Genomic DNA, 57,138 nt, shown 5'->3' with positions numbered 1-57,138 from the left:
TAAAGCAAAAATATAGTTAAGTTTTGTTAACAGAATCAATGCTATAGTCATTACTGTATAAACAACATCTTCTTTCCTTACATCTGATACTTTTTTTAACTGACTCAAATATAAGAAATTTGTCCCAAAGGCTGCTACAGCAAGAAACGCCAAGATATCATATGATGGACTAGCTATTTTCTGCATAAATGGAACAGTAAATATCATCAAGAAAATCAGATGATCAAACTTGGCTCTTCTAAAAATTAGATACATCCCTCCCAAAAAGAAGATTAAATTAAATAATCTAGCAGAAAATAGCATTACACCATAACTTGGATAAATTAGCCTTCCTATGAGGATACCAATTGCAGGAATAAAATGTCCAACATCTATTTTTGATGTTAGATTTTGATCGGTTAAAACATTAAATTTAATCCCATCATTTGCAACACTTTTAATCTTTTCACCGTAAAATTTTCTTACAGAAATTTCTTTAGGTTGACTAATGGCAATAAGTTCAATCTCTCTTAATCTTTTTTCCGAGGTCTCCCTGGGAGATGTCGCAGAAAACATGGAATAACTTTTTGCCATATGGAAACCTTCATCCCCATTTGAAAGAGGATAAGAGGCAAACAATGATATTAGACCAAACAAAAGAACAATTAACATAAAGGCGTTAATTGTTTTCTTTTTTTCACTCATTCCTTCACCCTTTTTCTTTAATAACATACACTGGTCGTTTCTTGGTTTCTAGGAAAATCTTTGAAATATAGTTCCCGATGATTCCCAAGGCCAAGAGTTGGATTCCTCCGATAAAGAGGATGATCGAGACAAGGCTTGCCCAGCCTGCAACACTCCCACCTATAGTTAGTTTTCGGATAACGACAAAGAGAATTCCAACCAAGGAGATTAAGAATGAGAAGGTTCCTGCCCATGTGGCAAGTTTCAAGGGTACTTCTGAGAAGTTAATAAAGCCATCAAGTGAGTAACTCAATAGGCTCCAGAAAGACCAAGAAGTCTCTCCTGCCACACGTTCACGATTTTCATAAGAGACGTAGGCCACATCAAAGCCGACCCAAGAAAAGAGCCCTTTTGAGAAGCGATTGACTTCCTTGAGCTCAAGAATGGCATCAACGACTTGACGAGTCATCAAGCGGAAATCACGTGCCCCATCCACCATCTCAGTATCAGAAACTTTATTAATCAACCAATAGAAGGCCTTAGCAAAGAGTGAACGAATAGGTGGCTCACCCTTGCGGTCAGCACGTCGTGTCCCCACAACGTCGTAACCTTCTTGGATTTTGCCATACATCTCAATGAGTAGTTCAGGTGGATCTTGAAGATCAGCATCCATAACTGTGACGTAGTCGCCTTGGGCTGCTTCAAGTCCTGCAAGTAAGCCCGCTTCCTTCCCAAAATTACGAGAGAAAGAGAGATAGTGAACATTCTCAAATTGCTTTGAAACCTGTCTCAAAACCTCTAAGGTGCGATCTTTTGAACCGTCATTGACAAAATAATAGTTGAAAGTCAACTGATTGGCCATTTGTCGTTCAACTGCCTGACAAGCCTCTAAAAAAGGATGGATGGTCTCTTCCTCGTTATAACAAGGAACAACGATAGCCAGTGTTTTCATAAGCATTCTCCTAACGAATACCTAGGGCGATACGGGCATAACGGCTCATCTTTTCGATAGTCCATGCTGGTGTCCAGACCAATTTAACCTCAGTCTTAGTGACTTCTGGCACTTCTTTCATAGCGTCATAAATTTGGTCTGTCAAAAGATCTGCCAAAGGACAGCCCATAGTCGTCAAGGTCATGTCGATTTCAGTATAGCCGTCTTGTTGGAAACGAATATCGTAAATAAGGCCAAGATTGACAATATCAATCCCCAACTCCGGGTCAATGACCATTTCTAAGGCTTCCAAGATACGGTCTTTGATTTTTTCAATTTCTTCTTCAGTGTATTTCACTTCAGACATAGCTTTTCCTCCAAAATCAGGGCCCAACAATCAGGCCCCTTCCATTTACTATCTTAGTCTTCAATAAAGTCCTTAAGTTGTTTACTACGGCTTGGGTGGCGCAATTTACGAAGGGCTTTTGCTTCAATCTGACGAATACGTTCACGCGTAACGTTAAAGACTTTACCAACATCTTCCAAAGTACGCATCTTGCCATCGTCAAGACCGAAACGAAGACGAAGAACATTCTCTTCACGGTCTGTAAGGGTATCAAGCACTTCATCCAATTGTTCACGAAGAACCACTCGAGTTGTGTAATCTACTGGATTTTCGATAACTTCATCCTCGATAAAGTCACCCAAATGGCTGTCATCCTCTTCACCGATAGGTGTTTCAAGAGAAACTGGCTCTTGAGCAATCTTAAGGATCTCACGAACCTTATCCGGAGTCATATCCATACGTTCAGCGATTTGCTCAGGTGTTGGGTCTTGTCCCAACTCTTGCAAGAGGTTACGTTGCTCACGCACCAATTTATTAATAGTTTCAACCATGTGAACTGGGATACGGATGGTACGTGCTTGGTCTGCGATAGCACGAGTGATTGCTTGACGGATCCACCATGTCGCATAAGTTGAGAATTTGAAACCCTTAGAGTAGTCAAATTTATCAACGGCTTTCATAAGCCCCATGTTACCTTCTTGAATCAAGTCCAAGAACTGCATACCACGTCCCACATAGCGTTTAGCGATTGAGACTACCAAACGAAGGTTGGCTTCTGCCAAACGTTGTTTAGCTTCCAAGTCACCATTTTCAACAGCGATAGCCAATTCTTTTTCCTCTTCGTTACTCAAGAGAGGCACTACCCCAATCTCTTTGAGGTACATACGAACAGGGTCATTGACCTTAGCTGAGTTTGAACCAAGAAGCTCCTCGTCTGTCAATTCTTCTGGTTTTGGGGCTTCAACAACATATTTAGATGAAGGATTTCCGTCCTTATCTGTGATAGAGATACCACCGTCTGTCAAACGTTCCAAAAGGTCATCAATCCCATCAGCATCAAGAACAAATGGGATAACTAGTTTCTCTGTGACTTCATCATCAATTGCCGTACCAGCCTTTTTGTGGTTACGAATGAAATCAGCGACTTGAACATTAAATGCTGTATTTTGTTTTTTCTTTGCCATGTGTTACTCCATATCTCGTTTTTGGGCGATGAGCATTTGTAGCGCTTCTACCGCTGCATCCACATCACCGTGGTTACTTGATTCTCTTATTTGTTTACTTTGCTTACGGAAGTCCTGTTCCCTCAGAAAATGATTTCTACGCTCTTCAATAGCCTGGACTTCCTCTAAACTGGTTTCAGGTGGCAAAATCTCCTCTAAAACCTGATAATAGGCTGTTTGCACCTCTTGAGAAAGTACAGACAAGGCCACCGTATCGATTTGACCATCTTGCTTCAGAATATGATAGAGCTCCTCTAACTCAGGTGTTTGGAAGAAAAACTCCTCTCTCATGCGATAGTCATTCAAAATCATCGGATGATTTAACATGCGATGGAAGAGTTGGTTTTCCGCTCGACGAAGGCCTGTAATCTTAGGTGTAGAAGGTAGTTTGACCGTCCCTCTGAATCCTGACACTGAAGACTCATAAGCACTATTACTAGCAGTCGATAATTGAGCCGTCTGCTGGTTCCTCATAGTCAATCGTTCGTTATTGACCGCTTGCTCGACTTGGAAAAAATCAAAATCTGGCAAAAGGTCAGCCACCTTGGAAATGTAAGAATTTTGTGCCGTTACAGAAGGTGACTTAGCAATAATCTTTGCAATCTGCTCGACATAGGCAATCTCCGCTTGAAGATTGTCTACATTAGCAGGCTTGAGCTGTCCAATCCAAAATTCCACATCTGAAATGCGGGACTCAACCAAGAGTTTGCCCAAAGCCTCTTCGGAAGTTTTCTGTAGATATTCATCGGGGTCCATATTGTCTGGAATTTTAACAATATCAACTTGAAAATCCGATAACAGTTCCAGAGACTTGGCAATCGCATTTTGCCCAGCCTTATCACCATCATAGGTTAGAACAATTTTTTTAGTTAGTTTGCGAAGACGATTGACATGCTCAGGAGTCAGAGCCGTTCCCATAGAAGCCACTGCATTCGCATGACCAGCTCTATAGGCAGCAATAACATCCATGAAGCCCTCCATCAAATAGACTTCATGAGTCTTCTGAATCACTGGCTTAGCCTGATCTAAGTGGTAGAGTTCATAGGATTTATTGAAAATGCGAGTAGCTCTGGTATTTTTGTACTTAGCTTGCCCTTGTTCAATATCCTCCTTAGTCCAAACACGTCCTGAAAAACCGATTGTTTTTCCAAACTCATTTTTGAGCGGAAACATGATTCGATTTTTAAAAGTGTCGAAAAGACGATTACTTTCAGAAAGATTAAAAAGACCTGATTCTGTCAGCACCTCTTCATCGTATTTTTTGGAAACAGACTGATAGAGATAATCTGGTTCGTCAGGGGATAGACCAATCTGAAAGGCCTTAAGTAAATCGTCAGTCATCCCACGTTCATAGAGGTAGGCACGCGCTGCTTCTCCTATCTTAGTCGTCATGAGAACAGCATGGTAAAACTTAAGCGCATCCTCATGAAGATCATAAAAAGCTTGATTAGGAGAATTTTGCTGCTTGGCTTGTCTTGGCGCATCTATACTAACTGCGATACCTAGCCGATCTGCCAGAACCTTGACACTTTCTTGAAAAGAAACCTGACGATATTCCTCTAAAAATTTAAAGACATCCCCAGACTTTCCGCAACCAAAACAATGGTAAAACTGTCTGTCCTCAATAACGTTAAATGAGGGGGTTTTCTCCTTATGGAAGGGGCAGAGACCCAGGTAATTGCGACCTGCACGATTAAGACTGACAACTTCGCCAATTACGTCGACGATGTTGGTACTGCTCTTAATATCTTCTATTAAAGCTTTATCAATCACCATCTAATCGCCCCCTATCTTACCATAATTGCATTACCCCTAATTATAACACGATGAAAAATGAAAGTAAAATAAAATTGATTTTTCATGAGCAAATACCTTGTCAAGATTTACAAAATCGGATAAACTATTAAAAGTAAATAAAAGAAAGGATTCATTGTCAAAATGATTAAAGAACTTAAAGACTTTTTGTTCAAGGGTAACGTCCTTGATCTTGCTGTAGCCGTTGTTATGGGGGCTGCTTTCAACGCTATCATCACTTCACTTGTAAGTGATATCATCACTCCACTTATCCTTAACCCAGTTGTTAAGGCTGCTAACGTTGAAAACCTCTCTAAATTGTCATGGAACGGTATCGCATACGGTAGCTTCTTGAGCGCAGTTATCAACTTCATCATCGTTGGTACTACTCTCTTCTTCGTTGTTAAAGCTGCTAGCAAAGCAACTGCTCTTAGCAAAAAAGAAGCTGAGGATGCTGCTGAAGCAGCAGGTCCATCACAAGAAGAATTGCTCGCTGAAATCCGCGACCTTCTTGCAAACAAATAATCTTTATTTGTTCAACTAAAGACATATGAAACTTAAGACGTCTGAAATCTCAGACGTCTTTTTTGGTATCTCACGATTACTAACCGACTTCTTTATTCGATGAAAAGAAAAAAACTTGAGAAGACTCAAGCTTTTTTCTGTTAATTTCATTCTTAATTAGAATTTTTTACGTTTGCGAGCTGCCTCTGATTTACGTTTACGTTTTACAGAAGGTTTTTCGTAATGTTCACGTTTACGAGCCTCTTGAAGAGTACCAGCTTTAGTCACAGAACGTTTGAAACGACGAAGAGCGTCGTCAAGTGATTCGTTTTTACGTACTACTGTTTTTGACATTGAATTCACCTCCTCAAGATAATGTAACATTTTACACGTTCTATTCAAGTATACAAGACTCGCCTTTTTCTGTCAAGAAATATATTTAAGTTTAGGAATTTTTGCTATTACAGTTGACTTCTAAGTCTACTAAAACTATCCAAGTTTTTTCCTATACAAAAACTAGAGGAGGCATCTCCCCTAGCTACTGATTTATTCAACTGCTGTGTATTTAGAAGCATCCTTGATGTACTCGTCGTAAGTACCATCTGCTTTCAATTTCTTGACGACTTTGTTGACTACTTCTTTCAATCTTTCGTTGCCTTTAGCCATAGCGACTGCTTTTGCATCGCCATCATCAACTTTGAGGGCAACGCTTGCCAAAGCCAAATCTGAATTTTGTGCCACGTAACCTTCTGCTACTGGTTTTTCAAGGTCAACAGCATCAACTTGGCCAGATTTCACCTCGTTAATCGCCTCACCCATTGCTGTAAGTGATACGACTGTTGAATCTTTCAATTGTTTCTTAGCAAGGCCTTCTTCAATGGTACCTTTTTGAACTGCTACTTTCTTACCTTTGAAAGCATCAAGACTTGAGTAAGTAGACTCTTGATCTTTGCGAACGATGATAGCATTTTGTGTTTCGTAGTAAGGATATGAGAAATCAAAGGTTTTCTTACGTTCGTCTGTTACTGAGATACCTGAAATAGCAAGATCAGCCTTACCTGATTGAAGGCTAGAAAGGACATTGTCAAAGCTCATTGTTGTAACTTCAAGCTTAACACCGAGTTCATCAGCGATAGCTTGTCCCAACTTGATATCTGAACCAACTACTTGGTCTTTACCATCTACCAAAGTTTTGAACTCAAATGGTGCATAGTCTGGGCTGACAGCCACGACAAGTTTTTTATTTTCTTTAATGGATAAGTAAGCATCCTTTTTTGACCCACAAGCTACTAAAGTCACAGTAGCAAGGAGAGCCATAGCCCCAAGGAAAAGTTTTTTCATTTTCATAAGAAACTCCTGTATAAATATAATTTTTGCTCGTTTATTTTACTTAAAATTAGTGGTATTGTCAACATTTATTAAGAAATTGCGACAATTTTTCTAAGCCCTTTTGAAGAACTTCCTTGTCACAGCAATAACCGATGCGGACATGAGACTCCTTGTCAAAACGGTTACCTGGAACCACAAGAACACCATAGTCCTGAAGAAGCTCCAAAGCAAAATCTTCGATAGGACGATTCACATCTAGTTTGACGAAAGATGTGGAAACACTGGCAGGTCTAATCCATGACGCCTTAGGTTCCTTGGCAATCCATTCATCCATAAGAGCTAGATTTTCCTCTACAATCTGACGATTACGCTCTAGGATGGCTTCTTTATTTTCCAAGACAAGGGTAGCCACCATATCATCAAAGACACCCGCACAAATCATCGTGTAGTCACGGTAGTCACGCAGAATGTCCGCCACCTCTGTGTTAGAAGCAACCCAACCCACACGAATACCAGGAATGGAATAGGTCTTTGACAGACTATTGACGGCAATGCCCTTTTCATACAAATCTACAATAGAAGGCGTAGGCTGGTCAAAACTGCGATAGACCTCATCTGAGAAGATATAGGCGTCTACTTCTTTAGCGATAGCCACTAGCTCCTCGAGGTAAGCAGCGTCCATAAGGGCACCGGTAGGATTGTTGGCGTTGTTAATACAGATCATTTTGGTATTAGGACGAATGAGACGGCGGAGTTGGTCCAAATCAGGCAACCACCCCTTGTCCTCTTCAACCTCCCAGAGATCCACGTCTGCTCCTAGCGACTTAGGAATGTCATAGAGCTGTTGATAAGTTGGATACATGGAGATGACATGGTCCTCAGGCTCAATAAGCGCATAAAGGGCTAGCATCGTCGCTCCTGTAGCCCCATTGGTTTGGAGGATATTATCAACCGGCATGTTCTTGTATAAGCTAGCCACTTGAGTCTTAAACTCTGGTGACCCTTCAATCCAGCCGTAATCCATCTTTTTCTTTAGTAGTTGGGCAAAAAAGGCGTCTTTATCAAGGCCTGACAGGTCAAATAATTCTTCCATTGTGAGGGCCTTAATTGAAACTCCTGCGATATCATATATGGCAGATTTTTCATGGACATTAAGCCATTCTTCAACACCAAAACGTGGTAGCTTCATAGTTTCTCCTTGCTTTTCTTAAGCACTCTATACGATGTCATTTGTCTATTTTGACAGACTTACCTACTTTGATAATAACTGTTTTTAACAGAGAATTCAATAAAAAATGGGGTATTGCCCCATTTTAGATTTAAGAATTTTTGGAGACTCCTCTTAGGTGAACAAAGCCATCACCAAACGAAACTTTTCACTGTTGATGAAAGCACCTGAATTTTACTCTTTTCAGGTGCTCGGGAGTTTTAAATTTACTTACTTTGTTTGTAGGTTGATGCTTCTTTCAACCATTGGTCAAATTTCCCAGAGTCCTTAGTCTCTTTGATGACGGCATTGATTTCTTTAAGCAAGTCATCCGAACCTTTACGTGTTGCGACGGCATAAGCATCTGTGCTATCTGACTTGAGATTAAAGTTGGCAAGGGTTAAATCGTCATTTTGAGCGATATAACCTTCTGCAATGGCCTTCTCAAGTACAACTGCTTGAAGCTGCCCTGATTTGAGTTCGTTAATCATTTCACCATTTGAAGCCAGTGATACCACACTTGCCTTAGGGATTTGTTTCTTAGCAACGGTTTCTTGAACAGACCCTTTTTGCGTACCGACCGTTTGTTTTGCTAGACTATCAGTGCTTGTGTAGTCATTTACCTTGTCTTTTTTGACAATCACTACATTTTCTGACGTATAGTAGCTGTCTGAAAAATCATAAACCTTCTTACGTTCGTCTGTCACCGAAATCCCTGCAATGGCGATATCGGCTTTACCACTTTGTACGTTAGCAAGAACATTATCAAAAGACATCACGGAAAATTCAACCTTTACGCCGAGTTTTTCACCGATAGCTTTGGCCAACTCGATGTCTGCTCCAACTAGCGTATCTTTGCCGTTAACCAATGATTTGAACTCAAATGGTGCAAATTCTGATTCTGTTGCCACGACAATTTTCTTCTTTTCCTTAATCGTTTTAGGACTTACTCCCTGACTTCCGCTACAAGCAACTAGAAAGCAGGTAGCGACTAGAGCTGTAAGGATAAACCAAAATTTCTTCATATAATAACTCCTTATTTGCTAGAACTCTTAAGTGAAAGAGTGTAGGCATCTTGAACATAGCTGTCAATCTTACCTTCTTTTTTGAGTTTAGCGATAACCTTATTAACCTTTTCTTTTAGCTTATCGCTTCCTTTAGGCATTGCTACGGCATAGGCATCTTTTGAATCAGACTTGAGAGCAATGTCTGACACAGCTAGGTCGCTATTTTGGTCTACATAACCTTGTGCAATTGCTTTTTCAAGAACTACTCCTTCAACTTGACCAGACTTCAATTCATTGATAGCTTCACCAGGTTGTGCCAAGGAAACCACATTAGCATCTGACAAGTTGGCTTTGGCGATATTTTCTTGAATAGACCCTTTTTGAACGGCTACAGATTTTTTAGCAAAATCACCGGTTTGTTTGTAAGTTCCTGTCGCATCTTTTTTGACAACAAGAACCGTTTCAGACTCATAGTAAGTATCCGAGAAGTCGAAAATTTTCTGACGTTCTTTAGTGGCTGAGATACCAGAAATGGCAATATCTGCCTTACCAGATTGGACGCTGGCTAGGACATTGTCAAAGGACATTTCAGAGAATTTGACTTTCACACCAAGCTCATCTGCAATGGCCTTGGCAATTTCGATGTCTGCTCCAACAATAGTATCCTTACCATCTTGGATTGTTTTAAACTCAAAAGGAGCAAAGTGGGGATTAAGAGCGACAGTCAAGGTCCCCTTATCTTTAACTTTATCTAAAGTGTTAGTCGATGAAGAACAAGCCGCTAAAGCTGTCAAAGCAAAGACACTAGCGAGTCCCAATAAAAGTTTTTTCCATGGTTTCATAATCAATCTCTTTTCTATATTTATTAACTATGTAAGTATAATAATGTATTATTATTCATTTGTCAATGGAAAACTAGACTTTTATTGATTATATTTTTTATTTTTATTAATTTTATCGTCATTACAAAATCTAAAAATTACTTATTTAAAGCTCTCCTATCTGATTTTAACGACAAAAAAACTATTCATTCATTTGAATAAATAGTTCATATTCTTACCAAAATTCTCGGATAAAGTCATTTTCGAGTCGCTCCCGATAGAAAAGTTCTGAGAGATTGTCTTCTTCAAAGACACGTAAAAGATTAAGCATGTCGTAAGCTAAATCCATATTAGCTACCTCCTCTCGAGCAACCCAACGAACTTCGCCTTCCTCTGTTGAATGGATTTTTCCTTCAAAATCCGAAGTTCTATAAAGGAATACTAGATAACGCTCATCATCTGTCGTGTAAAAGTGCTTCATACCGACCAATTTAGGATTTTTGATGATCAAGCCAGTTTCTTCTTTAACCTCACGGATAACTGATTCTACCAGACCTTCATGTGCTTCGATATGGCCACCGGGTAGGGCTGCCCCCGACCAGTAATAACGCTTTGGATCGCGGATTTGCATGACAATATTTCCACGGCCATCTTCGATGAGACACATATTAGTTAAAATAGTTGCTTGTGAACGTGACATATATTTCCTTTCTTACTTATAATGCCTAAGTGATGTAACTAGACTTAATCCATACTCTTTAACTCTAGCACCATATCACGGATTTGAGCCGCCAACTCGAAGTCAAGCAGTTCTGCCGCTTCGTGCATTTGTTTTTGAAGTTTCTTGATGGCTTCTTGACGTTCTTTCTTGTTCATGGCACTGTAGTCCACAGTATCCTCTGCCACTTCTGCTTCATTAGCCTTGGTAATCGAAATAAGGTCACGAATTTCTTTCTTAATCGTTTGTGGAACAATGCCATGCTCCTTATTATAGGCCATCTGGATTTCACGACGACGAGCTGTTTCGTCCATGGCTTTTTGCATAGACTCCGTAATCTTATCCGCATACATGATAACGTGCCCTTCGCTATTTCGGGCAGCACGTCCAATCGTTTGAATAAGCCCACGTTCATTACGAAGGAAGCCTTCCTTATCAGCATCCAAAATAGCAACCAGACTAACTTCAGGAACGTCAATCCCTTCACGGAGAAGGTTAATCCCGATAAGAACATCAAAGACACCCAAACGTAGGTCACGGATAATCTCAGTACGTTCCAAAGTCTTAATGTCAGAGTGCATGTATTTAACCTTGACACCCATTTCCTTAAGATAGTCAGTCAAGTCTTCAGCCATCTTCTTAGTCAAAGTGGTTACAAAGACACGCTCGCCTTTTTCAGTTCGGGCATTGATCTCACCAAGGAGGTCATCCATTTGTCCCATAGTTGGACGCACTTCGACTTCTGGATCAAGAAGCCCTGTCGGACGGATGATTTGCTCAACAACAGTCTCAGTTTGCTCCATCTCATAGTCCCCTGGAGTGGCAGACACATAGACAATCTGATGAACATGACTCTCAAATTCTTCACGTCGAAGTGGACGGTTATCAAGCGCTGATGGCAAACGGAAACCGTAATCAACCAACATCTTCTTACGGGCCTGGTCTCCGTTATACATTCCCTTAATCTGACCCATGGTCATGTGACTTTCATCAATCATGATGAGGAAATCTTCTGGGAAGAAATCAAGCAAGGTGAAGGGTGGCTCGCCTTCTTTACGCCCATCCATGTGTCGTGAGTAGTTTTCAACACCATTGGTGTAACCCATCTCACGAAGCATTTCAACATCGTATTCTGTCCTTTGGCGGATACGTTGAGCCTCGATGAGCTTACCCTCAGCTTCAAATTGCTTAACCTGAGCTTCCATCTCTTCCATAATATTCTTGATAGCTTCTTCCATATGCTCTTCATTAGTCATAAAGTGAGTCGCCGGGAAAAGAACGAGGTGCTCGACTTCACCGAGATTGCGTCCTGTCAAACTTTCAATCTCACAAATACGGTCAATCTCATCACCGAAAAATTCGACACGAAAGGCGTGCTCATCACGGCTGGCAGGGAAAATTTCGACCACATCGCCACGTACACGGAATTTCCCACGTTGGAAATCAATGTCATTTCGCTCAAACTGGATATCAACTAGGTCATTGAGCAACTTGTCTCGAGAAATCTCTTGGCCTGGACGAAGACTAACCGCTGAATCGGCATATTCTTTGGGCGAACCCAAACCGTAAATACAAGAAACGGAAGCCACAACGATAACATCATTACGCTCAAGGAGGGCAGACGTTGCTGAGTGTCGTAGCTTATCAATTTCATCATTTACAGAGCTATCTTTTTCGATATAGGTATCCGATGACGGTACATAGGCCTCTGGCTGATAGAAATCATAGTAGGAAACGAAGTATTCTACAGCATTGTCTGGGAAGAATTCCTTGAACTCACCATAAAGCTGGCCTGCCAAGGTTTTATTGTGGGCGATAACCAAGGTTGGTTTATTCACGCGCTGGATGACCTGACTCATGGTATAGGTCTTACCTGTCCCAGTCGCTCCCTTTAGGATTTGAGCCTTCTCACCACCTTCAATATTGTCCACCAAGGCTTCGATGGCCTGAGGTTGATCCCCAGAAGGTTCATATTTAGAAACCAAATGGAATTGGTTGTCTTCTTTTCTATCTATCATTCTTTTTCCTTTCATTTATGTAATCATTCATCTCTTGGTCGGAGAAAAATTCTCCTTCTGCGATAGGAATGTGAATCATTTTTGTCTCAGCAACGTATTTTCTCTTTTTTCGTGTCTGAAAACCAAGTTTTTTATCATATTTCAAGGCCGTTTTACTATCATTGAAAAAAATATATAAAACTCTATATCTCTGCCTTTCCCAAGACCTTATATTTCCGAAATCATCGATACGTTTTAGAATATAGTATATAGTCGACGAGTGTTTGGCATCATCCATTGGCGTTGACCAATCCTTCATAACCAAGTCAATCTCAGACAGCGGAATCTCAAAGGTTACTCGTCCACATAACCTTCCATAATAAAAAAAGGTATCATTGTTAATTTCCAAAATTTTTTTATGACCTTTAAGTCTCACAATACCGTCAACTAAATTAGTCAGAGCATGAAGAAATATTAGTAAAATGAAGAAGGCAACACAGTTGTCTACAAAGTTCCCAGTACGATAATCATCTATAAGTAACCCGTAGAATAAACCAGTAGAAGCGATAAGAAATATAAGTCCATAGACAATTTGTACCCAAATCATACCCCGCTCAAGTTTTACTATCATTGCCTCCCCTTTTAAAGTGTTTCTTCTATTTTAACATAGAAGTAAAAAGACCGAGTCTTTGATCTCAGTCTTAAAAGTTTTCTTTCTTCAATTGTAGACGAAGGATGATGATACCTACCACTAGAACGAGGCAAGTGACGATATTACCTTCTAAGCCAAAGGCTCCACCTGACAACCAATCAGGGACGCCTGATCTGGCCTGAAAATGTAATAAGGTTCCACCGGCATTCTGTCCACTCACTGCCACACCAACTATATTCCCTTGCGTAAAGTTCCAAGCACCGTGAAGGGCAGCAACACCCCAGATATTATCTGTTTTAAGCATGTAGAGAGCCATGAGAACACCCACCAAAACAATACTGATAAGTGACAGAGTGGTAACTCCTTGATTTCCCAAGTGTAGCATTGAAAAGAGAGAACTCGAAATAGCAATCCCCCAAGAAAGGTTCAATTTATTAGTCACCGTCTGAAGCAACCAACCACGTGTCACCAGTTCCTCAGTCCCACCCTGAATAAACCAGAAAGGTATTAGGGAAAGTATATATAGGAGGGTTTTCTGCGAAAAGTCTACCTTCACAAATTCTAAACCACCTAGTAAATAAGTCCCAAGGAAACTCGCTAACAAGAGCAAAGTTCCAAGTCCCCAACCCTTAAGCAAGTTCAACCAGATATGACCCTTGAAAAATCCTAGTGTGCGAATGGGACGTTTTTCAACAACTTTGACCCAGAAAAAGATAGCTAAGGCAGTAAAGGCAAATGTTCCCAACTGAAAATACATGTTTGAAAACATCTTATAGGAAATCGTATTTATATCCTGGAACTGAATGTTACCATTTAATACTAAGAACGAAAGAACAATAGCCATTGGAATTCCCACAACAATCCCTGATAGAAATCCACCTACAAGGACATAACCAGTGGCTATAAAACAGGACAGCATAATCATCAGCCAACTTGGAACTTTATCATATCGGCTAGTATATTTCTCAAGCATACGTTTCTTCATTTTTTAGCTCCTGTAACAAATCTTACATGTATTCGATTACAGTGTAACTAATTGACACAAGCTTGTCAACTTCTTCTCAGATAGCTCTCATAGCTAACGAACCTTGTTATGTTTTCTAACATCAAACTCCAAGAAGTTTGATAACAAGACCTTTTTTTGATAGAATAGGAAGGTATTTTATAAAGGAGACTTTTTATAATGAAGAAAAAACTTCTGACACTCTTCTTGAGTGCCATGTCAGTTTTCTTTGTTTTCGGAGTTAAGGTATCTGCTGAAACAATTTCTGTTGTTTCAGACACAGCCTATGCCCCATTTGAATTCAAAGATTCTGATCAGACCTACAAAGGTATCGACGTTGATATCATCAACGAAGTTGCCAAACGTAAAAATTGGGATGTTAACCAAACCTTCCCTGGTTTCGATGCAGCCGTTAACGCTGTTCAATCAGGCCAAGCAGACGCCCTAATGGCCGGTACGACTGTTACCGACGCACGTAAGAAGGTCTTCACTTTCTCAGACACTTATTACGACACTTCAATTGTTATCTACACACGTAGTAGCGACAAAGTCAGCGACTACAAACAATTGAAGGGTAAAACAGTCGGTGTTAAAAACGGTACCGCTGCTCAAACTTGGCTTGATAAAAATGCTAGCAAATATGGTTTTACAGTTAAAACTTTTGACACTAGCGACTTGATGAACAACAGCTTGGATTCTGGTTCTGTTGACGCAGCTATGGACGACACACCAGTTGTTAAATACGCTATTGGTCAAGGAAAAGACTACGCTATCAACATTAAGCCTGAATCTATCGGTAGCTTCGCTTTCGCTGTTAAAAAAGGCGGAAAACACGAAAATCTTATCAAAGACTTCAACGAAGCTCTTAAGGAAATGAAGAAAGACGGCACCTACGACAAAATCATGAACAAATGGTTGGGTGACTCAGAAAAATCTTCTTCATCAAAACCTTCAGCAGATCTTAAATTGACTGGTGATGCTAACGCAAAAGCCACTCCTGCTAAGGAAACCTACACTATCTCAATGGACTCATCTTTTGCTCCATTCGAATACCAAAATGGTTCAGGTAAATATGTAGGTATCGATGTCGATATCATCAATGCCATTGCTAAAAACCAAGGTTTCAATGTCAAATTGACAAACCCTGGTTTCGATGCATCACTTAATGCTGTACAATCTAGCCAAGCCGACGCGGTTATGGCTGGTATGACCATCACTGATGCTCGTAAACAAATCTTTGACTTCTCAGATCCTTACTACACATCAAACATTCGTTTGGCTGTAGCTAAAGGAAGTAAGGTTAAATCTTACAAGGATCTTAAAGGTAAGACTGTAGGAGCTAAGAACGGTACGTCATCATACTCATGGTTGGAAGACCACGCTGGTGAGTATGGCTTTACTGTTCGTGCTTACGATGAAGCTTCTACTATGTACGACAGCTTGAACTCTGGTTCAATCGATGCTCTTATGGATGATGAAGCCGTTCTTCTATACGCTATCCAACAAGGACGTAACTTCACAACACCAATCGAAGGTATTGCCACTGGTGAAGTCGGATTTGCTGTTAAAAAAGGCACTAACCCTGAGTTGATCGAGATGTTCAACAATGGTTTGGCTGCTATCGTGAAAGATGGTACTTACGATAAGATTATCAATAAATACCTCGATAGCAACAAATCAAAAGAAGGAAGCTCAAAAAAAGCTACCGATGAAACAACCATCGTAGGCTTGATTAAAAACAACTACAAACAACTTCTCCAAGGTCTTGGAATTACCCTTGGTTTGACCCTTCTTTCATTTGCTATTGCTATGATTATCGGTGTTATCTTCGGTATGATGGCAGTTGCACCAAACAAGACTCTTCGTGTGATTTCACAAGTCTTTGTTGACGTGGTTCGTGGTATCCCATTGATGATCGTTGCAGCCTTCATCTACTGGGGTATTCCTAACTTGATTGAAAACATCACTGGTCACCAGTCACCAATCAATGACTTTGTGGCAGCGACAATTGCCCTCTCACTTAACGGTGGTGCTTACATTGCCGAAATTGTACGTGGTGGTATCGAAGCTGTTCCTATTGGTCAGATGGAAGCTAGCCGAAGCTTGGGTGTCCCTTACAATACAACAATGCGTAAGGTTATCTTGCCACAAGCGGTTCGCTTGATGTTGCCAAACTTCATCAACCAATTTGTTATCTCATTGAAAGATACGACTATCGTATCAGCTATCGGTTTGGTTGAACTCTTCCAAACTGGTAAAATCATCATTGCTCGTAACTACCAATCATTCCGTATGTATGCGATCTTGGCCATCCTTTACTTGGTCATCATCACATGCTTGACGAAATTGGCTAAACGACTAGAAAAGAGACTTAAATAATGGCTGAATTGAAAATCGATGTGCAGGACTTGCACAAATCATACGGCGACAATGAAGTCCTTAAAGGCATTGACGCCAAATTCTACGAAGGTGACGTTGTATGTATCATCGGTCCTTCAGGTTCAGGTAAATCAACCTTCCTTCGTACGCTTAACCTACTTGAAACAGTGACATCTGGTAAAGTAGTCGTTGATGGCTATGAATTATCAGATTCTAAGACAAATCTTGACAAAGCCCGTGAAAATATCGGGATGGTCTTCCAACATTTCAACCTCTTCCCACATATGACAGTCCTTGAAAACGTGACATTTGCACCTGTTGAACTCGGACGTATGAACAAGGAAGAAGCTGATAAATTAGCTATGGATCTTCTTGATCGTGTTGGACTTGCTGACAAGGCCGATGCAACGCCAGATAGCTTGTCAGGTGGACAAAAACAACGTGTGGCAATTGCACGTGGTTTGGCAATGAATCCTGATATCATGCTCTTTGACGAACCGACTTCTGCCCTTGACCCTGAAATGGTCGGAGACGTTCTTAACGTTATGAAAGAATTGGCAGAGCAAGGTATGACCATGATTATCGTTACTCACGAAATGGGATTTGCTCGTCAAGTTGCCAACCGAGTAATCTTTACTGCGGACGGTGAGTTCCTCGAAGATGGTACTCCAGATCAAATCTTTGATAACCCACAACACCCACGTTTGAAAGAATTCTTGGACAAGGTTCTAAACGCCTAATTATCAAAACAGTTACTCTTGCTAGAGTAGCTGTTTTTGATTACCATTTTGGATAAGAAAAACAGAGCAAGTGCTAGACTTGCTCTGTTTCTTCATTTAATTCAGGGTGTTTCGCTGCTTCTTCCCTTGCCAAACGCTCACGTTCAAGACGGAGTTTTCGGTTAGGATTTAAGCGTGTAAAGAGTTCTTCAAGTTTCTTTGGATTCCAAACATCGGCCGCAGAAACAAAGTTTCCATCTTTATCCCTGAAGGATATCGGTTTATCTCCCATTGTAAACCTCTTATTTCAATATTTTTATATTTCACTGACCTTACGCAGTTAGTGAGGTTGATAGCCAGATCGCCATAGCGACTGCCGTAGACTATCAAGTGCTTCAGCACTTAGAGAGTCTTTCAACGTCAATCCACAAACTCAAACTCGAAGTTACCGATACGAACGATGTCGCCATCCTTAGCACCACGTTCACGAAGCGCTTCATCAACTCCCATACCACGCAATTGACGTGCAAATTTCATGATAGATTCGTCACGTTCCATGTTAGTCATGACAAAGAGTTTTTCAAGTTTCTCACCAGAAAGTACCCATGAGGCATCGTCATCACGGCTAATTTCAAATGGGCGTTCATCCTCGTTAAAGCCGTAGTACACTTCTTCTTGTTCCATATCGTCTTCGCTATAAAGCAAGAATTCATCAGTCTCATCAAGTAACTCTGCAGTAGCTTCCAAGAGATTTTCCAAACCTTGGTGAGCCAAACTTGAAATTGGGAAAATTTGTGGCAACTCATCAAATTCATCATAGTTAGCAGCCAATTTTTCCTTAAACTCTTTCAAGTTTTCCTCAGCCCCAGGCATGTCCATCTTATTAGCCACAATAATTTGTGGACGTTCCATCAAGCGAAGGTTGTAAGTTTCCAACTCTTTGTTAATTTGAAGATAATCCTCGTAAGGATCACGCCCTTCACTCGCTGACATATCAATCACATGAAGGATAACACGTGTACGCTCAATATGGCGAAGGAACTGTGTTCCCAAACCAACACCCTGGCTAGCCCCCTCAATCAATCCTGGAAGGTCAGCCATGGCAAAGCTCTCACCTGACTTCGTACGAACCATCCCCAAGTTAGGAACAATTGTCGTAAAGTGATAGGCACCAATCTTTGGTTTTGCTGCTGTTACCACACTGAGAATCGTTGATTTACCAACGGATGGGAAACCAACCAAACCAACATCAGCCAAAATCTTCAATTCCAATTGAAGTTCACGTTCTTCTCCTGGTTCACCATTTTCAGCGATTTCAGGAGCAGGGTTACGAGGTGTCGCAAAACGGATATTTCCACGTCCACCACGTCCACCGTGAGCAACGACAAACTCTTGGCCATCCTCAACCATATCAGTAATAACCTTGCCTGTCTCAGCATCACGCACCGTTGTACCAGGCGGGATACTAACGATGAGGTCTTCAGCACCTCGACCGTGCATTCCCTTGGTCATCCCTTTTTCGCCATTCTTAGCCTTGAATTTACGATTATAACGGAAATCCATAAGGGTACGTAAGCCTTCGTCAACCTTGAAAATGACTGAGCCACCCTTACCACCGTCACCGCCCCAAGGACCGCCATTAGGTACATATTTCTCACGACGGAAGGCAACCATTCCGTCACCACCACGACCAGCTTTGACACTAATCTTGGCTGTATCTAAAAACATACTCATCTATATTTCTCTCTTTCTGATTTGTATGCCATGTACAAATTCAATCACAAACGAAAGAATTTCCGACATACACAAAAAAACGCTTGATAGCGTCTTAAAGGACAGCTGCGACTGCTTGGAAAATCAATGCCCCAACTGTTACTAATAGCATAATCAAAACGACCAATACTGTTAGACGTTCAAAAAATGATTTCTTACGTGGTCCGTTATCTCCAAATGCCACTTGAATTTACCTCGTTTTTTCTACTATTATTTCACAATAATAGTAACAAAAATCTGCCTATTTCGCAACTCTTAGACTAGCTTAAGCCAAAGGAATTCCAAAAACCGTTAAAGCTTCCAACTCCTCCTCGGTCAAACGTCGCCAAGCACCAAAGTCTAAATCATCTGGCAGGCTTAAAGGTCCCATACTTAGACGTTGTAACTCTGTCACTTCCTTACCACAAGCAGCTACCATACGCTTAACCTGATGGAATTTCCCCTCAGCAATGGTAATCTGAACTAGGCTAGTCCCAGTAACCCTATCTACTGAAATAATTTCTAGTTTAGCCGGTTGGCAAGTATGATCTTTGAGTTCAATTCCTTTTTCAAAAGCTAGAATATCCTCCTGATTCATGATACCATCAACCTTAGCCTGATAAATCTTATCAACATGTTTCTTGGGAGACAGCATGGCGTGAGCTAAGTCACCATTATTGGTCAAAAGCAGGAGACCGTGAGTATCAATATCCAAACGTCCAACAGGAAAGACCTGCTTATGTCTGGCTGTATCATCCAGTAAATCAAGCACTGTCTTGTGACGAGCATCCTCCGTCGCTGAAATAACACCCTGAGGCTTATTTAAAAGATAGTAAACAAAGGTCTCGTGTGTTAATACTTGACCTTGAAAAGCAATCTGGTCTTGATTCTCATCAATCTGAGTCTTGGGCGACGTCTCCACCTGACCATTTACGGCCACTTGCTTCTTTTTGAGAAAGGTCTTGACTTGACTGCGACTACCAACACCACAATCAACCAAAAACTTATCCAGACGCATCTATACTTCCTCCTTTATTGGAATCCAAACTTCCATCTCATAATCTTCAGCCTGACGATTCCCTGGTGGATAAACCTCTACAGTTGGCTGATCAATCATTTCAAAATGTTTCTTAGCATAATGAAAACTCTCCCAAACAGCTGCTGTTGCAGGCCCACTAAGTTTAAAAACCGCATAAGTAGCTGGTGCAAGAGCAATCATTTCCATACTATCATCCTCACCAGCCAAGGCCGTTACATAAGTCTTGCGACTGCCATCATTGATCCGAATACCATAGGTAGGAACAGCCAAATCATCTTGTTCTGCCAAAAAGGGTACCCAAAGAAAGTCTGTTGGCTTACCTAGTTCCTCGCCCTCAAAAACCATCCCTGAAAAACTCAAAAATCCCTTTCGAACAACCTTCACATCATAACGAACGGTTACTAAATCTAGCTTTTGAATCACCTTTTTCAGTTTTGTCAGTTCAACTGGAACCTCATCCGCTAGGACATAGGAAATCTTTTCTACAAATGCTTCTTTTTCAGCATTACCAGAACCTATAGGAACCAAAACCCAATCTTCTGCTGTAACACTTTGGTCTTCACAAAGGTAGGTAAAGTGCTTTCCTCCTTCGTTAAAAGACACATCAGCTAAACGAAAAAGGGGCTCAGGCAAATCGACAACCACCATTTCAAGCCCCTTTGCTTGAAACAAGAGCTCTTGATCCCTTAAACGCACTTTCATAGCCAAGCTATCACTATCAATAGAAAAGCTGTTAGCCGAGTCCATTACAGACTGAAAGAAGGCCTGGTGTAACCCTGAAAAAGTCCAGACAGCATGCCAACGACACATCATCTCGTAATCATCAATGGTCACAAGAAGAGAGAGCTCCTGCTGGTCTGACGCATAAGAATAGGCTTGAACGCTCAATTGGTCTGGTGTCAGGTAGTCATTAACAAAGACCGCAAAGTCATCCATGGTTTGAAAATCTGACATAAACGCTCCTTTTCTATTCCTCGACCGAGCCTGTCACATACATGGTAAACGTAGCCCTTGTAAGAATTTTCTCTTCCTGATTAGTAATAACAACTTCCACCACCTTAGTCGTCTTACCATTATGAACACATAGTCCTTCAATCTTGAGTTGGTCAGACAAATGCCCTGCCTTGAGGTAATTGATATTAGACTGAAGCGTCACCGCATAGTCGCCTGTTGAAATGGCCACAAGCCCTGCAACCTGATCACAAAGCGTAAACAAATACCCTCCGTGAGCATTACCAAAATAATTCAGGGACTTCTCAACCACCTTAGTTGTCACGATGACATGTCCCGTTTCAAATAGTTCTTCTTGAAAATTCTCAAACACACGGATTTCATGTAGTTTGTCTTGCATAGCAAGCCCTCCTATTGTTGCTCATTCCACACCTAGTGAAATGACACGTCTTTATCTACTAGTATAACACGAAGTTCATAAAGGATAGTAAGCTTATTTGGCTAAGCTAATATCAACCTGAATATCTTCACGAAAAAGCTTCTTCACTCGGCAAAAATTATCCACAAAAGCCAAGAGTTCTTGCTCATTTTTCAAAATCAGATCCTCAGGTAAATGAATGGCAAGGGTGAAATGCCCTTCTTCATAGTTGGAATCAACTTGAATAGCAAGCTCCTCGATTCCCTGATACTTGGCAAAATAACTCTGTAGACACATGGTCACACAGGAAGCCAAGGCAATATTCACCAAGCTCATCGGTGTTTCCCCATCATCCGTGTAGCCAAAAAGTTCCACAGGTGCTCCGTAACCCTCTGAAAGCGAATGGAAACGTTTGTCACCTTTAATTGTTGTTTGATACATCATGTCACCTCAATCTTTTTTTATTATTATAACAAAGAGAGCCCTAAGGACCGAGCTGAACGCTTTGAAAAATCTATCAAAAGAAGAAAAAGCGTAAAGGCTTGTAGCTCTTATTTTCCAATAGATTAACCTTGTAAAACACTGATATTACCGAGGGATTACAGTTGGGTAAAAACAACTGGAAGCGCTTTTAAAATTATGTTTTTTCATTTAAAATGAATTTACTAAGAAAAAAGGGAGACTATTATGAAAACATTTTCTAAATTAACTTTAGCCTCTGTCTCAGTTCTTGCCTTGTTGACCTTAGCAGCATGTGGCAACTCTAAAGACAAAACTGACTCGTCATCTTCAACACCATCATCAAGTAAGGTGACCAAAGAATCTTCTTCAACTGATTCAAGTGCTTCAATCAAAGTCAACAAAGACGGATCAACTGAGGTCAGCGACGGAAACGGTAACTCAGCAAAAACAAATGGCAATAATACTGTCGAAGCCAACGATAGCGAAGGTAACAGCGCAACAGTTGGTCAAGATGGCTCAGTCGACGTTAATAGCCAAGACGGTACAAATGTCAAAGTTGGATCAGACGGGACTGTCTCAATTGGTAACTAAATAAGATAAAAAAGGCTAGCTAATCTGCTAGTCTATTTTTTAGGTTCAGATTGATGTAAACGCTTCCTGAAAGTGCTATAATAGGCGTGGAAATGCAAATTCAGGAGGTGAGATAATGAAGAATAAAATCATCTTAGGATGCTTGGCTGCAGCGACCTGTGAGATTCTCTTTGGGCTCAGTTTTATCTTTACCAAATCTATTACAGCACAGGTCAGTGACCTGGCTTTAATCTCTTGGCGCTTTGTCACCGCCTTCCTTTTTATCAACCTTTATTTCCTATTCAGCCGACGTCGGCTAAAAATTAACGGTAGAAATCTCAAACCACTGACACGTATTGCCATTCTCAATCCGATTATCTATTTTATCTGCGAAACAATTGGCATTCGTATGACGACGGCTTCTGAAAGCGGAGCCTTCCTAGCCTGTATTCCAGTCGTTGCCCTTATCATGTCCAGCCTAATTTTAAAAGAATGGCCTAGCCGTTGGCAAGTGGTCGGTGTCATCACAACCCTCATCGGTATCATCATAGCTGTATTTGCTGCTGGCGGCTCTACCCACTTCTCCCTTGTGGGCTACTTGATTCTAGGTCTAGCAGTTGTCTCCTACGCCCTGTATTGCGTTGATGTCGAAAGAGCCAGTCAATTCAGTAGCCTTGAGATTACCTACTTTATGCTTGCCAGTGGCTGCCTGACATTTGGACTCTTTGCACTCAGCCAAGGCTTTCTAGCAGGTGATTTGAAAGAGCTCTTGCTTCTCCCTGTGAGCAATCCAAAATTCACTATCACTATCCTTTATCAAGGCTTGGGATGCAGTGTTCTGGGCTATCTGCTATCAAATTTTGCCATCGCAAATATCGGAGTTAACCGAACAGCATCCTTTATTGGGATTTCGACAATTATCTCAATTCTAGCTGCTGTTGTCGTCTTAGGAGAACCCTTCTCGCAGCTACAAATTTTTGCAGGCATTTTAGTCGTCCTGGGCGTCTATGTAGCCAATAAAACCTAAAACTCTCGGGAATTAATCTTCCGAGAGTTTTTTAGTCTTAATCAAGCTCTGTTTGAATTAAAACGACAAGTTCTTCCTCATTAGGAATACTACTTACCGCTGTCGGTTCAGGTAAGGTCTTATCTCCATAGCCCTTAATAATATGTGCTAAAAACACAGATGCTTTCGTCATGGCAAGAGGCAAAGAATCTGCCCTAATGCTACGACCAAAATCAGGAAAACTAATTTGATAACCTTCCTCAATTGTGTGAAAAATCGCTGGATATTCGTATAACATATCTCTTCCCCCATTTCAATACTAGACTCCTCTATGATAGGATGTGTTTGAGGATAAGTCAACCAAAAATTGTTACAAAGAGAGAGTGAAACCATTCGAAACAAGGCAGCAAAGTTAAAATAAGGCTTAGTCCGTAATCAACTTGAGAAAGTGACACCGATTCGGTGTTTTTTTTTGGTATACAAATAGTCCTTTGGAATCATCCAAAGGACTATTTATATATCTACTATTTCTTAACCTCATCCAAAATCTCGATTACCTTATACAAGTCTGGTTCTGTGATTTGGTAGGGAGCTTGTTCACGGACAATTGGTTTAGCACAAAAGGCGATACCAATGCCAGCTGTCTTAATCATAGGTAAATCATTGGCACCATCACCCATTGCAATGGTTTGTGAGAGTTCGAGACCATTTTCTACCGCCCAATCTTTGAGTTTGGCTACCTTGACATCTTTGGTAACAATCTCACCATAAACCTTACCAGTTAAGACACCATCAACCACCTCTAGGTGATTAGCCTTGACATAATCGATTCCTGCTTCAGCTGCTAGTCTATCCACAGTCTCATGGAAACCTCCAGAAACCAAGCCTACCTTAAAGCCACGGGCGTGGAGTTCATCCACCACTTTCTTGGCTCCCTTGTTGAAATGAATACGAGCATATACCTTATCAAATATACTCTCTGGCAATCCCTTGAGGGTCGCTACACGCTCATTTAAGGCCTGTCTAAAATCCAATTCTCCACGCATGGCACGCTCTGTGATTTCAGCAACTTCTTGACCAACGCCTGCTTCTTCTCCCAATAAATCAATAACTTCTTCTTGGACTAGCGTAGAATCTACGTCCATAACTAATAAACCTTTAACTTCTGACATAATTACCTCGATTCTTCGATGTCTATATAAGCCTTCACTAGATTTAATTCAAATATGAAATGAAAAACGGACCTTACAAAAAAATCTGGACCGCAGTCCAGAATCTTTCTCTTACATACGAATTTGTTCGCGTGTCTTCTCGTAAGATGATACAAAGCGATCTGTCACACCTGGTTCAACTGTTTCCAAGGCATAAGAGATTTCTTCCAAAGATGCATCATAATCATGATCAACCTCAAACAATTTAAGTGCATGCTCAAAGCTACTTTGAACAGCAGGTTCGAACGAACGGTAGCGGTTTGAGTATTGCAAGAGTTGCTCAGTCAAGGTTGCATTTTGAACAACCAAGTAAGCAGTCTCTTCCAAATGATCAATGGCGTTTTTAGATGTTTCTGTCAAACGCATTACCGCATCAATATTAATACGGCCACGGCTGAGTTCGTCCATAAGGGCCTCAATTTGAGCACTAGTTGAGAAGAATACACTCAAGAAGGATTGAGGAATACCTGGCAGGTTACGTTTTTCCATGTAACGCTTGATAACATGCAATTTATTAACATAAAGATCAAGCTCTTCACGTGCTTTAGCTTCGTTTATCTCAATAGCCTGAAGATTTTCAAAGACCTCAACCTGACCATTTTCAACAGCTGACAAGGTATTAAGACTCTTTTCAAAGATTTTCTCAAGTTCTGAGAATGGTTTTACCTGAGTTTCAAAATTTTCAAGGGTCGGAAGAACAGCCGTCTCCACACCTGAAATATCAGATGCAAAGCTACGAACATCTGCCGCATATGTTTCATCGAAGATGTAAGTCAACATGAGACGCTCAAGCTCTTCTTGAAGTTTCTTGTTGTTTTCTTTAGCATGCTTGAGATAATCTGGCAAAATTTTCTTTTGACGCATAACAACCTTGTATGAGGCAATTTCACGTTCAAAAATGCTATACAAGTTGTCAATTTTTTCTTGAATCTCAGCGTTTTCTTCTTCCGCACGGTCTAAATCAAGAGAAACCAACTCACTTGAGTTTGAACGGATAGCTTCACGAATTTCTTGGAAGCGACGTTCGATATTTTTCTCAGGGAAGTGATAATTTTGCTCAATCAACTTGCGATAGCCAGATTCCAAATCATCCAACTGATCTGGGAAATCATCTTCCAACTTAGCTACAATAGCAGGAATCTTCTCTGAAATTTGACCCAATGCAATAGTGTGCTCTTCTGCACGATCCAAGATAGTAGATGCTTCAACAGGGTCACCTGATGAGTTAAGAGTCACGAATTCTGCAAACTCAGCTTCAATGTTTTTAAGCTGCTTATTGATTTCGGTCATGGTAGAACCGAAATTATCAGAGTTTTCCTCGATTGAGTTTTGCAACTCTTCGTACAAGTCTAATGCATGCTTAACGCGAGCACTGTTCTTTTCTTCTTGTTCTTTCAAGGTTGAGAGCGCTTCGCGGATAGACTTGATATCTTCTTCCACAAGATCTAACTGACTCTCAATGTTATTGATTTCACCACTAGCCTTGAAGAAATGGAAGGTATCATTCATATTTTCAGCTTCGAAAATATGATTTTCAATATCTGCGAATGAATTTGTCGAGATATCAATCCATTTCTGATTCCATTCACGGAAGGTTGTTTGACTTTGTCCAATCAAGTGAAGCTTTTTAACTTCTTCAATTTCTTCGTTAATTGGCAAGTCAAACAATTTTTGCTTGCGTTCTTCAAGCTGTGCAATCCGCGAATCATTTCGTTTTCTAATAAGAATACCGACTAAGTAAGCGATAATTACGAGCATAACTACCACTACAATCAGTAAAACAATTCCGCTAGACATAGTTTCTCCTTAATCGTCTATTATGTTCATAAATGTAGAATAACATTACGATTATATCATAGTTATCCTAGCATTGCACCCTTTTCTAAAAGAATATTAGATATCTAGAGTACTGTAAACGGCATTTTCTTCGATAAATTCGCGGCGAGGTTCAACCTTGTCTCCCATCAGCATATCGAAAATCTTATCTGCTTCTGCAGCATCATCCACAGAAACACGTGCCATCAAACGATTTTCAGGGTCCATGGTTGTTTCCCAAAGTTGGTGGTCATCCATTTCACCCAAACCTTTATAACGTTGTACCGTAGGTTTTGAACGTCCCACACTATACTTTTCAAGAGCAGAACGCAATTTGTCTTCTTGATCGGCACCAGGTTGGATGTATTCTTTAATCTCAGAACCAACCTTAACCCCATAAATTGGAGGTTGTGCAATATAGACATAGCCTGCTTCCAAGACTGGACGCATAAAGCGGTAAATCAAAGTCAGAAGCAAGGTACGGATGTGAGCCCCATCGACATCGGCATCGGTCATAATTACCAACTTGTGGTAACGAGCCTTGCTGACATCAAATTCAGCTCCAAAACCTGTTCCCATAGCTGTGAAGAGAGAACGAATTTCTTCATTGGCTAGAATCTTATCCATGCTAGCCTTTTCAACGTTCAAAATCTTACCTCGAATTGGCAGAATGGCTTGGAATTCACGGTTACGTCCTGACTTAGCAGAACCACCAGCTGAGTCCCCTTCGACAATGAAAAGTTCATTCATTTCGGCATTATTTGATGAACAGTCTGCCAACTTCCCTGGAAGGTTAGAAATTTCAAGACCTGACTTCTTACGTGTCACTTCACGGGCACGTTTAGCGGCGATACGAGCCTTAGAAGCCAAAATCCCTTTTTCAACAATCTTCTTAGCAATGGCAGGATTTTCCAAGAGGAAGCGACTCAAAGCTTCACTGAAGAGACGATTGGTAATCTTAACCACTTCAGAGTTTCCAAGCTTGGTCTTAGTTTGACCTTCAAATTGTGGGTTTGGATGCTTGACAGAGATGATAGCAGTCAACCCTTCACGAACATCATCCCCAGTCAAATTATCATCTTTTTCTTTGAGAATCTTATTCTGACGCGCATAGTCATTAATGACACGCGTTAAGGCTGTACGGAAACCTTGTTCGTGGGTACCACCTTCATGGGTGTGAATGTTGTTAGCAAAACTCATCACCGTTTCATGATAGCCAGTTGTATATTGCATAGCAACTTCAACTGAAATACCATCCATCTCACCATCAGTGTAGATAGGTTCATCAAAGATAACATCCTTGTTTTCATTGATGTATTTCACATAAGATGTGATACCACCTTCGTAGTGATAATGTTTCTCTTGTTCGAGACCCTCACGCTTATCTGTGATAGAGATACGGAGCCCCTTGTTCAAAAAGGCTAGCTCTTGGATACGTTTAGCTAATTTTCCAAAATCAAACTCGGTTGTCTCTTGGAAAATCTCTGGGTCTGGCGTAAAGTGAACAGTCGTACCATGTTTCTCTGTTTCACCAATTACTGCTAGATCTGCTACCACTACCCCGCGTTTATACTCTTGAAAGTGGATATGGCCATTTTTATAAACCTTAACATCAAGTTGTGTTGAGAGGGCATTAACGACCGAAGAACCAACCCCGTGCAATCCACCAGAGACCTTATAACCGCCTCCGCCAAATTTACCACCAGCGTGAAGTACCGTAAAGACAGTTTCAACTGCAGGACGACCAGTTTTTTCTTGGATATCGACTGGAATACCACGACCATCATCGACAACCGTGATAGAATTATCCGGTTCAATAAAGACTTGAATATGAGTGGCGAAACCAGCCAAGGCCTCATCGATTGAGTTATCGACAATCTCCCATACCAAATGATGCAACCCTTCTTTTGAGGTTGATCCAATATACATACCTGGGCGCATACGTACCGCTTCAAGCCCCTCTAGGACTTGAATCTGGCTGGCATCATATTCTTGCGCTTTTTCTTCAAGATTTTTTAATTCATCAGTCATTTATGTCACAATCTCCAATAATGATTTATGGCCGTCAACAAGCAAAGTATCCAGACCTGCTGCTTTTCCTGCCTCTATATCTATCTGGCGGTCACCAATGACCAAGCCGTGTTTAATATCGTATTTTTTAATTAAATAAAGGAAACTATCTGGACTCGGCTTTCTAGCAAAGCCATTTTCAGAAGTTACAACCTCCGTAAAATAAGAGGCAATTTCTGCTTTGTCAAGGATTTCTAGCACCAAGTGATTACGGTGGCTAACCAAAAAATTACGCCCACCCTCGGTCACAATCTTAGCTAGGACAGCCTTAGCACCTTCAAAAAGAACAGGTTCCTGTAAATGCTTGGCTTCCTCCTGCTTATATAGGGTTCGAAAATCAGCTATATCAGGCGCAAACATAGCAATGGCAGTGCTCGTTGATACCTTAAGGGCATCATAGACTGCTTGAGGTTCTGCTGTACGCTCAAATTGTTCTAAAGTTGCTAGAAAGGCTTGGGTTGATACCTGGTAATTATCCAACAAGGTACCACCCAAATCCCAGATATAATCTCCATAATTCATAACCTTAATTATAACATAAAAGGTCAGATTTTGCTTGTTTTTCACAGCTAAAAAGGCTTGGAAAACCTATCCAAACCTTAATTTTTTATTTCAGAATCAAACTTGCCACAATAGGACTAATAAAGACATATAGAATCCCTGTTACAGCAATTGAAAGACCACCCATGGCACCTGCAACCTGACCATATCTGAAGGCAGCTCCGGTACCTACGGCGTGTCCAGTTCCTCCGAGTGAAAGTCCGATAGCAACTGGATCTTTAATGCCAATCATTTTTAAGAAGACAGGACCCAAGACAGAGGTTAAGATACCCGTAATAACAACGACAACCAAGGTTACTGTCGTAATCCCCTGCATTTTTTCCGAAATTCCTACAGCCATGGCAGTCGTTACAGACTTAGGAAAGAGAGAGATGGCTAGGAAATAATCCATCCCAAAAAGCTTAGCAATCAGGGCCGTATAACTCGTATTTAAAACACAGGCAACAGTTGATCCAATTAGAATACTCTTATAGTGATGGCGCATGAGGTGTAGATTCTTATAAAAAGGAACTGCTAGCGCGACTGTTGAAGGAATAATCAAACTGTTAAGGTAAGAACCACCTACATAGTAATCCTTGTAGGAAATACCTGTATAGTGCAAAATGACGATAATCAAGGCAGTCGATACAAGAAGAGGCGTTGTTAAAGGATTAGGAAAACGGCGATAAATCAAAAGCCCTATTGTGTAAGCTAGTACAGAAAGTGTTAGCCCAAACAAGGGTGTATTAAAAAAATTAGCCACGTTTAACCTCCTCGTAATCACCTTCAAAATGTTTTTTGATGAAACCGACAACTACTGCAATCACTACAATATTAAGAACCAGGGCTCCCATAATAATCAAAATAATAGGGACAATATTCGCTGAAATAGCATTCCATCGTTCCATAATACCGACACCTGCTGGCAAAAATAGAATAGTCATATTGGCAATTAAAAACTCTGCTACTGCATGAATATGACGTAGACGAATCCACTTAAGCTGAAGAGCAATAAGAAGCAAGAACAGGCCAATAATGCTTCCAGGAATAGGTAATTTGAAGAATGTTGAAATAGCTTCACCAATAACGGCAAACAAACAAATCAACATAAATTGAACGTAGTATTTCACGACTTGCCTCCTAGGTTTAATCACCTATTAGTCTACTCCTTTTTTTTTGAATTTCAAGAGTTTTCAGTAAATTCTTTTGAAAAATTGAGAGGTATAAATCAGCCTCTTTGAATATAAAAAAATCCAACCCTAAGGCTGGACTTTATCACAGATGCCACCACCGAGAATTGAACTCGGAACGGAGCATTACCATTGCTCTATTATACCATTTAACTATAGCGGCAACTGTTTTAATCTTACCATACTTTTATTTACTGTGGCAAGATTTTTTGCTTATTTTTTATAAATTTAAGTCTTGGTAAGGGGTACGGTAACCAACCTGTAAAACCTTACCATCTTTAATCAAGATAGGACGTTTAATCAACATACCATCTGAAGCCAAGAGTTCAACAGCTTCATCAAGAGATAGGGTTGGCAACTTATCCTTTAGACCTAGAGAGCGGTAGGATTGACCACTCGTATTGAAGAATTTCTTAAGTTCTAAATCTGACCCTTCCAAAAGCTCTTTTAAAAATTGAGCTGAAGGTGGATTTTCCTTAATATTAATAGATTCAACATCTAAACCTAATTGATTGAGTTCTGCCTTTGCCTTGCGACAAGTGCTACATTTGGGATATTCATAAAAAGTGTACATGTTTTTCTCCTTTTTTCTAGCATAAGATATCTGTCTAAGGATTGTCAAACCTAATGCCTTCTAAATGAAGTAAGAAACGCTTGGCGTCTTCTCCTGCAGCATATTTTCCTATATGACCACTACTAGGAAGAACCCGATGACAAGGGACGATAATCAACCAGGGATTCTTACCAACAGCAGTTCCTACAGCCTGTGCCGATTGGCATGAAATCACTTTACCAATCTGACTATAAGTTATGCTCTGCCCCACAGGAATGTCCCGTAAAGCTAACCAAACCTTTAGCTGGAAGGCCGTCCCTCTATCAGCTAGAGGCAGTTTATCTGGATTTGGATGTTCGCCTTTAAAATATGCCTCTAACCAATTCTTGGTCATTTTCAAGATAGGATTTGAGGTGTCTACTAGCTCCTCTTCCTTGATTCCTGCCTGAAAATGTTTTTGCCCCTCCAACCAAATACCATAAAGTGCTTGGTCACTAGCCACCAAGCACAAGCGTCCAATAGGAGATAAATAATACTGACGATAAAGCATGTCTTTATTATAACAAAAAAGACAGGAATCTCTTGTTCCTGTCAATTAACTCTTATTATTTACCTTTAATCAAACGCACACGAACGATATTGTCACTAGCTTCAAACTTAGCAACCAATTCATCAATCTTAGACTTGTCTGTTTCATCAAGGTCAAGAAGTGTATAGGCATAGTCGCCCTTAGAACGGTTGATGATATTATCGATATTGATATTAAAATCAGAAACCGCAGTAGAGATACGAGCCACAATATTAGGCACGTTTTTATTAATCAAGGTGATACGGTATGGGGCACTCAAGGCCTGTTGCACACGTGGGAAGTTAACAGAGTTAACAATTTCCCCTGTTTCCATGAAACGACGAATGGTTTGACCAGCCATAATCGCACAGTTAAGTTCTGCTTCACCTGTTGATCCACCAACGTGTGGGAAGACAGTCACATTAGGTTTGTTAAGGAGGTCTTCTGTACCAAAGTCGGTGATATAGCGTTTAACCACACCTGTTTCCAAAGCATCAAAGAGGGCATCATTATCTACCAACTCTGCACGGGCAAAGTTAATGATAGTTGTCCCTTTTTGCATAAGGTTAAAAGCATCCGCATTGAAAGTACCTTTTGTATCTGGTGTCAATGGAACGTGAACGGTGATATAATCACAGTTTTCAAAAATCTCTTTAAGATCAGAAACACGTCTTACATGGTGAGAGATATTCCAGGCAGCTTCAATAGAAACATATGGGTCGTAACCATAGACCTTCATTCCCAATCGGTAAGCATCATTGGCAATACGTGCACCAATAGCACCAAGTCCGATAACACCCAATGTCTTACCAGCAATCTCGCTACCTGCAAACTGTTTCTTACCTGCTTCAATTTGTTTAGGAACGTCGTCACCACTAAGTGTGTTAACCCAAGCATTGGCTGCAATATAGTCACGTGCTGAGAGTAAGATAGAGGCCAAAACAGCTTCTTTAACAGCGTTGGCATTGGCACCTGGAGTATTGAAGACAACAATCCCTTTTTCAGTTGCTTCGTCAACTGGGATATTGTTAGTACCTGCACCAGCACGCGCAATAGCTTTCAAGTTGTCAGGGAAGACAGTATTATGGAGATTTTGACTACGAATGATATAGGCATCCGGATTTTCCGCTAAATCACCATCAATTTGGAAATGATTTCCAAGTTCCTTCAAACCAATCTGGTTAATATTGTTATACGTTTTTACACTAAATACCATAATTTTTTTCCTCTTAAATCAATGTATCCCGTGGTGAGCTGCTTCATCAAGTTCTTGATAAAAGGCCTTCTCCTGCTTAGTTTTGATTTTCTGATAAGCAAGACGTTCACCATCAATAGGAACCTTGCCACAATAGACATAGCCAAGCTTCTCCAAAATATGCTGCATGACAGTATTCTTTTCATGCGTATCGCAACGGAAATCATGGGCATCCGTTCCCTCAATAAGACCTTGAATAAAGGTTTGAGCAATGCCTTGACCCGTAAATTCACTTAAAACGGCAATTCTATGAAAAGTAATGTAGCGCTTATTGTGGTGTTTCCAGTCCCCGTCATAGATTTTGTCGTAAGCAGGGTCTCCATCAACAATCACCGCAGCATAAGAAACGATTTGACCATCAACAATTCCTACATAGGCCTGCCCATTAAGGACATCGTCAAAGATAGTTTCTTCAGTAGGGTAACCATCAGCTCCTTGCCATTGGGTGTTCCCTGCTTCTGCTAAAGCAGTTCTAGCACTCTCAATCACAGTCATGATAGCCCCAATTTCATTTGGGAAGGCTTGTCTAATTTCCATCTCTTTACCTAATTATTTATTTTCGGCTTCAAATTTCTTCATAAAGTCAATCAAGTCAAGTACACCCTGACGTGGGAAAGCATTATAAACACTAGCACGCATACCACCTACAGAACGGTGGCCTTTGATATTCTTGAAACCAAGAGCATCTGCTTCTGCTACAAATTTAGCATCCAACTCTTTACTTGGTGTTACAAATGGGATGTTGCAGACAGAACGATCCTTGGCATCTTTGACAGGATTTGTGTAGAAATCAGATGACTCAATGTAATCATAGAGAAGACCTGATTTCTCACGTTGAATTTCAGCCATCTTGTCAACGCCACCGATTTCATTTTTAACCCAGTCAAAGACGAGTTTTGAAATATAGATGTTGAAACATGGTGGTGTATTGTAAAGTGATCCTGCTTCAGCTTGAATACGGTAATCCAACATGGCAGACAATTGTGGTTGGTCGTTAAGGAAGTCTTCACGAACGATAACCACTGTCACCCCAGCAGGTCCAATATTTTTCTGAGCGCCAGCATAGATAAGGGCAAAGTCCTCAACATTGTAACGAGCAGCCAAAATATTTGAAGACATATCAGCTACAATTGGCACACCATTAGTATCAGGCAAATCGTAGATAGATGTTCCTTCAATGGTATTGTTCGTTGTCAAGTGAACATAAGCAGCTTCTGGATCAATTGTTGCTGGGTCAAAGCTTGGGATGTGATCGTAAACAGTTTCTTCTGAAGAGGCCAAAAGAATTGGTTCAAAAGGAATCGTTTTTGAAAGTTTAACAGCTTCTGTATAAGCTTTTTTACCCCATGAACCACCTACAAGGTAGTAAGCTTTCTTACCTTGAGCGAGGTTAAGTGGGACCATTGTAAATTGTGTCGAAGCGCCACCTTGCAAGAAAATAACCTTATAGTTATCAGGAATGGCCATAAGCTCACGAAGTGTCGCTTCCGCATCTTTAACGATTTTGTCAAATTCTGGAGAACGGTGGGACATTTCTAGCACGGACATACCGGAATTTTGATAGTTAAGCAATTCAGCTTGGGCTTTTTCAAGCACTGGTTTTGGTAATGTAGCAGGTCCTGCTGAGAAATTATAAATTGTCATAAAGACACCTCCAAAATTTTAATGGTCCTATTATAGCGAATTTTCTGAATATTGTAAAGTGTTAACAGTAAAAAACGAACGGGATTAACCGCTCGCCTCAAAAAAGTTAGGTATTTTATGTATATTTTCATCAGTAATTGATTTTAGTATCCGTTTATTTTTGCTTAAGAAAATAGGCTGCCCCAATTAGATTAGCTCCATTATGATGATGACAAGCAACAATCTTGGGACGTTTAATAATTTTACCGATAAAGTCAATCTCATGGTGAACCTTATCAAACTGGCGGTTGACCTCCTCGATAAGTATCAGCTGGGCTGAAATACCACCTCCAATAACAAAGGTTTCCACATCAAAGATGGTTTGAAGATTCAAAATGGTAATGGCTAGATTACGGCAATAGCTTTCAAAAAGCGGATAGACTGTTTTATCTCCTGCATTTATGGCCTTAAATGCAGCTAAACCATCCTTTAAATCTGAGTTACCTAGCACTTCATTTACCTTGGTGATTAAACCGACAGCCGACAAAGTCATGCCTCGCATCAATGAAGGATCAACTTTTTCCATTTGAACTGGTAACAGAAAGGTCAACTCACCCGCTTGAAAGTGACTTCCTTGAAAAAGTTTACCATTAATAATGAAACCACCACCTAGACCTGAACCCAAAACAAGGGCTGCACCATTGGTCACTCCTTGCAAATGACCTGTGGCTAGCTCTGCCAAGGCTGCTGCTTTACCGTCATTAAGAGCCATCACAGGCAGATGGTACTTGGCTTCGAGGACCTCTTTAATACGAAAGCCGTGAAAGAACCTCAATAAGCCACCATGATAAATGACACCTTCCTCAGTATCAACCGTCCCTGGAACACTAATTGCAATACCTGATAGGTCTGTTTCAACTGAAGTAACTATCTGACAATCACATCAATAGCTTGTTCTAAGGTTTGTGGAGATGACTGCGTCGGCAGACTCTTTTCAATGGCAAACCGCTCCGAGACAAGTGCTGACTTCACCTGTGTTCCCCAAAAATCAAGCGCTAAAATCGTCATAAGCATCCTCCACAGATTGTTTTTCGTCATTATAACACAAAAGAACAAAAACTAGAAAAAACGGTTCCAAAATGCTATCATAAACTTACAGAATTAGATAAAAGGAGTATCTCACATGACTAAATTTCTACACACTTGTGTCCGTGTCAAGGACCTAGAAGCCTCACTTAAATTTTATAAAGAAGCTCTTGGTTTCAAAGAAGCTCGTCGCAATGATTTTCCAGAATATAAATTCACCCTTGTCTACTTGCAACTCGAAGATGATCCTGATTACGAGTTGGAATTAACCTACAACTACGACCATGAAGCTTATGATCTTGGGGATGGATATGGTCATATCGCCGTTGGTGTTGATGACCTAGAAGCTACACACCAAGCTCACAAAGAAGCTGGCTATACTGTCACAGACCTCTCAGGTCTTCCTGGTAAACCCAAAATGTACTACTTTATCACTGATCCAGATGGCTATAAGATTGAAGTTATTCGTTTGACGCAATTCCTAGAAAAATAAAACAAAAAAGTCAGATTGTATAGATCTGGCTTCTTTTTTGTGCTTAATTTTTATTATCTGTCTTTAAGGCTGACAAAATTTGGGTACGAATATCATCCACACCGTTTGGATTATTTGGTAGGAATAAGGTTTGATTGCCTTTAGCCGCAAAAGTATTAAGGGTATCTAGATATTGGTTAGTCAGGAGAATAGACATAATCTGCTCTTCAGACATACCCACATTGGCCTCTTTAAGTTCTGCGATAGATTCAGCCAATCCATCAACGATTGCCTTACGTTGTTGGGCAATACCAACCCCGTGAAGACGATCTTTTTCAGCTTCGGCTTCGGCTGCTGTGACAATCTTGATCTTATCAGCTTCTGCCAATTCTTGGGCTGCGACACGCTTACGTTGGGCAGCATTGATTTCGTTCATAGACTGTTTAACTTCTGCATCTGGTTCAACTTTGGTAATCAAGGTCTTAACAATGATATAACCATAAGTTGTCATTTCTTCAGCCACTTGGTGTTGAACCTCAAGGGCAATTTCATCTTTCTTCTCAAAGAGTTCATCGAGCGTCAATTTAGGAACTGATGAACGGAGAGCATCCTCAATGTATGATTTAATTTGAGCTTCTGGACGCATGAGTTTATAGTAAGCATCTGTAACATTTTGCTCATTAACACGATATTGAGTAGCCACATTCATCATGACAAAGACATTGTCCTTTGTCTTAGTCTCAACCACAATCTCACTTTGAAGCAAACGTAATTGAATACGAGCGGCAATTTTATCGATACCAAATGGTAAACGCATATGAATCCCACTCGTTGCAATTTTTTGATAACGCCCAAAACGTTCAACGATAGCCACTGACTGTTGACGTACAACGTAAAGCATACTGATGAGAATTCCCAAAATAATCAGGAATGAAAACAGTAAAAAGAGAAGTGCTGCTTGCATGTTAAGTCCTCCAAAATAAACATTAAAATTTTCTTTGTTTTATTATAGCACAGTGATACAATTTTTCAAGAAAAATAGCATAGCTCGTTCGAAATAGTGTAAAAGAGACACTTTCTTTATCGCTTATATGTCAGCACTCTTGAAAACTTGGAAACTCCTGTTAATCGAGAGAGTTGTACGCAACAGGCGAGACTTTTCGATATAAGAAAAAGGCTGAAACGAAATCGTTTCAGCCTCTTAGTATTTTCGAAAATAAAATCGTTTGAAGAATCATTCTAGATGGCATCCAAAACTCAAATCTCAAAAGACTTACTTACGATACATTTTAACTTGAAGGTAAATATCGTTATAGATTCCGAGCCATTTTTGACCTAAGTTGTTATAGACTTCAAGGTTTTTAATGGTTGATTCTGAGGGATAAAAGGCTTTATCATCAGTGATACTCATTGGAAGCAAAGCTTTAGCTGCTTGGTTAGGTGTGGCATAACCGATATATTCAGCATTTTGCGCCGCATTTTCCGGTTTAAGCATGAAGTTGATAAAGGCGTAAGCCTCTTTTTCATGCTTTACAGTCTTAGGAATCACCAGATTATCAAACCAAAGATTTGAGCCTTCAGATGGGACAACGTAACGTAGGTCCTCATTTTTATCAAGCATCTCACTGGCTTCCCCTGAGAAAGTTACTCCAATAGCCGCATCACCTTGAACCATGTAGCCCTTCATCTCATCACCAACAATAGCCTTGATATTTGGTGTTAGACTATTAAGTTTAGTTTCAGCCAAACCTAATTCGGTCATATTCTTCGTATTCAAGCTATATCCCAGGCTATTGAGTGAGAATCCAAGGACTTCACGCGCACCATCAACTAGCATAATCTGGTTTTTGTAATCTGGTGACCAAAGATCATCCCAGTGCTGTGGTGCTTTTTTCACCAATTTTGTATTATAAACAATACCGACAGTTCCCCAGAAATAAGGGATGGAATAGTCATTGTGAGGGTCAAAACTAAGTCCTTTAAAGCTTGAGCCAATCTGGTCAAAACCTTTGATTTTAGATTTATCCAACTTCACCAAAAGGTCTTCCTTAACCATTTTATCAATGGTATAGTCTGACGGCACAGCGATATCGTAGGTTGTTCCGCCCTGCTTAATCTTGGTATACATGGCTTCATTGGAATCAAAGGTTTCGTACTGAACCTTGATGCCCGTTTCTTTTGTAAACTTGGTCAGGAGGTCTGGGTCAATATAATCACCCCAGTTATAGATAACTAATTTGTCCGACACATTTCCTGTACGACTCTGCATGTAGGCAGAGATGCCCCAAAGGAAGAAGATAATGGCTAAGATACCTGCCAGAAATTGATAGAGTCTACGCATCCTGCTCCTCCTTCTCCTTGGTAATCGCATAATAACCTATCACTAAAAGAATAGAGAATAGGAAAACAACGGTTGACAAGGCATTGATTTCCAGAGAAATCCCCTTACGTGCACGTGAGTAAATTTCCACAGCAAGTGTTGAAAAACCATTCCCCGTTACAAAGAAGGTTACTGCAAAGTCATCCAATGAATAGGTAAAGGCCATGAAATAACCAGCAATAATACCAGGTGTCAAGTATGGCAACATAACCTCACGTAACATCTGCCATTGAGTTGCACCTAGGTCATAAGCGGCATTCACCATATCTCGATTCATTTCCTTGAGACGTGGCAACACCATGAGAACCACGATTGGGATTGAAAAGGCAATGTGACTCAATAAGACAGATACAAAGCCTAGTTGGAAACCAATCAAAGTGAAGAGAATCAAGAAACTTGCACCAATCATAACGTCTGGTGCAACCATAAGTACGTTATTTAGGGATAAAATCCCAGTCTGTTGCTTCTGTTTACTTTCATAGATAAAGATAGACCCAAAGGTACCAATAATCGTTGCCAGAAGAGCACTAAGGAAAGCTAAAAAGAAGGTTTGTGCCAGAATTAACATAAGACGGCTATCTGAAAACATGCTCTGGTAGTTATCCAGAGTAAAACCTGTGAAACTATTCATATCGCCACCACTATTGAAAGAATAGGCGATTAAATAAAAGATTGGCAGGTAAAGGATAACAAAGACAAGAGCTAAATAGAGATTTGCAAATTTTTTCATTGACGTCTCTCCTTTGTTAACCACATTGTCGCAATCATAGCAACAATAAGAACAACACCAATGGTTGCCCCCATTCCCCAGTTTTGTGTCGTGAGGAAATGCTGTTCAATAGCTGTCCCTAGGGTGATAACTCGGTTACCACCAATCAATCGTGTCAGCATAAAGAGGCTGAGACTAGGAATAAAGACCGACTGGACACCAGAGCGTACCCCATTAAGCGATAAGGGAAAAATAACCTTGGTAAAGGTCTGCCAATCATTGGCTCCCAAATCTTTACTTGCATTCACAATATTTTCATCCAAATCATCCAGTGCATTGAAAATCGGTAGAATCATAAAGGGAATTTCAATGTAGCTAGCTACGAAAATAAAGGAGAAATCCGTAAAAAGGATTTGCATGGGTGCAATCCCAAAGAAACTGAGAAAGGCATTGATACCACCTTGTTGGCCAAAAATCCCCATAAAAGCATAGGCTTTCAGAAGGAGATTGACCCAGGTTGGCAAAATGACCAACATTAACCAAAGTTGCTTATGCTTCAGTCTGGTTAAGAGATATGCCGTCGGATAAGAGATGAGAAGCGTTACCAGAGTAATGATGGCTGCATAAAGAACCGAGTTAAAACTCATCCTTAAGTAAGTCCAACTGGAAAAAAAGGTGCCATAATTATCCAATGTAAAGTTGCCACTGATATCAAAGAAAGACTGATAGAGTAGCATGAGCACTGGAGCAACCACGAAGAGTAGAAGCCAAAGGAGGTAAGGTACCGAGAAGAGGCTAGCTGTTTTCTTCATAGCGCTCCTCCTCAATGGCATTAATCAAGCCATCTTCATGTTCTTCCACTTCCACATATTCTTCAATACGTGCATCGAACTCTTCTTCTGTCTCATTAAGACGCATGATATGAATATCCTCAGGCGTAAAATCAAGACCGATAATCTCACCCTCAATCGCCTTACGGGTTGAATGAATCATCCATTCATTGCCAAGATTGTCATAGGCAATGATTTCATAGTGGACCCCACGGAAGAGCTGAGTTTCCACGCGGACTTGTAATTTGCCTTCCTCAGGAAGTGTAATCTGCAAATCTTCAGGACGAATAACCACTTCGACAGGTTCGTTAGGACGCATTCCTCCATCGACAGATTCAAAACGTTTCCCATTGAACTCAACCAAATAGTCCTCAATCATAACGCCTGGAAGGATGTTAGATTCTCCAATAAAGGTTGCAACAAAGTGATTGATAGGTTCGTCATAGATATCAACTGGAGTTCCTGATTGAACAATTTCACCATCGTTCATAACAAAAATCCAATCCGACATGGCCAAGGCTTCTTCTTGGTCGTGGGTAACAAAGACAAAAGTAATCCCTAGACGTTGCTGCAATTCGCGCAACTCGTATTGCATTTCAGTACGTAGTTTCAAATCCAGTGCTGACAAAGGCTCATCCAAAAGGACCACACGTGGTTGGTTAATAATTGCTCGGGCAATGGCCACACGTTGACGTTGACCACCTGATAATTTTTGAATTGAGCGTTTTTGATAACCATTGAGTTGAACCATCTTTAAGGCTTCTTCTACACGCTCTTCGATTTCCTTTTTAGGCACCTTTTTCAATTTAAGGGCAAAAGCCACATTGTCAAAGACATTCATATGTGGAAAGAGGGCATAAGATTGGAAAACGGTGTGGACATCCCTTTTATTGATAGGAATATCATTGATACGCTTTCCATCCAAAAGGACGTCACCACTGGTCGCATCTAAGAGACCTGCAATGATGTTCAAAATTGTTGATTTACCAGAACCAGAAGCCCCAAGTAGGGTATAGAACTTACCTTCTTCTAATTCAAAGTTGATGTCTTTTAAAACTTGTGTGCCACTGTCTTCAAACACTTTTGAGACGTTTCGAAAGGCAATAATCGGATTAGTCAATTGTCATAAATCCTCCATGGATAGCAAATATAGGGATAGGGTTTTATTAGTTTAATTTGTCGCCAATGATACGTACTTCAGGCTCTAGTTTAACACCTGAATTTTCCTTAACCTTGGCGATAACATCTGCAATAAGGTCTTCGTAATCTTTAGCTGTCCCGTGATCAACATTGACCATGAAACCAGCATGCTTAGTTGACACCTCAACGCCGCCGATACGATGTCCCTTGAGGTTAGCTTCCATAATCAGCTGACCTGCAAAGTGACCTGGTGGGCGTTTAAAGACCGAACCACATGAAGGGTATTCAAGAGGTTGTTTAAGCTCTCGCAAGTGATTAAGACGGTTCATCTCATTCTTGATTTGCTCGTAGTCTCCTGGTTTGAGGTTAAATTTAGCTGAAATAACCACTTCTCCTGTTTCTTGGAGCACTGAACGACGATAACCAAAGCGCATATCTCTTGCGTCAATCGTACGAATATCACCGTCTTTTGTAAGAACCTGAGCAGAAACCAAGATATGGGCAATCTCGCCACCATAGGCACCAGCATTCATAAAGACGGCACCACCAACACTACCTGGAATCCCCGCTGCAAATTCAAAACCTGTCAAACTTTGGAAACGGGCTACCTTGGTTGTCGCAATCAAGTTAGCTCCCGCTTCAGCTTCAATTTGATAACCATTAACTGCGATACCATTGAGCCTGTCAAACATAATCACAAAACCTCTGATACCACCGTCACGAACAATCAAGTTACTGGCATTACCAAGCACCATCCAAGGAATGTCATGCTTATTAGCAAATTTGACAATACGAGAGAGTTCATAGCGGTTACGTGGAAAGGCCAAATAATCAGCTGGACCACCAACCTTGGTATATGTATAACGTTTTAAGGGTTCGTCGAAACGAATATCAATCCCCACTAAATCTTCTTTAAGTTCATCTAACATGTTATTTTCCATACTTTTTCTATACATTGATTTCTTTATAGGTATCGTGATAGACTTCCCCATATTACTATCACTACCTAAAAATGAGTGAGTATTTTTCCCAAAAAATTAGAAGAAAAATACAGCAAAAAGCCAAGTTTAATTATAGCAAAAATTCCCCATCTTGACGACAAGGAATTTCACGCAAAGCTAGTCCATAAGCTCCAATTTACGGACATCACTAGTGTTTAATTGACTCAAATAATTTTTGTAGGCTTGCCCAGTTTTAGGGTCAACCAAATCATCTGCTATTTCTACTAAGGGCACCAAAACAAAAGCTCTCTGGCTCATATAAGGGTGGGGCACTTTAAGGTGCTCAGTCTCCCAGATTTCCTGCCCATATAGAAGAATATCTATATCTACCGTCCGAGGCCCCCAATGCTCATGACGAACGCGATCAAGGTCTTTTTCAATTTGCTGACATGACCTTAGTAAGGTCTCTGCTGGCAACTTCGTCTCTAAAGCCAAGGCAAGATTCAAAAAATCAGCCTGATTAGTCAGTCCCCAGGCAGCCGTTTCATAATAAGAGGATACCGCTTTAACTTCCGTCTCAGGTAAGTCATTCAAGGCCTTCACAGCTTTTTGAAGATAGCCTTGACGGTCTCCCATATTAGAACCCAAACTCAAATAAACTCTTGTCATCGGCTACGCTCCAATTCGATACCAACACTCTTATAATGCCCATTAATTGGTGGATTTTCCTTAGTAATTCGAACTTTGATAGATTGAATTGGTGGAAACTGTGCAAATAAATCCTCACAAATCGCACCAGCCAAACGCTCAATCAAAATGTACTTTTTATCTTCCACTTGTTTTTGCACGGCTTCAAAAACCAATCCATAGTGAACCGTATCTTCTAGATTGTCACTCTGTGAGGCCTTAGTTAAATCAACAGTCAATTCCAAATCTACCACAAAAATTTGTCCCAGGGTCTGTTCCTCAGCAAAAGCCCCGTGATAGCCATAAAAACGGCAACCATTTAAAATAATTTTATCCATAGTTTCTCCTTCACACGACTAGACTCCTCTTTATTCTAGCACAAAACAGTTGAAAAGTTGGTCTCTAATTAGTATGATATTTTAGACAGATCTGAAGTTAGTGTGTTTACGCTTATGCAATCGGTTGCGTAATTCTTCTGATTTGGTAAAATATAGGCACAGGAGTTAAAAAGACTCCTGATTACAAGCAAGACTATCTCAACTAATAAGGAAAAAACTATGACAAATCAAACCGCAATGCAGTACTTTGAGTGGTATCTCCCAAGCGACGGTCAACACTGGAACAATTTGGCTGAAGATGCCCAACATTTGGCAGACCTTGGCATCAGCCACGTTTGGATGCCACCTGCTTTTAAAGCTACCAACAAAGATGACGTTGGTTACGGAGTCTATGACCTCTTTGACCTTGGAGAATTCGACCAAAAAGGAACTGTCCGCACCAAATACGGCCTTAAAGAAGAGTATCTCAATGCTATCAACCAACTCAAAGAAGTTGGTATCGTACCTATGGCCGACGTTGTGCTTAACCACAAGGCCGCAGCTGATAAACTCGAGACCTTCGAAGTGGTCGAAGTTGACCCAGAGGACCGTACCCAAGAAATCAGCGAACCATTTGAAATCGAAGGCTGGACACACTTCACCTTTGACGGACGCAATAAGGCCTACAACGATTTTGAATGGCACTGGTACCACTTTAACGGAACTGACTTCGATGCTAAACGTAATAAAAGTGGTATCTATCTTATCCAAGGTGACAACAAAGGTTGGGCAGACAACGACTTGGTTGACAATGAGAATGGTAACTTTGACTACCTTATGTATGCTAACCTAGACTATAAACACCCTGAAGTTATCGAAAACATTTATGAATGGGCAGATTGGTTCGTTGAAACAACAGGCGTTCAAGGCTTCCGCATGGATGCTATTAAGCACATTGATTCTTTCTTTATGCGTAATTTTATTCGCGATGTCAAAGAAAAACAAGGTCAAGACTTCTATGTCTTTGGTGAATTTTGGAATGGTAACGAAGAGGATAACAATACCTATCTTGAAAAGATTGAAAAACGTTTTGACCTCGTTGATGTTTCCCTTCACAACAATCTACACAAGGCTAGCTTAGATGGTGCCGATTATGATTTGATGACAATTTTCGATCATTCTTTGGTCAAAAATCATCCTGAACATGCCGTGACCTTTGTAGACAACCACGACACTCAACGCGGACAAGCTCTAGAATCTACTGTTGAAGAATGGTTTAAACCAGCTGCTTATGCTCTCATTCTTCTACGTGAAGACGGTCTTCCTTGCCTATTTTATGGTGACTACTATGGAATCGAAGGTGAATTTGCTCAAGAAAATTTCCAAGAAACCCTAGATACCTTGCTCTACGCTCGTAAAGACCTAGCTTACGGAGAGCAAACAGACTACTTTGATAATCCAAACTGTATTGGATGGACACGCTCTGGCAACGAAGATGGCGCTCCATTAGCTGTAACAATCTCTAATGATGCTGCTAACAGCAAGTCTATGGAAATTGGTAGTGATTGGGCCGGCCAAACCTTCTACGACATTCTTGGAAACTGCTCTGATACTGTAACCATTGACGAAGACGGATGGGGAGACTTCCCAGTTTCTGAAAAATCTGTCAGCGTTTGGACAATTCAAGACTAAGAAAAAAAGCTCAATTGAGCTTTTTTTAGTATCATAAAATCCCTGAAATAGTCTTAACGATATCACGATTGGCATCAACATTATGCACACGGACAATCTGACAACCCTTGCTAACAGCATAGCCAGATAGAGCAGCCGTTCCCTGATCGCGGTCCTTAGCTTGGGTATTTCCACCTAGTAGGTAGTCCACAACACGCTTACGAGAAATCCCAAAAAGAACAGGATAGCCCAAGGCAACGACCTTGTCCAAACCTTTTAGCAGGTCAATATTGTGTTGGACATTTTTCGCAAAGCCAAAGCCTGGATCAATCCAGATATTGTCCTTGTCCACACCTGCTTCCAAGGCGGCCTGGGCACGTTGACTAAGGAATGTACAGACATCTTCTGTGACATCATTGTATACTTCTTCTTTTTGATTATGCATGAGGATAATCGGCACATTCTTTTCAGCTGCTAAAGCTAGCATCTGACCATCATAGAGTCCAGCCCAGACATCATTTAGAATATCTGCCCCTGCTTCAAGAGCAGCTCTGGCAGTAGCTGTCTTATAGGTATCAATACTGATGAGCACATCATATTTTGCCTTGATAGCCTGAATAACTGGCACGATACGAGTAATCTCTTCTTCCTCAGTCACAAATTCTGCTCCTGGTCTTGTAGATTCGCCACCTACATCAATAATGGCAGCCCCCTGGGCAATCATACGCTCAACCTGAGCCAACGCATCCTCTACCGTGTCAAAATCGCCACCATCTGAGAAAGAATCAGGGGTGACATTCAAGATTCCCATAATACAGGACTTACCTGCAATCTCATGTTTGCCAATAAACATCTTAACTCCTAAAAATCACGCATCAATGAAAGAATTTCCTTGCGTTCTTCACGGTCTTCTTTATAAAGACCCTTAGCGACAGTTGTGATTGTCTTACTTCCTGGTTTCTTAATGCCTCGCATAGTCATGCACATGTGCTCTGCTTCAACCATGACAAAAACTCCTCGAGGATTCAGAGCTTCTTCAAGTGCTGTAGCAACTTGATCTGTAAGACGTTCTTGCAACTGTGGACGACGAGCAGCTACTTCAACCGCACGCGCTAATTTGGAAAGTCCTGTCACCTTGTCTCCACTTGGCAAATAGGCCACATGGGCCTTACCATAAAATGGAACCAAATGGTGCTCACACATAGAGTAAAAAGGAATATCCTTGACAAGGACAACTTCGTCATGGACTTCTGAAAAGACAGCTGTAAATTGATCCTTAGGGTCTTCATTTAGACCTGAAAACATTTCAGCATACATCTTAGCCACACGTTTTGGTGTGTCCAAAAGTCCCTCACGCTCAGGATTTTCACCGAGAGCTTCCAATAGTTGATAGACTGCTTGTTCTACTTTTTCTTGATTTGCCATAATTTCCTCTTGCAACGTTATAATACTATCTATTATACCTTATTTTGCTGGATTTTTCTTGCAAAAAATAAGATTTCCTAGCTACCTAAACCTCAAAAAAAGCGAAGACCACCTTTCATATAGAGGTTATCTTCGCTTATATTTTTTAGTCTTTCAAGTGGTAAGAATAGGATGAAACTACAATATTCTCACGCCATTTGAGATAATATTTCAATCGTAAACTCATTTGGTTGTGAAGCATGGTTTGCCATGATTTTTTAGGTACAAACTGAGGAATCATGACTGTCAAAGTCGCATTATCCTTCTCAGCTTGAGTGGCGACCTCGTCAACATACTGAATGGTTGACTGAGTGATTGAGCTGTACGGTGATTGGATATGAACCATCTCAATTTCAGGGAAATATTTTTTAAACTCTTGTTCAGTTTCCTTGTCCTTGTTCTCAGTATCCTTAGTAGATACATGCATGGCGATAACCTTGTCACCAATAGAACGCGCATAGGAAATAGCTCCGATATTAGCCTTGGTAACATTCCCAACGAGGATAAGAACAATATTTCCTTGATAATGGTGTTCTTCTACCGCTCCATCAATACGCAACTGTTGAGCAACACCATTATAGTGTTTTTTAATCTTAAGGAACATCCACATCAAGATTGCAATAATTGGGAAGAATGGCCAGATATCTCCTAAACGGAAAAGGAAGAGAATGAGAACAATAGCATAACAAATGAGGGCACCTAAGATATTAGCTAAAGAGTGTTTCCAGAATCCCTTACCATATTCACGAATCCAATGGATAACCATCCCCGTTTGAGAAAGAGCAAATGGAATGAATACACCGATGGTATAAAGCGGAATCAACCGTTCCGTATTTCCTCGGAAAATGAACAAAAGGGTAATGGCACCAATTGCAAGTGTCAAGATCCCATTAGAGTATCCCATACGCGCCCCTTTTTCAAGGTACATGTGAGGCATGTATTTATTTTTCGCCATATTAAAGGACAACATCGGAAAGGCTGAAAAACCTGTGTTAGCCGCTACTGCAAGAATCATGGCAGTAGAGAATTGGAAAACGTAAAATAGAATACTACCAATCCATGACTGACCGAGAATTTCTCTAGCCATTTGTGACAAGATGGTTACTCCTGCATGAGGTGTAATACCTGTCCACCAGTTGAGGAAGGTAATTCCCGCAAACATAGCCCCCAAAATGCTAGACATGATAAAGAGGGTTGAGGCTGCATTTTTGGCCTTAGGTTTCTTAAAGAAAGGCACCGCATTAGAGATAGCTTCTACCCCTGTCAATGAGGCAGAACCTGAAGTAAAGGCCCTTAAAATAAGAATCAATGACACACCTGTAATTGGTTGTCCTAAATGTGCTGTGGCTGCGTAAGGCATATGACCCGTTAAAATTTGAAAGAAACCAAATCCCAACAAGAAGAGCGTCGAAACAATGAAGAGATAAACGGGTATCATCAAAGATTTTGCCGATTCACGCATTCCCCTAAGGTTCATAACCATCAAAACAAGCACCAAAATCATTGATATTTCAAGATTGAAAGGATGCAGGAAGGGAAGGGCTGAAGTAATGGCATCTGCACCTGAGGCCACTGAAACAGCAACCGTCAACATGTAATCGACCAAAAGACTACCACCAGCTATCAAGCCAAACTTAGGAGACAGATTTTCCGTCGTTACCATATAGGCGCCACCACCTTGAGGATAGGCTTTGATAACCTGTCTATAAGAAATGGTAAGACTGGCCAAAAGGACGAGAACCAAAAGTCCAATAGGGATTGACCACCAAATAGCCGCACTAGATACAGCTGTCAGAACCAAGACGACCTGCTCTGGACCATAGGCGATAGATGAAAGTGCGTCACTCGACAACATGGCCAAGGCCTGAATCTTAGACAATAAGTGTTCATCACCACTATCATCATGAGTTAAAGGTTCACCGATTAAAATCTTTTTCAGACGTTGAAACATTGTGATCTCCTTATTTTTAAAACATACGAGGGCTATTATACGCCCTTAAATGTTATCTTTCAAGTCTTAAATATCACTTGCCTGCTCTAAAACCCATTTTCTGACCTGAGAAATGAAGTATAGAGATCCCGTAATCACATAAAGCTTCTTATGGTCAGTCGTCACATGTTCTCTAATCCATGTTTTGAAGTCTGGTACCTGCTTATAAGCTACTGGGTATTGATCTAATTTAACACTGTTTGGATAGTCAAAACTCGTTACAGTCAAGTCACCAACCGATTTTAGTTGGGCAAGCATGCCATCAATAGGCTTGGTATCAATCGCTGCAAAGAGAAGTTCAATCTCCTTATCTGCATATTCTGATTGCAACAAGTCAATCAAAACTTTAACACTCTCATTATTATGAGCACCATCAATCATAAGATTAGGTCTTAAAAATTCTGTTCGACCTCGCCAATTGGCATGAGCCAGGGCAACCTTTATGAGTTCAGGCGTTACTTTAGGATAATCTTTTTGAAGCAATAAAGAAGCCATGATAGCCAAGCTAGCATTTGCTACTTGGTGTTGACCGGCCATAGCCAAGGCTATATCATCTAACCTTTGCACTCCATAGGTAAAATCAAAGGAATGGCTTGACCCTGTAGCTGTGAAATCTCTCCCCAGCTCATAGGTCTTAGACCCTTCTTCACGCGCCTTCTTCTCGAAAACATCTCGAACATCAGTACGATCAGTCGCATAAATAAAGGGTGCCGCATTCTTCAAAACACCGGCCTTCTCAGCTGCAATTTCAGCATGGGTATTCCCCAAAATAGCCTGATGGTCTAAACCAATCGAAGGACATAGGACTGCCAAGGGCTTAAAGAGATTGGTTGAATCATGAAGACCACCCATTCCAGCTTCAATGAATGCGATATCCACAGGATGGACCTGACCAAAATAGAGGAACATCAAGACTGTGATAATTTCAAACTCTGTCGCATTTTCATGCTCTGTCTCTTTTGGTAGACGTTCAACCACAGGCTTCACACGATTAACCAGGTCAAGTAAGTCCTCTTCTGAAATCATCTGACCATTAAGAGAGATTCGTTCCTTGAAGTCAACAATATAGGGTGAAGTAAAGGTTCCAACTTCATAACCTGCTTGGGTGAAAATGGTTTGGAGGGCATTGACTGTAGACCCTTTGCCGTTTGTTCCCACGATATGCACAGCCTTGAAATTATCTTGTGGATTTCCCAACTCTTTAAGCATCCAAGCCATACGCTCCAAGCCAGGCTTGATGCCAAATTTTAATTGTCCATGAATCCAATCCAACGCTTCCTGATAAGTCATAATTACTCCTTTTTTAGGCCAATGCTTCAACTTAGTCATTAAGCCGACCTCAAAACTAGATTTCTAGTTTTTCCTTGAGCTTAATGCTTTGACGCTCTTATTATACCAAAGACTTCTAGGTATAACCAAAATATGCAAAAAAGGCAACCCTAGGGTCACCTCTTAAGCTTTCTCTTTTTCGTCAATAACAAGACGAACTTTTTTACCTTGAGTAGGTACCGAATAGACAATCGCTCTTATCGCCGTAATAGTACGTCCTTTTTTCCCGATAACACGCCCAATATCGGCTGGGGCAAGATCAAGATGGTACTCCAAAAACTCAGGACCGTCAATAATTTTGATGGTCAACTGATCTGGTGAAGCAATTAAAGGTTTAACGATAGCGATAATAAGATTTTCAATGGTATCCATAGGCTAAAAAATTATTTTGAGAATTTTGATTCGTGGAATTTCTTCATAACGCCTTCTTTTGAAAGGATGTTACGAACTGTATCTGAAGGTTGTGCACCTTTAGACAACCACTCAAGAACACGTTCTTCTTTAAGTGTTACTTGGTTTTCTTCAACGAGTGGGTTGTAAGTACCAACTGTTTCGATGAAACGTCCATCACGTGGAGCACGTGAATCTGCAACGTTAATACGGTAGAAAGGTTTTTTCTTAGAACCCATACGAGTCAAACGGATTTTTACTGCCATTTTTAATATCTCTTTTCTTTAGTTTTTTATTATGGTGAGGGCACTTATCGCCCCTCGACCTTAACTAGTATACCATATCATTTTTATGTGTCAAGAAAAAAACTTGACAGACTTAAAATTTCTACAAAAAAAGTTAGAGTTTGACTCTAACTTCCTTTTCGACTATTTCTTAGTTGTAGTCTTATGATTTTTTTCATAAGCTACCTTTGCTTCAGCATATTCAGCTTCTAAACCCTTAGCCGCTGCTTTTGATACTTTCTCATAAGTATCACGACTGGTCAACTTGCCATCCTCGTTGTAGGTAGAAACAACCAAGGTATCTTTATTAACAGTATAAGACTTGGTGCGTTTCCCTTTACGGTAGAGTCGGTAGTTATCTACGTTATCCGAAATATAGTAATCTACTAGATTCTTATCTGCATTAGGATAAAGTTGCGAGACAACTTTAGTCAACTCACGCTTAAATTCTGAAACTTCTTTAGTATAGGTGATTGATTTATTCCACTGATCAACAACTTGATATTCCTTCAAATAATCTGAAGCTGTAAAAGTAGGCTGATCCTCCTCACCTTTTTTATAAAAGTAAGAATGTGTTTGTAAATTATTAGACTGATCAACTTTAAGGAAAGAGACGTAAATTTCATCTTTATCTTCATGTTCTTTCAGAGCATTGGTTAACTTTCCAGAATTTTCGTCCAAGACCTTAGACGATTTTAATTCCCAAGTCCCCTCAATGTTCCCCGAAGCATTACGCCAAAAACCGTAGACACCACCAACAAGCAACATCAAAACAACAGCAACAAGACTAGAAATCAAGGCTCCTTTGCCCCAATTTTTGGCCTTTTGCGATTTTTGATTAGCGTTTTGAATCGTTTCTAGAAGACGAACCTGACTTTCCAATCTCTTTTCTAGTTTGGCAACTGTCTGTTCTTCCTTAGATTTAGCTTTAGCAGCTAATTTTTCAGCCTTTTTCTTATCCCGAGCAGCTTGACGAGCAAGCTTCTTAGCTGCTTTTTCTTCCTTATAATCAAGTTTTGTCAAATCCTCAGACAATCCAAGATGCTGTGCTTGGTTACTGAAAACTGGAATAGATTGATTAGGCTCACTCGAGGTATTCACAGAATGATTTCCTGCATCTGGACGGGTTGGCGCATAGCTTGCCAAACGCTCCTTAGCCTCTGCGACGCGTTTGCGTTGTTCCTCTTCTTTTTGAATATCCTCAGCCTGACGGCCCGACTGAATGGTTCTTACTTGACCAACAATCTCTTGAGATAGGGCCTTTCTCTTTTCTTGGGCCGCATTTGCCATAGCCTCTTGCGCGTTGTCACGCTCTTTCTGAGACTGGGCTAGTGCTCTGGCAGTTGCGGTTCCTTCTTCAAACTGTTGGTCAGCTGATGATTCTCCTTGATCAGCTACTTGGTGAGCCTCTGCACCTTCAGAGAGAACAAACTCTCCTCGTTCCAAGGCTTCTTTAAAGTCGATTGGTCTTGGTTTTCGGCCATTCACAGCCTCAAAGTACTCTAACCATTCGTCTTTCAACATAATAAATCCCCCTGAATTAAAAAACACATGATTAACTTCCCTATTTTACCATACTTTTTAACATAAAAATAGGGATTAACAAGAATTCTAAAAATTCTTATTAAATCCCCATTAATCTTCTTTTGGTGTAATAGACAATAATTGGACAAAACGGTGTTGTGCTGATTCCGTTTCAAGCGTGACATTATCGTATCTAAAGAGAATCTCTTCGATATTTGCCAAGCCCAATCCTCGACCTGTTCCTTTTGTTGAAAATCCTCTTTGTTTCAAAGGAGCCACATCAATAGAAGCTTCCTTAGTTGAATTCTCAACAACAATAACGGATTGATTTTCCATCTTAAAGATAGCGATAGATAATTTTGGTTCATCTGCTAATACAGTAGCTTCTATAGCATTATCACAAAGAATGGATATGATTGTAATCAAGTCGAGTGGACGCATATCTGTGAAGAAGACGCCCTCTTCAACCTCAACATGACATTGAATACCTTTATCAAAAGCTTCGGCTACTTTAGATGATAACAGACTCTTAAGCGGCATGTTGGTCACACGAGTTAATTTTGCCAAATCAAACTTTTGCTGCTTCAAATCTGATGCCGAATCTTTCAAGACACTATCATAAATCATCTTGATTTGGTCGATGTCTTTCATCTGAATGGCTTCATTAAGCGAAATCATAACATTAGTATAGTCGTGACGGAAACTGCGTAACGTTTCGTAAAGACTTTCGACTTGTTCAGAATACTTCTCTAGGTCATCCAAGTGACGACGATTTTCTTTTCTTCGCTCATTTTCAAAGTACTCATCTGCGTATCTATTAACACTGTAAACAGCATAAAGAATCGCTATATATCCAATCAAGGTTATAATATGGCCAGCATAATACAAATTAAAGAAACGCGAAGCCACAACTACGGAATAGTTCATAATCACATAAGCAATCAAAACAAAGTTAGTGAAAAACATAATCCGACCAAATTTGCGATCTCGCTCCAAGACCCTCAAGTATTTAAAATCAATATTAAGGAGTTTGGAAAGAGCGACAAATGTTGGAATAATTAAAAGATCAAAGAAAATGAAATAAAGATAGCTTTTGTTAAGGAAATCCGATGTGATACCAAATCCCGGCATCAAAAAGTAGGCATAACCATTAAAAATCAAAAGATAAAGAACAAGAGGATAGAAGGCATAAAATGCCAACATATTAGTGGTTCTTTCCTTGCCGTAGAAATAAGCATAGAAAAGAAGATAGAAGGGTGTCATAAAGGACAAACCGACATTATATGACATCCCCAGTATTCCCCCTATACATTCAACCAGGAACGCAATAGGAAGGATCATACGTGGTACCTTGACCAAGCTGGTCTTTTCGTAGATCCACTGTATGACAATGAAATGCAAAAGATATTCTAATGCAATTTGCAAATTGAGCATCATTTAATGGTTAGCCACCTCCTTCTAGTCATCTCTAAATATACAGCAAAAAGCCATAACACTATTCTATCACAATTCCTGATAATAGATGAGATAAAATTAAATCATTATCTCGAATTTCAGAAAACTTTCAATAATGATTAGAGAAGAAGGGGGAATCTAAGACCTAACGATTTTTCAAACGTTCCAAAAGTTCCTTTTTACGTGTCCGCGATAGGAGGCATGACTCGTTTTCCTCAAAGAAAACCATATTAGCTGTACGATCCACACTTGTCACATTATTCACATTGACAACAAAAGAGCGGTGTGTTTGGAAGAAAATATCATCCAATTTTGCTACTTCTGCAATTTTCCCATAGAATTCCACTAGGTTTGACTTGGTATGAGCGATTAACTTATGTGGCACAGGGGCTGTCTCAATGTATAAAATGTCATCATAAGGAATATTAACATCATTTTTATCCGTTTTAACAGTTAGACTCTGTGCCTTGGTTTCTTGCTCAACCTGTGAATAAGCAAAATCTAAAAGTTCTACTAAAGCTCTCTTAAGATCCACATCTTCCATGGATTTATCGACAAAGTCTAGAGCTTGAATCTTATAACGGAAGGTCAAGGGCATAAACTCCGAGTAAGCTGTAACAAAAGCAATTTGTGCTTTCAAGTCTTCCTTACGGATTTCAAGCCCAATATCTAGTCCCTGCTTAGTTTGATTTTTAAGGTCAATATCCAAAAGATAAACCATGGATTTACCCGAACCTCTATCAGCATCTAACAATTCCTGACCCTGTTCATAAAAAGTAATCCCATCAACAACGGCCTTCGACTCCTCAACTGCTTCGTCCAATAAACGACCAACACGATGACGCTGCAAGGCATCATCTTCAAGGACGATAATAGAAAGCATCTTATTTCCCTCTTTCTTTCTAATATACTTTAATATACCTATCTAATATTTTATCATAATTAATCGGATAATATTCCTTTTTTCACAGCATAAAGTCTTTTTATCTCACCTAATTTCATTTATAAAACAATTGTTATCCCATTGTCACTTTATATTCATTTTTAGGTGTTATCATGAGAGCTGTTTTTGTTTTAAATTAAAAAGGAGAAAGTTATGTTACATTCTTTTAAAACGCAAGGGACTAAGACAAAGACCTTGTTGACCCTTGCAACTGTCGGTATAATTAGTGCTTTTCTTGTAGGAAGTCCTCAGTATGCCTCTGCGGATCAAACCTATGTTTCAGATCCTAACCAGGCTCAAACATTTTCCGAACTTGAAACAGGTACAACTACAAATACCATCGCTCAAACAGGTGTTTCTACTGAAACACCTACTACTGTGACTACTATATCACATACCTCTGTGGATGATTTTCATACACATGAAAATGACTATGAACAAACTCCCACAAACACTCCAACTTTTGAGGAATTGAAACAAAATAGTCAAACAGCTAGCAGTACTGTCGACAGCCAGACTGGAATCAAAACCTATGAGACTAGAATTCCGACAAATACAGATAGCAATCATAAGGCTGTAGAAAACCAGTCTGAACCAAAGACCGAAACTGTCGCTCAAGCACAAACCTGGTCAAAAGATGGTGCCACATGGGTTTCAACAGAAATTAATAATGGTAATGTTCATAAGATTCTATCTACTTATATTCCAAAACCATTAACACCTTCTACAAAACCAACGACAACAGCTACACCAAAATCTAAACAATCAACTCCTGCTGTTAGTCAACCTAAAAAACCAGCCACAGTTGCTAACAAACCTACAACATCTACAACTCAACCTAAGAAACCAACGACTGTTGTAAACAAACCAGCGACTTCTACAACGACACAACCTAAGAAGCCAACAACGACTGTCACTAAACCGACAGCTCCTAAAGCCACTCCTATCCAACCTGCTAAACCAGTGGACCGAATTGCTCAAGTATGGCAAAAGAATAACGAACTCGTAAAAGAGAATTACGATACTCCTCACTGGTCAAGCAAGGAAGCGACAGTTTTCATCAATGCTAAAAATCCTGAAATCGTGAATGCCTACAAACAGGCTATCACTTCTTGGAATAACACTGGTGCCTTTAATTTCTTGCTCACTAACGATAAACAAAAAGCCAACATCATTGCTGATGAACGTTATGAAGGTAATGTGGCAGCTCCTCTTGGAGTTACCTACTCTACTTACTACCTCCCAACTAAGCAATATAGTAATGCTACTGTTTACTTGAACACCTTCCATGTTCAAAACAATTATTACCAAAAGAACGGTGGGAAACTCCTTAACACTGCGCAACACGAATTAGGACACTCAATTGGACTTGAACACAACAGTGCCGTTGCCTCTGTAATGGAACCTAAAGGTGGTAAGACAAGTATCCAACCTGTTGATATTAACAATGTTAAGAAACTCTATAGCAAGATTTAAGTTCTTACACCATCACTACAAATATAAGCAGACCTATCAGGTCCTGCTTTTTTTATACAAGTGAGATGACCATTCAAGACCAGAAAATGACTGTTCACGATTTTTTCTTACATATTTTAGAATTATGTAAAGTTTTCTTCATTTTTTTTGGTAAAATAGAAAATGTAAAGAGAGACCGGATGAGTTAGAAAACTCAACTTTGTTAGTTTTTGCTCATTATTCTCATAAGCAGAATAAAAATAGTCTAGGAACCCTTCTTAACATTTATACCTATCTTCCCCAAACACTTTTCCCCCATTCCTAGATTTCCAGATCTCTCCTAATAAAGAACGTCTAGCAACAGCAGCTAGGCGTTTTTTAGTGTAGTTAAAGGACATAGTCATCGATATTATCCCAGTAGATTTGTAAACACTCAGAAAAATTTTCACAAAATTACCATTCAGGACCAGAAAATGACTGTTCATGATTTTTTCTTACAAATTTAAAAAATATGTAAGTTTTCTCTGAATTTTTTTGGTACAATAGATAATGTAAAGAGAGACCTAATGAGTTATAGATAAGTATTCTATTATTTAAAACTTATTGTTCTCATAAACGTTTTCTAAATAGTCTAGGAACCCTTCTTAACATTTATACCTATCTTCCCCAAACACTTTTCCCCATTCCTAGATTATCAGATCTCTCACAAGAAAATCGTCTAGCTCACCCGGCTAGGCCTTTTTTCTTTTTCCATACTTTTGCTATAATAGAGTCATACCGTTTGAAAGGAACTCATAAAATGACTATAGATCAGCAACTTCTTTGCTACAAACGTTTACCAAACTGGACAGCTACAACACTGCCAGAAATGGTAACGCAAAAACACAATACTAAGGTGGGAACTTGGGCTAAATTGACCATTCTATCAGGATCTCTTCACTTCTACGAATTAGATGAAGAGGGGGAGGTTACTGCAGAGCACCTCTTTACCCCCGAGACAGAGATTCCTTTTGTTGAACCACAAGCTTGGCATCGCATCGCTGCTGCATCAGATGATTTGGAATGCTATCTTTCTTTTTACTGTAAACCTGAGGACTACATGGCTAAAAAGTATGATACTAAAGCCCACTCTGAGGTTCTTGAAGCAGTCCAATCTGGCCATATCAAACCTGGTCGCACCCTTGACCTAGGCTGTGGTCACGGTCGTAACGCTCTTTATTTGGCATCTCTTGGGCATGATGTTACAGCCGTTGATGTTAATAACGAAGCTACACAACGCATCCAAATGATTGCAGATGAGGAAAATTACAATGTTAGAGCTGGCTACTACGATATCAATGCTGCTGCTCTTCCTGAGTCTGAGACCTTTGATTTCATCCTCTCAACAGTCGTCTTTATGTTCCTTGATCCCGATCAAATTCCGTCTATTATCAAGAATATGCAAGAGCGTACTGTTGTCGGTGGTTACAACCTAATTGTTTGTGCCATGGACACTGAGGAGCACCCTTGTACCATGCCTTTCTCATTTACTTTTGAAGAAGGTGAGTTGAAAAACTACTATAGTGACTGGGAATTAGTCAAGTATAACGAAAATCTTGGTCACCTTCACCGTTTGGATGAATATGGCAATCCCATCGCCCTTCAATTTGCAACCATGTTAGCTAAGAAGGTTAAATAAGAGCGAATGGCTGTAAAAGAGTTGAGCACAGCTTGACTTATCTTCAAATCATAACCACCCGTCTAACGGGTGGTTTG

General features: G+C 40.3%; 59 protein-coding genes, 1 tRNA gene and 1 pseudogene (1 of these 61 only partly in view). 9 read left to right on the top strand and 52 right to left on the bottom strand.

Annotation, left to right across the window (positions count from 1 at the left end):
* The 5 genes in view from HMPREF2979_RS09505 to dnaG are tightly spaced (at most 53 nt apart) and all read right to left on the bottom strand, a layout consistent with a single transcriptional unit that may run on beyond the window.
* A protein-coding gene (locus HMPREF2979_RS09505; protein ID WP_241673307.1) for a glycosyltransferase family protein crosses the window boundary here: on the bottom strand, positions 1 to 711 show its 5' portion. 624 nt of this gene lie to the left of the window's left edge; 711 of the gene's 1,335 nt are visible here — the first part of the coding sequence; it begins with the start codon at positions 709 to 711; the stop codon falls past the left edge of the window.
* The gene (locus tag HMPREF2979_RS09500; protein ID WP_070656496.1) at positions 689 to 1,615 is read right to left on the bottom strand and encodes a glycosyltransferase family 2 protein; all 927 of its coding nucleotides are present in this window, start codon (positions 1,613 to 1,615) and stop codon (positions 689 to 691) included. The genes HMPREF2979_RS09505 and HMPREF2979_RS09500 overlap by 23 nt, the downstream gene beginning before the upstream one ends.
* Positions 1,616 to 1,625: 10 nt before the next feature.
* Complete coding sequence (locus tag HMPREF2979_RS09495; RefSeq protein WP_002891474.1) at positions 1,626 to 1,961, bottom strand: metal-sulfur cluster assembly factor; 336 nt, start codon at positions 1,959 to 1,961, stop codon at positions 1,626 to 1,628.
* Positions 1,962 to 2,014: 53 nt separating this feature from the next.
* Positions 2,015 to 3,124, bottom strand: coding sequence for an RNA polymerase sigma factor RpoD (gene rpoD, locus HMPREF2979_RS09490; RefSeq protein WP_002884252.1), 1,110 nt, complete (start codon positions 3,122 to 3,124; stop codon positions 2,015 to 2,017).
* Positions 3,125 to 3,127: 3 nt separating this feature from the next.
* Positions 3,128 to 4,939, bottom strand: a complete 1,812-nt coding sequence (dnaG, locus tag HMPREF2979_RS09485) for a DNA primase (protein WP_070656494.1) — start codon at positions 4,937 to 4,939, stop codon at positions 3,128 to 3,130.
* 162 nt (positions 4,940 to 5,101) lie between these two features.
* Between dnaG and mscL the strand changes: the two genes are divergently transcribed.
* Entirely contained in the window at positions 5,102 to 5,482 is a 381-nt protein-coding gene (gene mscL / locus HMPREF2979_RS09480) for a large conductance mechanosensitive channel protein MscL (RefSeq protein WP_037611854.1), read from the top strand.
* Between the two features lie 156 nt (positions 5,483 to 5,638).
* Here the strand turns inward: mscL and rpsU are convergent, their stop codons facing one another.
* The 9 genes from rpsU to HMPREF2979_RS09435 all read right to left on the bottom strand — a co-directional run bounded on the left by rpsU (position 5,639) and on the right by HMPREF2979_RS09435 (position 14,177).
* Entirely contained in the window at positions 5,639 to 5,815 is a 177-nt protein-coding gene (gene rpsU, locus HMPREF2979_RS09475; RefSeq protein WP_002884573.1) for a 30S ribosomal protein S21, read from the bottom strand.
* A gap of 192 nt (positions 5,816 to 6,007) precedes the next feature.
* Positions 6,008 to 6,802, bottom strand: a complete 795-nt coding sequence (locus tag HMPREF2979_RS09470) for a transporter substrate-binding domain-containing protein (protein ID WP_070656612.1) — start codon at positions 6,800 to 6,802, stop codon at positions 6,008 to 6,010.
* Between the two features lie 67 nt (positions 6,803 to 6,869).
* Positions 6,870 to 7,979: an aminotransferase gene (locus HMPREF2979_RS09465; RefSeq protein WP_014634848.1), complete on the bottom strand. Its 1,110-nt coding sequence runs from the start codon at positions 7,977 to 7,979 to the stop codon at positions 6,870 to 6,872.
* A 245-nt stretch (positions 7,980 to 8,224) separates the two neighbouring features.
* A complete protein-coding gene (locus HMPREF2979_RS09460; protein ID WP_070656491.1) occupies positions 8,225 to 9,022 on the bottom strand; it encodes a transporter substrate-binding domain-containing protein in 798 nt (265 codons plus the stop codon).
* A gap of 11 nt (positions 9,023 to 9,033) precedes the next feature.
* On the bottom strand, positions 9,034 to 9,846 hold the full coding sequence (locus HMPREF2979_RS09455; protein WP_070656488.1) for a transporter substrate-binding domain-containing protein: 813 nt from the start codon (positions 9,844 to 9,846) through the stop codon (positions 9,034 to 9,036).
* A 214-nt stretch (positions 9,847 to 10,060) separates the two neighbouring features.
* The gene (locus HMPREF2979_RS09450; RefSeq protein ID WP_070656485.1) at positions 10,061 to 10,525 is read right to left on the bottom strand and encodes an 8-oxo-dGTP diphosphatase; all 465 of its coding nucleotides are present in this window, start codon (positions 10,523 to 10,525) and stop codon (positions 10,061 to 10,063) included.
* Between the two features lie 44 nt (positions 10,526 to 10,569).
* Positions 10,570 to 12,561 (bottom strand): excinuclease ABC subunit UvrB, encoded by a 1,992-nt coding sequence (uvrB, locus tag HMPREF2979_RS09445; RefSeq protein WP_021143783.1) that lies wholly within the window; start codon positions 12,559 to 12,561, stop codon positions 10,570 to 10,572.
* Entirely contained in the window at positions 12,551 to 13,171 is a 621-nt protein-coding gene (locus tag HMPREF2979_RS09440; protein WP_070656482.1) for a hypothetical protein, read from the bottom strand. The genes uvrB and HMPREF2979_RS09440 overlap by 11 nt, the downstream gene beginning before the upstream one ends.
* Positions 13,172 to 13,241: 70 nt before the next feature.
* Positions 13,242 to 14,177, bottom strand: coding sequence for a CPBP family intramembrane glutamic endopeptidase (locus tag HMPREF2979_RS09435; RefSeq protein ID WP_070656479.1), 936 nt, complete (start codon positions 14,175 to 14,177; stop codon positions 13,242 to 13,244).
* Between the two features lie 198 nt (positions 14,178 to 14,375).
* Between HMPREF2979_RS09435 and HMPREF2979_RS09430 the strand changes: the two genes are divergently transcribed.
* Positions 14,376 to 16,574: an ABC transporter substrate-binding protein/permease gene (locus HMPREF2979_RS09430; protein WP_070656476.1), complete on the top strand. Its 2,199-nt coding sequence runs from the start codon at positions 14,376 to 14,378 to the stop codon at positions 16,572 to 16,574.
* Entirely contained in the window at positions 16,574 to 17,314 is a 741-nt protein-coding gene (locus tag HMPREF2979_RS09425; RefSeq protein ID WP_022496326.1) for an amino acid ABC transporter ATP-binding protein, read from the top strand. The genes HMPREF2979_RS09430 and HMPREF2979_RS09425 overlap by 1 nt, the downstream gene beginning before the upstream one ends.
* A 73-nt stretch (positions 17,315 to 17,387) precedes the next feature.
* On the opposite strand, the gene HMPREF2979_RS09420 is transcribed toward HMPREF2979_RS09425, so the two are convergent.
* The 7 genes from HMPREF2979_RS09420 to HMPREF2979_RS09390 all read right to left on the bottom strand — a co-directional run bounded on the left by HMPREF2979_RS09420 (position 17,388) and on the right by HMPREF2979_RS09390 (position 21,894).
* Positions 17,388 to 17,585: a hypothetical protein gene (locus HMPREF2979_RS09420; protein WP_002884415.1), complete on the bottom strand. Its 198-nt coding sequence runs from the start codon at positions 17,583 to 17,585 to the stop codon at positions 17,388 to 17,390.
* 128 nt (positions 17,586 to 17,713) lie between these two features.
* Complete coding sequence (obgE, locus tag HMPREF2979_RS09415) at positions 17,714 to 19,027, bottom strand: GTPase ObgE (RefSeq protein WP_022496325.1); 1,314 nt, start codon at positions 19,025 to 19,027, stop codon at positions 17,714 to 17,716.
* Positions 19,028 to 19,121: 94 nt separating this feature from the next.
* Positions 19,122 to 19,250 (bottom strand): DUF4044 domain-containing protein, encoded by a 129-nt coding sequence (locus HMPREF2979_RS09410; protein WP_002884629.1) that lies wholly within the window; start codon positions 19,248 to 19,250, stop codon positions 19,122 to 19,124.
* 81 nt (positions 19,251 to 19,331) lie between these two features.
* On the bottom strand, positions 19,332 to 20,063 hold the full coding sequence (locus HMPREF2979_RS09405) for a pseudouridine synthase (protein WP_021143778.1): 732 nt from the start codon (positions 20,061 to 20,063) through the stop codon (positions 19,332 to 19,334).
* Complete coding sequence (locus HMPREF2979_RS09400) at positions 20,064 to 21,038, bottom strand: GyrI-like domain-containing protein (protein WP_070656473.1); 975 nt, start codon at positions 21,036 to 21,038, stop codon at positions 20,064 to 20,066. It lies immediately after the preceding gene.
* Between the two features lie 13 nt (positions 21,039 to 21,051).
* Positions 21,052 to 21,435: a PaaI family thioesterase gene (locus tag HMPREF2979_RS09395; RefSeq protein ID WP_021143776.1), complete on the bottom strand. Its 384-nt coding sequence runs from the start codon at positions 21,433 to 21,435 to the stop codon at positions 21,052 to 21,054.
* A gap of 93 nt (positions 21,436 to 21,528) precedes the next feature.
* Positions 21,529 to 21,894, bottom strand: a complete 366-nt coding sequence (locus tag HMPREF2979_RS09390; protein WP_070656470.1) for an OsmC family protein — start codon at positions 21,892 to 21,894, stop codon at positions 21,529 to 21,531.
* A 246-nt stretch (positions 21,895 to 22,140) separates the two neighbouring features.
* On the opposite strand from HMPREF2979_RS09390, the gene HMPREF2979_RS09385 reads away from it, so the two are divergent.
* Together HMPREF2979_RS09385 and HMPREF2979_RS09380 are read left to right on the top strand one after the other, a co-directional pair.
* On the top strand, positions 22,141 to 22,506 hold the full coding sequence (locus HMPREF2979_RS09385) for a histidine kinase (RefSeq protein WP_070656468.1): 366 nt from the start codon (positions 22,141 to 22,143) through the stop codon (positions 22,504 to 22,506).
* 115 nt (positions 22,507 to 22,621) lie between these two features.
* Positions 22,622 to 23,512, top strand: a complete 891-nt coding sequence (locus tag HMPREF2979_RS09380) for a DMT family transporter (RefSeq protein WP_045772204.1) — start codon at positions 22,622 to 22,624, stop codon at positions 23,510 to 23,512.
* A gap of 37 nt (positions 23,513 to 23,549) precedes the next feature.
* Here the strand turns inward: HMPREF2979_RS09380 and HMPREF2979_RS09375 are convergent, their stop codons facing one another.
* The 14 genes and pseudogenes from HMPREF2979_RS09375 to HMPREF2979_RS09310 form a co-directional block, all read right to left on the bottom strand.
* A complete protein-coding gene (locus tag HMPREF2979_RS09375; protein ID WP_070656465.1) occupies positions 23,550 to 23,789 on the bottom strand; it encodes a hypothetical protein in 240 nt (79 codons plus the stop codon).
* A gap of 226 nt (positions 23,790 to 24,015) precedes the next feature.
* Entirely contained in the window at positions 24,016 to 24,663 is a 648-nt protein-coding gene (serB, locus tag HMPREF2979_RS09370) for a phosphoserine phosphatase SerB (protein ID WP_070656462.1), read from the bottom strand.
* A gap of 111 nt (positions 24,664 to 24,774) precedes the next feature.
* Complete coding sequence (gene ezrA / locus HMPREF2979_RS09365) at positions 24,775 to 26,499, bottom strand: septation ring formation regulator EzrA (protein WP_070656459.1); 1,725 nt, start codon at positions 26,497 to 26,499, stop codon at positions 24,775 to 24,777.
* Between the two features lie 96 nt (positions 26,500 to 26,595).
* Positions 26,596 to 28,548, bottom strand: a complete 1,953-nt coding sequence (gene gyrB, locus HMPREF2979_RS09360) for a DNA topoisomerase (ATP-hydrolyzing) subunit B (RefSeq protein ID WP_070656456.1) — start codon at positions 28,546 to 28,548, stop codon at positions 26,596 to 26,598.
* Complete coding sequence (locus tag HMPREF2979_RS09355) at positions 28,549 to 29,109, bottom strand: HAD-IA family hydrolase (RefSeq protein ID WP_014634865.1); 561 nt, start codon at positions 29,107 to 29,109, stop codon at positions 28,549 to 28,551.
* An 85-nt stretch (positions 29,110 to 29,194) separates the two neighbouring features.
* Positions 29,195 to 29,890, bottom strand: coding sequence for an LrgB family protein (locus HMPREF2979_RS09350; protein ID WP_002886784.1), 696 nt, complete (start codon positions 29,888 to 29,890; stop codon positions 29,195 to 29,197).
* On the bottom strand, positions 29,883 to 30,257 hold the full coding sequence (locus HMPREF2979_RS09345) for a CidA/LrgA family protein (RefSeq protein ID WP_002884266.1): 375 nt from the start codon (positions 30,255 to 30,257) through the stop codon (positions 29,883 to 29,885). The genes HMPREF2979_RS09350 and HMPREF2979_RS09345 overlap by 8 nt, the downstream gene beginning before the upstream one ends.
* A 152-nt stretch (positions 30,258 to 30,409) precedes the next feature.
* Positions 30,410 to 30,480 (bottom strand) — tRNA-Thr (locus HMPREF2979_RS09340).
* 57 nt (positions 30,481 to 30,537) lie between these two features.
* Entirely contained in the window at positions 30,538 to 30,891 is a 354-nt protein-coding gene (locus HMPREF2979_RS09335; RefSeq protein ID WP_037611955.1) for an arsenate reductase family protein, read from the bottom strand.
* A 34-nt stretch (positions 30,892 to 30,925) separates the two neighbouring features.
* Complete coding sequence (locus HMPREF2979_RS09330) at positions 30,926 to 31,420, bottom strand: methylated-DNA--[protein]-cysteine S-methyltransferase (protein WP_070656454.1); 495 nt, start codon at positions 31,418 to 31,420, stop codon at positions 30,926 to 30,928.
* 55 nt (positions 31,421 to 31,475) lie between these two features.
* Entirely contained in the window at positions 31,476 to 32,654 is a 1,179-nt protein-coding gene (locus HMPREF2979_RS09325) for a 3-phosphoglycerate dehydrogenase family protein (RefSeq protein ID WP_070656451.1), read from the bottom strand.
* 18 nt (positions 32,655 to 32,672) lie between these two features.
* Positions 32,673 to 33,230, bottom strand: a complete 558-nt coding sequence (locus tag HMPREF2979_RS09320; RefSeq protein WP_070656449.1) for a GNAT family N-acetyltransferase — start codon at positions 33,228 to 33,230, stop codon at positions 32,673 to 32,675.
* A gap of 12 nt (positions 33,231 to 33,242) precedes the next feature.
* Positions 33,243 to 34,337: a 3-phosphoserine/phosphohydroxythreonine transaminase gene (gene serC / locus HMPREF2979_RS09315; protein WP_070656445.1), complete on the bottom strand. Its 1,095-nt coding sequence runs from the start codon at positions 34,335 to 34,337 to the stop codon at positions 33,243 to 33,245.
* Between the two features lie 154 nt (positions 34,338 to 34,491).
* A pseudogene (locus HMPREF2979_RS09310) lies at positions 34,492 to 35,384 on the bottom strand (ROK family protein).
* Positions 35,385 to 35,499: 115 nt separating this feature from the next.
* Here HMPREF2979_RS09310 and HMPREF2979_RS09305 point away from each other — a divergent pair.
* Positions 35,500 to 35,895 (top strand): lactoylglutathione lyase, encoded by a 396-nt coding sequence (locus tag HMPREF2979_RS09305; protein ID WP_002884456.1) that lies wholly within the window; start codon positions 35,500 to 35,502, stop codon positions 35,893 to 35,895.
* Positions 35,896 to 35,938: 43 nt separating this feature from the next.
* On the opposite strand, the gene HMPREF2979_RS09300 is transcribed toward HMPREF2979_RS09305, so the two are convergent.
* The 8 genes from HMPREF2979_RS09300 to folB form a co-directional block, all read right to left on the bottom strand.
* Positions 35,939 to 36,838, bottom strand: coding sequence for an SPFH domain-containing protein (locus HMPREF2979_RS09300; protein ID WP_004183097.1), 900 nt, complete (start codon positions 36,836 to 36,838; stop codon positions 35,939 to 35,941).
* Positions 36,839 to 37,147: 309 nt separating this feature from the next.
* Positions 37,148 to 38,215 carry an ABC transporter substrate-binding protein gene (locus tag HMPREF2979_RS09295; RefSeq protein WP_070656442.1) on the bottom strand — a complete coding sequence of 356 codons (1,068 nt, stop codon included), beginning with the start codon at positions 38,213 to 38,215 and terminating at the stop codon, positions 37,148 to 37,150.
* Positions 38,208 to 38,984: an ABC transporter permease gene (locus HMPREF2979_RS09290; RefSeq protein ID WP_002884421.1), complete on the bottom strand. Its 777-nt coding sequence runs from the start codon at positions 38,982 to 38,984 to the stop codon at positions 38,208 to 38,210. The genes HMPREF2979_RS09295 and HMPREF2979_RS09290 overlap by 8 nt, the downstream gene beginning before the upstream one ends.
* A complete protein-coding gene (locus tag HMPREF2979_RS09285; protein WP_070656439.1) occupies positions 38,981 to 39,775 on the bottom strand; it encodes an ABC transporter permease in 795 nt (264 codons plus the stop codon). Before HMPREF2979_RS09285 ends, HMPREF2979_RS09290 begins: the two co-directional genes overlap by 4 nt.
* On the bottom strand, positions 39,759 to 40,913 hold the full coding sequence (locus tag HMPREF2979_RS09280) for an ABC transporter ATP-binding protein (protein ID WP_002884517.1): 1,155 nt from the start codon (positions 40,911 to 40,913) through the stop codon (positions 39,759 to 39,761). The genes HMPREF2979_RS09285 and HMPREF2979_RS09280 overlap by 17 nt, the downstream gene beginning before the upstream one ends.
* A 46-nt stretch (positions 40,914 to 40,959) precedes the next feature.
* The gene (gene murB / locus HMPREF2979_RS09275; protein ID WP_002884319.1) at positions 40,960 to 41,862 is read right to left on the bottom strand and encodes a UDP-N-acetylmuramate dehydrogenase; all 903 of its coding nucleotides are present in this window, start codon (positions 41,860 to 41,862) and stop codon (positions 40,960 to 40,962) included.
* A 189-nt stretch (positions 41,863 to 42,051) separates the two neighbouring features.
* Positions 42,052 to 42,543, bottom strand: a complete 492-nt coding sequence (gene folK, locus HMPREF2979_RS09270; RefSeq protein WP_070656436.1) for a 2-amino-4-hydroxy-6-hydroxymethyldihydropteridine diphosphokinase — start codon at positions 42,541 to 42,543, stop codon at positions 42,052 to 42,054.
* Positions 42,540 to 42,899, bottom strand: coding sequence for a dihydroneopterin aldolase (folB, locus tag HMPREF2979_RS09265; RefSeq protein ID WP_070656433.1), 360 nt, complete (start codon positions 42,897 to 42,899; stop codon positions 42,540 to 42,542). The genes folK and folB overlap by 4 nt, the downstream gene beginning before the upstream one ends.
* A gap of 219 nt (positions 42,900 to 43,118) precedes the next feature.
* On the opposite strand from folB, the gene HMPREF2979_RS09260 reads away from it, so the two are divergent.
* The gene (locus HMPREF2979_RS09260; protein WP_070656430.1) at positions 43,119 to 44,570 is read left to right on the top strand and encodes an alpha-amylase; all 1,452 of its coding nucleotides are present in this window, start codon (positions 43,119 to 43,121) and stop codon (positions 44,568 to 44,570) included.
* A gap of 31 nt (positions 44,571 to 44,601) precedes the next feature.
* On the opposite strand, the gene folP is transcribed toward HMPREF2979_RS09260, so the two are convergent.
* The 9 genes from folP to HMPREF2979_RS09215 all read right to left on the bottom strand — a co-directional run bounded on the left by folP (position 44,602) and on the right by HMPREF2979_RS09215 (position 53,868).
* Positions 44,602 to 45,402 (bottom strand): dihydropteroate synthase, encoded by an 801-nt coding sequence (gene folP / locus HMPREF2979_RS09255; RefSeq protein WP_070656427.1) that lies wholly within the window; start codon positions 45,400 to 45,402, stop codon positions 44,602 to 44,604.
* An 8-nt stretch (positions 45,403 to 45,410) separates the two neighbouring features.
* Complete coding sequence (gene folE / locus HMPREF2979_RS09250) at positions 45,411 to 45,974, bottom strand: GTP cyclohydrolase I FolE (protein ID WP_002884345.1); 564 nt, start codon at positions 45,972 to 45,974, stop codon at positions 45,411 to 45,413.
* A gap of 145 nt (positions 45,975 to 46,119) precedes the next feature.
* A complete protein-coding gene (locus HMPREF2979_RS09245) occupies positions 46,120 to 47,964 on the bottom strand; it encodes an APC family permease (protein WP_070656424.1) in 1,845 nt (614 codons plus the stop codon).
* A 66-nt stretch (positions 47,965 to 48,030) separates the two neighbouring features.
* A complete protein-coding gene (locus tag HMPREF2979_RS09240; protein ID WP_070656421.1) occupies positions 48,031 to 49,293 on the bottom strand; it encodes a bifunctional folylpolyglutamate synthase/dihydrofolate synthase in 1,263 nt (420 codons plus the stop codon).
* Between the two features lie 162 nt (positions 49,294 to 49,455).
* A complete protein-coding gene (locus HMPREF2979_RS09235) occupies positions 49,456 to 49,704 on the bottom strand; it encodes a KH domain-containing protein (protein ID WP_002884680.1) in 249 nt (82 codons plus the stop codon).
* 11 nt (positions 49,705 to 49,715) lie between these two features.
* Entirely contained in the window at positions 49,716 to 49,988 is a 273-nt protein-coding gene (gene rpsP / locus HMPREF2979_RS09230) for a 30S ribosomal protein S16 (RefSeq protein WP_002884675.1), read from the bottom strand.
* A gap of 162 nt (positions 49,989 to 50,150) precedes the next feature.
* Positions 50,151 to 51,530 (bottom strand): hypothetical protein, encoded by a 1,380-nt coding sequence (locus HMPREF2979_RS09225; RefSeq protein WP_070576954.1) that lies wholly within the window; start codon positions 51,528 to 51,530, stop codon positions 50,151 to 50,153.
* Positions 51,531 to 51,641: 111 nt separating this feature from the next.
* Positions 51,642 to 52,820, bottom strand: a complete 1,179-nt coding sequence (locus HMPREF2979_RS09220; protein WP_070656610.1) for a sensor histidine kinase — start codon at positions 52,818 to 52,820, stop codon at positions 51,642 to 51,644.
* 310 nt (positions 52,821 to 53,130) lie between these two features.
* Positions 53,131 to 53,868 carry a LytR/AlgR family response regulator transcription factor gene (locus HMPREF2979_RS09215; protein ID WP_021143758.1) on the bottom strand — a complete coding sequence of 246 codons (738 nt, stop codon included), beginning with the start codon at positions 53,866 to 53,868 and terminating at the stop codon, positions 53,131 to 53,133.
* Between the two features lie 213 nt (positions 53,869 to 54,081).
* On the opposite strand from HMPREF2979_RS09215, the gene HMPREF2979_RS09210 reads away from it, so the two are divergent.
* Together HMPREF2979_RS09210 and tehB are read left to right on the top strand one after the other, a co-directional pair.
* Complete coding sequence (locus tag HMPREF2979_RS09210; RefSeq protein ID WP_060972227.1) at positions 54,082 to 55,404, top strand: matrixin family metalloprotease; 1,323 nt, start codon at positions 54,082 to 54,084, stop codon at positions 55,402 to 55,404.
* A gap of 778 nt (positions 55,405 to 56,182) precedes the next feature.
* Positions 56,183 to 57,061: an SAM-dependent methyltransferase TehB gene (gene tehB, locus HMPREF2979_RS09200; RefSeq protein ID WP_070656418.1), complete on the top strand. Its 879-nt coding sequence runs from the start codon at positions 56,183 to 56,185 to the stop codon at positions 57,059 to 57,061.
* The last annotated feature ends 77 nt before the right edge of the window (positions 57,062 to 57,138 follow it).

This window comes from Streptococcus sp. HMSC078H12, assembly GCF_001814615.1.
In the GTDB taxonomy this organism is placed as follows: Bacteria; Bacillota; Bacilli; order Lactobacillales; family Streptococcaceae; genus Streptococcus; species Streptococcus salivarius_F.
The sequence above is the reverse complement of the archived record's forward strand: the minus strand, read 5'-3'. Positions and strand labels throughout refer to the sequence as shown.

What these genes read in the sequence shown, in the direction of transcription:
- murB (WP_002884319.1), bottom strand. Translation starts at nt 41,862, where the DNA reads ATGTTAGATGAACTTAAAGAAGATTTAGTGGGGATTGATATTCGTTTC.
- HMPREF2979_RS09290 (WP_002884421.1), bottom strand. Translation starts at nt 38,984, where the DNA reads ATGAAAAAATTTGCAAATCTCTATTTAGCTCTTGTCTTTGTTATCCTT.
- HMPREF2979_RS09210 (WP_060972227.1), top strand. Translation starts at nt 54,082, where the DNA reads ATGTTACATTCTTTTAAAACGCAAGGGACTAAGACAAAGACCTTGTTG.
- serC (WP_070656445.1), bottom strand. Translation starts at nt 34,337, where the DNA reads ATGACAATTTATAATTTCTCAGCAGGACCTGCTACATTACCAAAACCA.
- folE (WP_002884345.1), bottom strand. Translation starts at nt 45,974, where the DNA reads ATGGCAAATCAAGAAAAAGTAGAACAAGCAGTCTATCAACTATTGGAA.
- HMPREF2979_RS09355 (WP_014634865.1), bottom strand. Translation starts at nt 29,109, where the DNA reads ATGAATTATGGAGATTATATCTGGGATTTGGGTGGTACCTTGTTGGAT.
- HMPREF2979_RS09325 (WP_070656451.1), bottom strand. Translation starts at nt 32,654, where the DNA reads ATGGTATTTAGTGTAAAAACGTATAACAATATTAACCAGATTGGTTTG.
- HMPREF2979_RS09440 (WP_070656482.1), bottom strand. Translation starts at nt 13,171, where the DNA reads ATGATAGTAAAACTTGAGCGGGGTATGATTTGGGTACAAATTGTCTAT.
- HMPREF2979_RS09390 (WP_070656470.1), bottom strand. Translation starts at nt 21,894, where the DNA reads ATGTATCAAACAACAATTAAAGGTGACAAACGTTTCCATTCGCTTTCA.
- HMPREF2979_RS09465 (WP_014634848.1), bottom strand. Translation starts at nt 7,979, where the DNA reads ATGAAGCTACCACGTTTTGGTGTTGAAGAATGGCTTAATGTCCATGAA.
- HMPREF2979_RS09385 (WP_070656468.1), top strand. Translation starts at nt 22,141, where the DNA reads ATGAAAACATTTTCTAAATTAACTTTAGCCTCTGTCTCAGTTCTTGCC.
- rpsU (WP_002884573.1), bottom strand. Translation starts at nt 5,815, where the DNA reads ATGTCAAAAACAGTAGTACGTAAAAACGAATCACTTGACGACGCTCTT.
- HMPREF2979_RS09430 (WP_070656476.1), top strand. Translation starts at nt 14,376, where the DNA reads ATGAAGAAAAAACTTCTGACACTCTTCTTGAGTGCCATGTCAGTTTTC.
- HMPREF2979_RS09240 (WP_070656421.1), bottom strand. Translation starts at nt 49,293, where the DNA reads ATGACTTATCAGGAAGCGTTGGATTGGATTCATGGACAATTAAAATTT.
- HMPREF2979_RS09305 (WP_002884456.1), top strand. Translation starts at nt 35,500, where the DNA reads ATGACTAAATTTCTACACACTTGTGTCCGTGTCAAGGACCTAGAAGCC.
- HMPREF2979_RS09400 (WP_070656473.1), bottom strand. Translation starts at nt 21,038, where the DNA reads ATGTCAGATTTTCAAACCATGGATGACTTTGCGGTCTTTGTTAATGAC.
- rpoD (WP_002884252.1), bottom strand. Translation starts at nt 3,124, where the DNA reads ATGGCAAAGAAAAAACAAAATACAGCATTTAATGTTCAAGTCGCTGAT.
- tehB (WP_070656418.1), top strand. Translation starts at nt 56,183, where the DNA reads ATGACTATAGATCAGCAACTTCTTTGCTACAAACGTTTACCAAACTGG.
- HMPREF2979_RS09320 (WP_070656449.1), bottom strand. Translation starts at nt 33,230, where the DNA reads ATGGAAATTAGACAAGCCTTCCCAAATGAAATTGGGGCTATCATGACT.
- HMPREF2979_RS09220 (WP_070656610.1), bottom strand. Translation starts at nt 52,820, where the DNA reads ATGTCATATAATGTCGGTTTGTCCTTTATGACACCCTTCTATCTTCTT.
- HMPREF2979_RS09495 (WP_002891474.1), bottom strand. Translation starts at nt 1,961, where the DNA reads ATGTCTGAAGTGAAATACACTGAAGAAGAAATTGAAAAAATCAAAGAC.
- HMPREF2979_RS09460 (WP_070656491.1), bottom strand. Translation starts at nt 9,022, where the DNA reads ATGAAGAAATTTTGGTTTATCCTTACAGCTCTAGTCGCTACCTGCTTT.
- folK (WP_070656436.1), bottom strand. Translation starts at nt 42,543, where the DNA reads ATGACAAGAGTTTATTTGAGTTTGGGTTCTAATATGGGAGACCGTCAA.
- HMPREF2979_RS09380 (WP_045772204.1), top strand. Translation starts at nt 22,622, where the DNA reads ATGAAGAATAAAATCATCTTAGGATGCTTGGCTGCAGCGACCTGTGAG.
- folB (WP_070656433.1), bottom strand. Translation starts at nt 42,899, where the DNA reads ATGGATAAAATTATTTTAAATGGTTGCCGTTTTTATGGCTATCACGGG.
- dnaG (WP_070656494.1), bottom strand. Translation starts at nt 4,939, where the DNA reads ATGGTGATTGATAAAGCTTTAATAGAAGATATTAAGAGCAGTACCAAC.
- folP (WP_070656427.1), bottom strand. Translation starts at nt 45,402, where the DNA reads ATGTTTATTGGCAAACATGAGATTGCAGGTAAGTCCTGTATTATGGGA.
- HMPREF2979_RS09420 (WP_002884415.1), bottom strand. Translation starts at nt 17,585, where the DNA reads ATGGGAGATAAACCGATATCCTTCAGGGATAAAGATGGAAACTTTGTT.
- mscL (WP_037611854.1), top strand. Translation starts at nt 5,102, where the DNA reads ATGATTAAAGAACTTAAAGACTTTTTGTTCAAGGGTAACGTCCTTGAT.
- HMPREF2979_RS09395 (WP_021143776.1), bottom strand. Translation starts at nt 21,435, where the DNA reads ATGCAAGACAAACTACATGAAATCCGTGTGTTTGAGAATTTTCAAGAA.
- HMPREF2979_RS09335 (WP_037611955.1), bottom strand. Translation starts at nt 30,891, where the DNA reads ATGTACACTTTTTATGAATATCCCAAATGTAGCACTTGTCGCAAGGCA.
- HMPREF2979_RS09405 (WP_021143778.1), bottom strand. Translation starts at nt 20,063, where the DNA reads ATGCGTCTGGATAAGTTTTTGGTTGATTGTGGTGTTGGTAGTCGCAGT.
- HMPREF2979_RS09225 (WP_070576954.1), bottom strand. Translation starts at nt 51,530, where the DNA reads ATGTTGAAAGACGAATGGTTAGAGTACTTTGAGGCTGTGAATGGCCGA.
- gyrB (WP_070656456.1), bottom strand. Translation starts at nt 28,548, where the DNA reads ATGACTGATGAATTAAAAAATCTTGAAGAAAAAGCGCAAGAATATGAT.
- HMPREF2979_RS09285 (WP_070656439.1), bottom strand. Translation starts at nt 39,775, where the DNA reads ATGAAGAAAACAGCTAGCCTCTTCTCGGTACCTTACCTCCTTTGGCTT.
- uvrB (WP_021143783.1), bottom strand. Translation starts at nt 12,561, where the DNA reads ATGATAGATAGAAAAGAAGACAACCAATTCCATTTGGTTTCTAAATAT.
- HMPREF2979_RS09245 (WP_070656424.1), bottom strand. Translation starts at nt 47,964, where the DNA reads ATGTTTCAACGTCTGAAAAAGATTTTAATCGGTGAACCTTTAACTCAT.
- obgE (WP_022496325.1), bottom strand. Translation starts at nt 19,027, where the DNA reads ATGAGTATGTTTTTAGATACAGCCAAGATTAGTGTCAAAGCTGGTCGT.
- rpsP (WP_002884675.1), bottom strand. Translation starts at nt 49,988, where the DNA reads ATGGCAGTAAAAATCCGTTTGACTCGTATGGGTTCTAAGAAAAAACCT.
- HMPREF2979_RS09330 (WP_070656454.1), bottom strand. Translation starts at nt 31,420, where the DNA reads ATGCTTTATCGTCAGTATTATTTATCTCCTATTGGACGCTTGTGCTTG.
- HMPREF2979_RS09300 (WP_004183097.1), bottom strand. Translation starts at nt 36,838, where the DNA reads ATGCAAGCAGCACTTCTCTTTTTACTGTTTTCATTCCTGATTATTTTG.
- HMPREF2979_RS09435 (WP_070656479.1), bottom strand. Translation starts at nt 14,177, where the DNA reads ATGAAGAAACGTATGCTTGAGAAATATACTAGCCGATATGATAAAGTT.
- HMPREF2979_RS09425 (WP_022496326.1), top strand. Translation starts at nt 16,574, where the DNA reads ATGGCTGAATTGAAAATCGATGTGCAGGACTTGCACAAATCATACGGC.
- HMPREF2979_RS09215 (WP_021143758.1), bottom strand. Translation starts at nt 53,868, where the DNA reads ATGCTTTCTATTATCGTCCTTGAAGATGATGCCTTGCAGCGTCATCGT.
- HMPREF2979_RS09235 (WP_002884680.1), bottom strand. Translation starts at nt 49,704, where the DNA reads ATGGATACCATTGAAAATCTTATTATCGCTATCGTTAAACCTTTAATT.
- HMPREF2979_RS09295 (WP_070656442.1), bottom strand. Translation starts at nt 38,215, where the DNA reads ATGCGTAGACTCTATCAATTTCTGGCAGGTATCTTAGCCATTATCTTC.
- HMPREF2979_RS09375 (WP_070656465.1), bottom strand. Translation starts at nt 23,789, where the DNA reads ATGTTATACGAATATCCAGCGATTTTTCACACAATTGAGGAAGGTTAT.
- HMPREF2979_RS09260 (WP_070656430.1), top strand. Translation starts at nt 43,119, where the DNA reads ATGACAAATCAAACCGCAATGCAGTACTTTGAGTGGTATCTCCCAAGC.
- ezrA (WP_070656459.1), bottom strand. Translation starts at nt 26,499, where the DNA reads ATGTCTAGCGGAATTGTTTTACTGATTGTAGTGGTAGTTATGCTCGTA.
- HMPREF2979_RS09500 (WP_070656496.1), bottom strand. Translation starts at nt 1,615, where the DNA reads ATGAAAACACTGGCTATCGTTGTTCCTTGTTATAACGAGGAAGAGACC.
- HMPREF2979_RS09450 (WP_070656485.1), bottom strand. Translation starts at nt 10,525, where the DNA reads ATGTCACGTTCACAAGCAACTATTTTAACTAATATGTGTCTCATCGAA.
- HMPREF2979_RS09455 (WP_070656488.1), bottom strand. Translation starts at nt 9,846, where the DNA reads ATGAAACCATGGAAAAAACTTTTATTGGGACTCGCTAGTGTCTTTGCT.
- HMPREF2979_RS09470 (WP_070656612.1), bottom strand. Translation starts at nt 6,802, where the DNA reads ATGAAAAAACTTTTCCTTGGGGCTATGGCTCTCCTTGCTACTGTGACT.
- serB (WP_070656462.1), bottom strand. Translation starts at nt 24,663, where the DNA reads ATGTCAGAAGTTAAAGGTTTATTAGTTATGGACGTAGATTCTACGCTA.